We start from the raw sequence: 57,671 nt of genomic DNA on the forward strand, positions 1-57,671 counted from the left end.
CACCGAGATCGGCCTGACCGCCGACGACGTGCACGACCTCACGCGCGTCGCGGAGGCCGCCACCGCGGAGGGCGAGACGATCCACGCCATGCCGTTCCCCGTGCGCGTGCCGGAGCTCGTCGACGCCCTGCGCTCCATCGAGGGCTTCTCCCGCCGCGTCCGCGCCGAGGCGGGCCTCCCCGAGCCGGTCAAGCACACCGCGCACTGACCGTTCCCACCGCCCCGGGCCCCGCCGTCGCCGGAGGGGCCCGGCCCGGGATGGGCCGACCAGGCGGTCCCACCCCCTCGACCAGGTCGACCTGGCGCGTCCGGCAGCCCGGACGCGCCACGATCACCTGGTCGGCCGACGGCTGGCGGGGCTGACCGCGGCTACTTCTTGGCGGCCGTCTTCTTGGCAGGGGCCTTCTTCGCGGCCGGCTTGCGGGCCGTGGTGCGCTTCTTCGCCGGGCCCTGCGCGCGCTTCTCCGCGAGGAGCTCGATCGCCTGCTCGGGCGTGATCGACTCGGGCGTGACGTCGCGGGGCAGGGTGCGGTTCGTCTCGCCGTCGGTGACGTACGCGCCGAACCGGCCGTCCTTGACGACGATCGGCTTGCCGCTGTTCGGGTCGTCACCGAGCTCGCGCAGCGGCGGCGTCGCGGCACGCTGGCCGCGCCCGCGCTTGGGCTGCTTGTACAGCTCGAGCGCCTCGTCGAGGGTGACGGTGAACATCGACTCCTCGTCGGGCAGCGACCGCGAGTCGGTGCCCTTCTTGAGGTAGGGGCCGTAGCGGCCGTTCTGCGCCGTGATCTCCTCGCCCGACTCCGGGTCCGTCCCCACGACGCGCGGCAGCGACAGCAGGCGCAGCGCGTCGTCGATCGTGATCGTGTCGAGCGACTGCGTCTTGAGCAGCGACGCCGTGCGCGGCTTGGGCTGCGCGGCCTTCGCCTTCTTCTGCGCGGCGGCCGAGAGGCTCGTGTCGATCGGCGGGAGGTCGAGCACCTCGGTGACGTACGGGCCGTAGCGGCCCGCCTTCGCGATGATCTCGTTGCCGGACACCGGGTCGGTGCCGAGCACCTTGCCGTCGTCGGCGCCCGCAGCGAGCAGCTCGCGCGCCTTGGCGACCGTCAGCTCGTCGGGGGCGACGTCGTCGGGCACGGACGCGCGCGGCGGGTTCTCGCCCTCCTTGACGGGGACGGAGAGGTCCTCCACGTAGGGCCCGTAGCGCCCGACGCGGAGCTGGATGCCCTCGCCGATCGGCACCGAGTTGATGCCGCGCGCGTCGATGTCGCCGAGGTTCGCGACGAGGTCGCGCAGGCCCTCGGCCTCCTCGCCCTTCGCGGCGTCGCCGAAGTAGAACTCGGTGAGCCACGCGACGCGGTCACGGCGGCCGGCGGCGATCTCGTCGAGGTCGGCCTCCATGCGCGCGGTGAAGTCGTAGTCGACGAGCCGGTCGAAGTGCTCCTCGAGCAGCCGCACGACGGCGAACGCGAGCCAGCTCGGCACGAGCGCCTGCCCGCGCGAGAGCACGTACCCGCGGTCCTGGATCGTCGAGATCGTCGAGGCGTACGTCGACGGCCGCCCGATCCCGAGCTCCTCGAGCGCCTTGACGAGGCTGGCCTCGGTGTACCGGGGCGGCGCGGACGTGGAGTGCCCGTCGGCGGTGAGGTCGTCGGCGCGCAGGGCGTCGCCCTCGCTCATCTGCGGCAGGCGCGCCTCGTCGCCGCCCTTGGCCCCGACGACGGGCGCGTCCTCGGCGTAGCGGTCGACGTCCGAGCTCTCCTCGTACGCGGCGAGGAAGCCGCGGAACGTGATGACGGTGCCCGACGCGGCGAACACCGCGTCGCGGCCCGCGGCGTCGCCCGCGGCGGCCGAGAGGGTCGCGCCGAGGCGGACGGACGCCGTCGACCCCTTCGCGTCCGCCATCTGCGACGCGACGGTGCGCTTCCACACGAGCTCGTAGAGCTTGAACTGGTCGTCGCTCAGCTCGCGCTTGACCTGCGCGGGCGTGCGGAACGAGTCGCCCGCGGGGCGGATCGCCTCGTGCGCCTCCTGCGCGCCCTGGTTCTTCGCGGCGTAGACGCGCGGCTTCTCCGGGACGAACTCGGGGCCGTACAGCTCGGCCGCCTGGCGGCGGGCCGCCGTCGTGGCTTCCGCCGACAGCGACGGCGAGTCCGTACGCATGTAGGTGATGTAGCCGTTCTCGTACAGCGACTGCGCGGTGCGCATGGCCTGGCGCGACGACATGCGCAGCTTGCGGCTCGCCTCCTGCTGGAGGGTCGACGTCGTGAACGGCGCCGCGGGACGGCGCGTGTACGGCTTGGTCTCGAGCGAGCGCACCGCGAACGCCGCGTCCGCGAGGCCGGTCACGACGGCGCGCGCCGTCGTCTCGTCGAGGTGCGCGACGCCGTCGCGCGCCGCCGCAGGCTTGAGCTGCCCGCGGTCGTCGAAGTCGCGGCCCGAGGCGACGCGCGCGTCGCCGAGCTGCACCAGCCGGGCGCCGAACGCCTTGCCCGCGTCCGGCGCCGACGCGTCGGCGTGCTCGAAGGTGCCCGTGACGTCCCAGTACTCGGCGGGGACGAACGCCATGCGCTCGCGCTCGCGCTCGACGACGAGGCGCGTCGCGACCGACTGCACGCGGCCGGCCGAGAGCCCCTGGGCGATCTTGCGCCACAGCACGGGCGAGACCTCGTAGCCGTAGAGGCGATCGAGGATGCGGCGCGTCTCCTGCGCGTCGACGAGGTGCTCGTCGAGGTCGCGCGTGTTCTGCAGCGCCCGCTGGATGGCCTCGCGCGTGATCTCGTGGAAGACCATGCGCTTGACCGGGACCTTGGGCTTGAGCGCCTCGAGGAGGTGCCACGCGATGGCCTCGCCCTCGCGGTCCTCATCGGTCGCGAGGTAGAGCTCGTCGGCGTCCTTGAGCGCGCGCTTGAGCTCGGCGACCTTCTTCTTCTTGTCCGCGTAGACCTCGTAGTACGGGTCGAAGCCGTGGTCGACGTCGACCGCGAACTTCCCGTACGGGCCCTTCTTCATGTCCGCGGGCAGCTCGGACGGCTGCGGCAGGTCGCGGATGTGCCCGACGCTCGCCTCGACCTCGTAGTCGTCGCCGAGGTAGCCCTGGATCTTGCGAGCCTTGGCGGGCGACTCGACGATCACGAGCTTGCGTGGCATCCGATCCTGCTTTCGTCCGTGCGTACGTGTCCGTGGCGGGCGCTCCCTGCCCGACGGCGGCGGGCCCCGCCGGGGCCCCGGCGACCCGGACGACCGTCCGGTCGCCCGCCGTGGCAGCCTACGACGTTACTCCCGTCGCGCCAGCCGCACGCACCCTACCCCCGAACGGGACGGGGGTCGGGGCGGGCTGTGGACTGACGGACGAGGAGCAGCACCGCGAACGCCGCGGCCGTCACCGCCAGCACGCCCGCGACGCCGCCCGCGTAGGCCGTCACCTCCTGGGCCGCCGTCGTGCCCCAGGTCGCGGGCGTCGCGCGCAGCGCGAGCGCCGCCGCGACCCCCGCCGCGGCCGCGCCGAGCAGGAGGAGCACCGCGGTGACGGTGGAGCCGGGCGTGGGCCCGGCGCCCGGGTCGAGCGACGACCTCGGCGTGAAGACGCACACGAGGGCGGCCCACGCGAGGACGACGAGGACGGCGGCGACGACGTCGCTCGGGCGGTGCCACTGGCCGACCAGGGTCGAGACCCCGGTGGCCGCGGTGTACGCGCCGCCGAGGACGGCGACGAGCGCCCGGGCGCCGCGCGGCACGACGAGCAGCAGCGCAGCGGCGACCGACCCCGCGACGGTGGTGTGGCCGCTGGGCAGCGAGTTCTCCCAGTGCCAGCCACCGATGAGCTCCTCGCGGCCGAGGAGGGAGTGCTTGACGAGCTGCGTCGTGACGTTCGCGCCGACGACGAGGAACGCGACCTGGACCGCGAGGCCCCAGCGACGGCGCAGCAGCGCGATGCCCATCGCGGCGCCCAGGCCGCCCACGACGAACGCGACCGAGACCGTGTCGAGAACCGGTTCGGCGACCGCCCAGAGCTCTCCCTGGCCGGTCACGGCGCCGTCGAACGCGGCCCGCTCGAGCATCTGCCCGGCGAACGTGTCGACGAAGAATCGCCACACGAGCCACGCCCCCACGACCGCGAGCAGCGCGACGACGGCCGCGACCACGCGCGAGCCGGTGCTCGGTCCGTCGGGACCCGGGACGGCGTGCGCGTGCGGCGCCCGGCGCGGCGCCGGGGCGGAGGGACCGCCCGCGGCGGCCTGCGGGACGGGCGGGTACGGGGTCCCGGCGGAGGGCGCTGCGGCGGGGCCCGCGGGGGGCACTGCGGCGGGCGGCGGCGCGGCCGCCGGTCCGGGCGTGGGCGGCATCGGCTGCGTCGCCGGGAGCGGCCGCGTACCCGCCCCGCCGCTGGTCGGCAGCGGCCGGGTCGGGGCGTGGTCGGAAGGCATCCCACCACCGTAGAGGACGCGTGTGCGCATTCGGGGAAGACGACGGGAAGAGCTCCGGGCGCTGCCCCGGACCGGTCCGGGGCACGGCCCGCCCGTCCGGGCCGAGGGGCCCGAGCACGGCGTCGCGGGCCGCCAGTAGGGTGACGCCATGACCGACGCCTCCCCCGCGCCGAGCGCCCCCGGCGACGCCGACGCGAGCGACCCCGCGTCCCCCCGGAGCCCGCGCCCCCGGCGCCCGCGCCCCGGGACCGCCGAGCGGAGGGAGGAGATCCTGCGCGCGGCGATGCGCGTCTTCGGGTCGCGGGGCTACCACCAGGGGTCGCTCGCGGAGGTCGCCGAGCAGGTGGGCATCACGCACGCCGGCGTGCTGCACCACTTCGGGTCCAAGGAGCGCCTGCTCACCGAGGTCCTCGCGTCCCGCGACCGCGACGGCGTCGCGGACCTCGAGGGGCAGCACATGCCGGGCGGGCTCGACCTGTTCCGACACCTCGTCGCGACCGCCGCCACGAACGCCGATCGCCCCGGGATCGTGCAGACCTACACGGTCCTCGCCGGCGAGGCCGTCACGGACGACCATCCCGCCCGCGCGTGGGTGACCGCGCGCTTCGCCGGGCTGCGCGCCGACGTCGCCGGTGCGCTCCGCGAGGTCGTCGGGGAGCGGCGGGCCGCGGGCGACGAGACGGCGGCCGTGCCGGACGACCGCGCGCTCGACCTCGCCGCCTCGACGATCATCGCCGCGATGGACGGCCTCCAGACCCAGTGGCTCCTCGACCCCGACGCCGTCGACCTCGCGGAGGCGACCGCGTTCGCGATCGAGGCCGTCCTCGCCGCGACCCTGGCGGGCGCCCGCCGCCCCCGCCCGCTCGCCTGACGCGCTACGTCGCCACGCTCTCCGGCACGGGATCGGGCACCGGCTCGACCGCGGGCTCGGCACCGCCGTCCGACGGCGCGGCCTCGCCCTCCGACGTCGCGGCGTCGCCCTCGCGACGGCCCTCGCGGTACGCGGCGATGGACAGCGTCCGCAGGCGCGACGACCGGCCGGTGGGGTTGTCGACGAACCCGACGGCCGAGATGTAGGGCTCGATGACGTGGATCTTCTGCAGCGGCGTGACGATGAGCAGCTGCAGCCCGAGGCGGCGGAACAGCTCGAGCGCGAAGCGCGTCGACTCGTCCGACCCCCGCCCGAACGCCTCGTCGATGACGACGAACCGGAACGCCGTCGACCGCACCGCGCCCCAGTCGAGCTTGAACTGGTAGGCGAGCGACGCCGCGAGCACGGTGTACGCGAGCTTCTCCTTCTGGCCGCCGGACTTGCCGCCGGAGTCGGAGTAGTGCTCGTGCTCGGAGTCGTCGGCGCGGGACCGCTCGGACGCGGAGAGCACGAACCAGTTGCGCACGTCGGTCACGCGGCGGCGCCACGCCTCGTCCAGGTCCGTCATGCCCTCGCGGCCGCGGAACCGCTCGACGAGCGCCTTGACCCGCAGGAACCGGTCCTCCGAGTACGACAGCGCGCCGTCGGCGAGCGACCCGTCGCCCTCGGCGAGCGCGCGGTCGTCCTCGGCGAGGATCCCGTCGCCGTCGGTGCACGCGCGCAGGTCCTGCTGGAACTCGCGCACCTCGAGGTTGGGCGTGCGCGACATCTCCAGACGGATGTACCGGCCCGGGTTGTAGTCGATCGCGCGGAGCGAGTCGTTGATCGTGTCGATCCGGTCGCGGATGACGTCGGCCTGCTTGGCGAGCTCGGCCGCGAAGCCCGCGATGTCGCGGATCGCGTTCGTGTTGAGGTACGCCTTGAAGTCGGCCTCGAACCGCGGGAGGTCGTCGCGCACGAGCCGGTCGTGGATCTCGCGGTAGCCGTCGGCCGACCGCACGTCCGCGTCGAGCTCCGCCGTCTCGACCGGGTACGCCGACCGGAACGAGGCCATCTGCCCCGCGATCCGCGTCCCGAGGTCCGCGCGCTCGCGCTGCGCCTGCTCGGCCTCGGCCGTGAGCCGCGAGCGCACCGCGTTCTCGACCGCGTCGAGGTCGGCCGCGCGCGTCGGGCCGTCGGCAGCGACGCCCGGGCCCGCCGCGCCGAACCCGGCGAGCTCGCGGTCGAACTCCGCGGCGAGGGCCGCCGTCGTCTCCTCGTCGAGCGTCTCGCCCGCGCCGTCGAGCACCGCGCGCGCCCGCTCCCGCGCCGTCCGCGCCTCGTCGAGCGCGTGCCGGTCGGCGCCGAGCGTCGCGACGACGCGGTCGCGCTCCGCCTCGAGCTCCGCCTGGCGGCGCGCGTTGTCGTCGAGGAGCGCCGCGAGGCGGCCGAGCTCGTCGCTCGCCTGCTCGAGCCGCCGCTTCTCCTCGGCGAGCTCGGCGATGCGCGCCGTCTCGGCCCCGCGGTCGAGCTCGTCCCAGTCGCGGTAGACGTCGAGCCGCCCGAGCGCGGCGGAACGGGCCTGGAGGGCCTCGCGTGCGGCGGCCGTCTCGTCCCGACGCCGTGCGAGCGCGTCGCGACGCGCCGTGACCTCGGCCGCCTGCTCGAGCAGCGCGTCGATCTTCGCCTGCGTCGACCAGCCCAGCACGTAGCCCCGGCGGTCGTCGACCGCGCGCGTGTCGTTCTTCTCGTGGTGGTCCGGCGAGTGCTTGACCTGGCCGGCCCGCGTGATCGCGCGCGGGAGCCGGCGGAACGCGTCGAGGTCCGGCGCGCACGCGTGGTCGGCGCGGCGCTCGAGCTCGGCCTCGACCCACGCCGTGAGGGTCGGCGCGTCGTCGAGACGGCGCACGTCGAGCAGGTCGGCGAGGAGCGGGACGCCGTCCTCGCGCGGAGCCGGCCGGGCGGCGGGGACGCGCTCGGGCACCCGGTGGTAGACGAGCCGCAGCCCGAGGTGCTCACGGTCGACCCACGCGGACACCGCGTCGTAGTGCGCCGCCGGCACGAGGAGCGAGAGCGCGAAGCCGCGCAGCACGCGCTCGGCCGCACCCTCCCAGTCGGCGTGCTCGGGGCGGACGGCGAGCAGCTCGCCCACGAAGGGGACGTCGCCCGGCGCGAGCCCGACGCCCTCGCACAGCCGGTCCCGGACCTCCAGGTGGGTGCGCGGCAGGTTGGACCGGCGGTCGGCGAGGCTCGCGAGCTCGGCCTTGACGTCGGCGGTCTCCTGCTCGACGGCGCGCACCTGCGCCGCGACCTCGCTCGCCTGCTCCTCCGCCCGGGCGAGGTCGTCGCGCACGCGCACGGCGGCGTCGTCGGCCGCGCGCCTGAGTGCCGCGAACGCCTCGGCGTCGACGAGGGCGGCGGCCACCGCGCCCGCGGTGGCGCCCTCCCCCGGCCCCGCCGGGCCGGAGTCCCCCGCCGCGGCGTCGGCGCCGTCCGGGGCGCCGAGCGTCAGGCCGGCCGCCGCCGCGTACCCGGCGAGCTGGGCGACGCGGCGCTCGCGCGCGGCGCGCTCGACCTCGCGGCGCGCGACCTCGCCCTCGATCGCGGCGAGCCGGTCGCCGCCGTGGCCCGCGCGCTCGAGCTCGAGCCGCTGCCGCTCGGCGCCGAGCAGCCCCAGCTCGTCGACGACGCGGCGGCGGCGGGCCTCGCCGTCGGCCACACGCTCGTCGAGGGCGGCGGTGAGACCGTCGAGGTCCGCCACGCGGCGCGACGCGGTGAACGCGCGCAGGGCGTCGCGGCGCGCGACGAGCGCCTCGGCCCGCTCCCCGAGCGCGTCGTGCGCGTCGCAGTCCGCGAGCAGGGGCGCGAGCCGCTCGATCTGCGCGGTCGCCCGCACGACGGCGTCGTGGGCGCTCGTCAGGTCGTCGAAGTGCGCGACGAGCCGGTCCGTCCAGCGGTCGGCGTCGAACGGCTCGAGCATGTGCTCGCGCACGAACTCGCCGAGGTCGCCGACCGACTTCATCGACACCGTCTGGTGGAACAGGTCCATCGCCTGCTCCGACGGGATGCCGAGCAGGCGGCGGAAGTCGCGCCCGTAGTCGGGGAAGTGGTCGCGCACCTGCGCGCCGGACTCGCGCAGGCGGCGGCGCAGCGCCGTGACGTCGCCGCCGAAGCCCGCGAAGTCCTCGGTGATCGTCAGCGGGCGGTCCGCCGTCACGAAGAAGCGGTCCGGCTGCCCCGCCTGGCCCGGGGCGAGCCAGAACACCTGCGCGAGCGTGACCTCCTGGTCGAACCCGCGGTTCGAGAACCGCCCCAGCACGGCCGAGTACGTGCCGCGCTCGCGCAGGCCCACGTGACGCGTCGTGCCCGTCGCCTCGTCGCGCTCGGACTTGTAGTGCCCCGCGACGTACGACCGCAGCGACCGCTCGCGCGCCCCCGCCCCGGCGGCCTTGTTGTACGAGATCCGGTGCGACGGCACGAGCAGCGTCGTCACCGCGTCGACGATGGTCGACTTGCCCGAGCCGATGTCGCCGGTCAGCAGGGCGTTGCGACCGTCGAGGTCGAACGCCCACACACGCTGGTCGAACGTGCCCCAGTTGAGCACCTCGAGCCGTTCGAGCCGGAACCCGGCGCGCGCGTCGAGGTCGGCCGCCGGGTCGTGCAGCTCGACCGCGCTGAACAGGCCCTCCATCACGCCACCGTCCTCGTCGTCGTCGCCGTACCCGTCGCCAGGCCTGTCCCCGCGCCCGCCGCCCCCGTGCGCGTCCCCGCCCCCGGGCCGCCGCCCTCGGCGGCGAGCTCCAGGTACTGCGCGAGGCGCGCGTCGAAGTCCGCGAGCCACTGCGCGTCGACGAACGCCTTGAGGATGCGGCGCACCTCGTACCGCCGAGCCTCCGCGTCGGCCGGGTCACCGGGGTCCCCCGCCGCGGCGGCGTCGGGCCCGTCCGGGTCCGGGCGCCCCGCCGGCCGCAGGAAGCCGAGCTCCACGACGCGCCGCACGAGCGCGTCCACCCGGTCCACGAGCCGTGCCTCGTTCGCCGCGGCGCCCGCGTCCTGGGTGAGGAAGACCCGCAGCAGGTCGACGATCTCCGAGCGCGTGAGCACGAGGCGCGTCTCGCCGCCCTCCGAGTCCGCCTGCGCGAGCCGCTTGCGCAGCAGGGCGAGCAGCAGGCTGACGTCGAACGGCAGCTCGCGGCGCGGGATCAGCCGCGGCACGCGCTCGTCGCGCTCGTGCTCGGGCTGGGAGCGCAGGTAGGCGTAGCCGTCGCCCTCGTCGACGACGACCTGCAGCCCGAGCGTCGCGACGGCGTCGCGCACCTGCGCCTCGCGCGCGAGCAGGTCGCGCCACAGCGCCTCGCCGGACTCGCGATAGACGACGCCCTTGAGCAGCGACGTCACGACGACGGACAGCTCCGGGTCGCGCGCGGTGCGGGTCGTGCTCACGGGGTCTCCTCCGGGCTCGGGTCGGGGGCGGCGTCGGGTCGTGCATCGGGTCGTACGGCAGGTGTCCCGCCGGGCGGGGAGCCGCTCGTCCGCCGCGCGTACGTGACGCGGGGCAGGCGCGCGACGCGCACCACCGGCTCGGGTGCGCCGTCCTCGGCGACGGGCCCCGCCGGGGCCTCGCCCTCCCAGCGCACCTCGTCGGTGCGCTCGTCGTCGTGCACGACGACGAACCGCGGGTCCTCGAGCGACAGGTACGTCACGAGCTCGGCCAGCCCGTGCTCGAGCGGGGCCTCGGCGAGCAGGTCCGCGAGCGCGACCTCCCCCGGGCCGCCGGGCCGCGAGAGCGTCGCGCGGACCGTGCGCGCGAGGCGCTCCGGGTCGACGTGCACCTGGTCGTACAGCGCGTCGACCTCGAAGTCGTCGTCGCCGACCTCGACGTGGTCGGAGTCGAGGCGCGCCGTGGGGCGCGGCGTGAAGAGCGGTCGCTCCGTCGGCAGCACGACCTCGGGCGCGACGGCGTCCACCGGCATCCCCGGCGGCGCACCGGCGCGGCCTGCCGCGCGGGCGACGTCGCGCGCGGCGAGCGCCTTCGCCTCGACGCCGCGCAGGATGTCCATGACCCGCCGGTTCTCGAGCCAGACCTGGTCGTCGAGGAAGCGGCGGAGCTGCTCGGAGAGGGTCCGCACGGTCGCCTGGGTGCGCTCGCCGGCGTCGAGCCAGTCGTAGTGGACGCGGCGCAGGCGGCGGTGCTCCTGCTCCCGGGCCGCGGCCTGCGCGGCGGCGTCCACGGCCGGGCCCGGCGTCCCGGGGGCCGGCCGGACGACGTCGGGCGCGATCGCGTCGAGGGACTGCACGCGCTCGACGAGCGCGGCGAACTCCTCCTGGCGGCGCCGGTCGAGGAGGAAGTCGTAGAACGCGTGGAACGACCGCCCCTGGTCCGACTCCGCGATGGCCGTGCGCGACCGCACGACCTCCTCGAGCAGCTCGCCCTTCGCGCCGTCCCACCCCGTGATGCGCTCGCGCAGCTCCCGGTCGAGGGAGCGGAAGTTCGCCTCGACCTCGCGGAAGTCCGAGAGCAGGTCGGCCGCCGTCTGGGTGAGCTGCTGGTAGCGGTCGCGCTGCGCCGCCGCGTCGAGGACGGCGACGCGCCCCGCGCGGACCTGGGCGATCTCGTCGTCGATCGCGGCGCGGCGCTCCTCGAGCTCGCGCAGACGCTCCGCCGGGTCGGTCTGCGTGCCGACGGCGAGCTGGCGCAGCAGCTCGAAGACGGTGTTGAGCCGCGACTCGGTGCCGACGAACCCGCGCCCGCGCAGCGACGCGACCCAGCGCACGGCCTGCTCGACGGCGGGCGTCGCGTCGTAGTGCGGCTCCGCCGAGCCGGGCGGGTACCAGGCGCGCAGCCAGCCCTGGTCCGGGTGCGTCCAGTGGTCCACGTACGCCTGCGGGGCGCGCGGGTACCGCGGCTCCGTGCCGGAGGCGCGCGCGGCCCGGCCGTCGACCGCCCACAGGTGGTCGTCGAGGCGCGCGACGAGCTCGCTCTCCGGGATGGCGCGCACGTTGTCCTCGACGAACAGGGTCCCGAGGAACGAGAGCACGAGCGGCGCCGTGTCCGCGCGCAGGAGCCGCCACGCCGCGCTCGACCGTCGCAGGGAGTCGACGTCGTCGTGCTGCACGCAGGTCCTCTCGGGCGGGGCGGGTCGGTGCCCGGCGCGGCGGCCAGGGCGCGCCACGCGAGGGGGCGCCCCCAGATCTTAGGGCGGACCGCCCGCACCGCCCCCACGACCCACCGCGAGGCTGCCCTCCCGCCAGGCTCGGCGGGCGTCCGACCGGTCGCCCGGGACCGCCCGAGAAGCGCCCCGGATCCGGGACCATGGTCCCTGTCGGCCCCGCCGCGCACGTTCGTACGCTGGGTGCGGCGCCGGGCCGGCAGCGCGCCCACCCTGCCGGCCGGCGCCACCTTCTGCCCCGCCCGCCGGACCTCTCCGGCGGGGCCCCGCGGACCCGAGGACCGCCCGTGACCGGAACGACCACCGCGCTCGCGGACGACGCCCGCTCGCCCGGCCCGACGGCGTCGGGCACCACGCCGGACGCGGGCTTCGACCCCTTCGCCCGGCCCACCGGCTGGACCCACTCCCGCGGCGTGCTGTTCGGCGAGATGCTGCTGTTCGGGCTGCTGAGCCTCACGGCGGCGTTCGTGCTGTCGTACGACGCCGTCCTCCTCGCCGGGGACCCTGGCGCCGTGCTGTCGTGCGACGTCAACACCGTGCTGTCGTGCGGGACGGTCGCGCAGTCGTGGCAGGCGCAGGTGTTCGGCTTCCCCAACGCGTTCCTCGGGCTCATCGCGGAGCCGATCGTCATCACGACGGCGGTCGCGGCGCTCGGCGGGACCCGCTTCCCCCGGTGGTTCCTCTTCGCCGCGCAGTGCGTGTACCTGCTCGGGGTCGTGTTCGCGTACTGGCTCTTCTACCAGTCGATGTTCGTCATCGGGGCGCTGTGCCCGTGGTGCCTGCTGATCACGGTCTCCACGACGCTCGTGTTCGCGTCGCTCCTGCACTGGAACGTCCTGGAGGACAACCTCTACCTGCCGCGCGGCGCCCAGGCGCGCCTGCTCGGGTTCGTGCGGTCGGGCGCGTACGGCTACCTCGTCGCGGCGTGGCTCGTGGGCCTCGCCGCGCTCGTGCTGCTCAAGTACGGCCCGGCGCTGCTGGCCTGACCGCCCACGCGGCCGAGCACGAGGCTGCTCCCGGGAAGCGGACGGGAACGACGGCGACCTCGTGCTCGGCGCGCGGCGGGCGGGTCAGGGCGTCGTCGCCCCCAGCGTGTAGGCGCCCGAGCCGGAGTACGCCTGGACGACGAACCGGTAGTAGCCCGCGGCCCCCGAGTAGGAGACGGACTCGTTCGCGCCCGGGGAGGTCGACTGCGCGACCGTCGCCCACGTCGACCCGTTCCAGCGCTGGAGGTAGAGGTCGAAGTCGGCACCGCTCGGACCGCTCACGCACGCGCGGTGCGTCCCGGCGGCCCCGGCCGTGTAGTACGACCCGTTGGGCTGGACGGCCGTCGTGCCCGCGGCGAGCGACCCGGTGTACGTGCGGGCGTAGCCGCTGCAGCCCGTCGGCGGCTGCGGCGTGCCGCCCCCGCCGTCGCTCGTGACGAGGGCCAGGCCGTACGCCGAGAGGATCTCGCCCACCGGCTGGAAGTACGTCGTCCCGCCGGAGCTGCAGTTCCCGGACCCGCCGGACGTGACGCCCTGCGCCTGGTTTCCCGCGAGGAGAGAGCCGCCGGAGTCACCGGGCTCGGCGCACACCGTCGTGCGGATGAGGCCGGTGACGGTCCCCTGCGGGTAGGTGACGGACGCGTTGTACGCCTGGACGGTGCCGCAGTGCCAGCCGGTGGTCGAGCCCGAGCGGCAGACGGAGGCCCCGACCGGCGCCTGCGTCGCGCCCGCGACCGCGACGCGGCCCCCGGCGTAGTTGTTCACCGCCCCGACGGGCGTGTTGCCCGCGTCGACCTGGACCCACGCGTAGTCGTTGCCCGGGAAGCTCGACCCGCGGAACGTGCCCGCCGGCCCGGACGTGCGCGCGCCGGTCGAGCCGCAGTGCCCGGCGGTGACGAACCCGCCCTGGACCGCGAACCCGACGGAGCACCGGCTGCCGCCGCCGATCGTGTACGCGTTCCCGCCCACGACGTCGATCAGCGGCTGCGGGGACTCCGTCGTCTCCTCGTACGCGACCGCGTCGGCGGGCACGCCCGCGGCGGCGACCTGCGCGGCGACGTCGGCCTGGCCGCCCTCGCGCACCGCGACGACGACGCGGTTGCGCGTCACGTCGACGTACCAGCCCGGCAGCGCCGCCGGGTCGTCGGCGAGCGCGCCGTCGAGCGTCGCGCGCCAGGTCTCGAGGTCGGCGAGCGTGTGGTCGACGTCGACCGCTGTGGCGCCCTCGGCGCGCACCGTGCGCGCGTCGGCGGCGTCGGTGACGCCGACGTAGAGGACGTTCGCGGCGTCGTCGACCCACGCGCCCGCGTAGTCGGCGCCGAGGCGCCGCTCGAGCGCGGCCTCGGTGCCCGCCGCGTCGGACTGGAAGGCGAGGCGCGTCCGTGCGTCCCGCGCGCTGAGGCCCAGGTCGCGCTCCAGCGCGCGCTCCAGGCCGGGGGCCGTCTTGGGGACCGCGCGCACCGTCGCGCGCTGGTCGTCGGGTGCGGGCGTGGCGGCGACGGCGTGCGTCGCGGCCCCGCCCGCCAGGAGCGTCGCCGCGGCGGTGACCGCGGTGAGCCTCCTGCGGAGTGGTCGTGTCATGTCGTCCATTCCCTTCGCCGGGCCCGGGTGGCCCGGTCGAGGGCCACGCTAGGGACGCGTCCAGGGCGCGCCCAGATCACGATCAGGTCATACGCGGGCGCTATGTGCGGGCTCGCCCCTACGCGGTCTCCACCGGGTGCTCGGCGCGCCACCGCCGGTAGCGGGGCGAGCGCTGCACGGCGTCGCGGTGCGCACCCGTCGCGGCCCGCAGGACCGCGTCGACCGGGAGGCGGTCGACGGCGTCGCGCCGCCACCCCACGTGGTGCGTCCAGCGCAGCGGGGCGCCCTCGAGCGCGACGGTCCGCACGCCGGGGGCGTCGAGGAGCACGGGCTGGACGAGCGCGACGGCGTGCCCGCCGCGCACCTGGTCGATGCACGACGTGCGGTCCGACTCCCCCATCGCGCGCGGCGTGAAGCCTGCCCGCGCGCACGCCCCGACGAAGCAGCGCTCGAAGCACCCGCTCCCGGGGGCCGTGAGCCACAGCGCGTCGGCGAGCTCGCCCAGCCCGACGGCGTCGCGCCCGGCGACGGGGTGGTACTCGTCGACGAGCACGAACACCGGGTCGGTGGACACCGCCGTCCACACCAGGCCCCCGGCCGCGGGCGGGGACGCGTCCCCGCACATGCCGACGAGCGCGACGTCGAGGGTCCCGCTCGCGAGGCGGTCCGCGGTCTCCTCGACGGACCACGACGTCGCCGTCGTGACGAGCAGGTCGTCGACCCCCAGCGCGCCGGGCAGCGCGGTGTGCAGCCGGCTCGCGAACAGGCCGCCGATCGCGGAGCTCACCGTCCCCACGTGCACGCGGCCGACCGTGCCGTGCTCGCTGGTGAGCCGCCGGGCGTCGTCGACCAGCGCGGACATGGCGGGCAGCACGACGCGCGCGTGCCGCAGCACGAGCTCGCCGAGCTCCGTGGGGCGCGCGCCCTGCCGGTCGCGCGTGAAGACGCACCCGCCGAGCGTGCGGTCGATCCGGTTGAGCTGGGCGGTGAGGGCTGGCTGCGCGAGGCCCAGCGACGCCGCCGCCTTGGTCACGCTGCCCGTCTCGGCCACCGTCACGATCATGCGCAGGTGCCGCACCTCGAGGTCCATGCCGCCCCAACGTATCGGTGCGGCCGGGGCGTGTCGCGCGCGTCAGCCCACGGGTGCGAGGAAGCCGTCGCGCACGAGCCCGCGCACGTCGGGCAGGAGGTCGCCCGCGAGGTCCTCGGCACCGACCTCGAACAGCGCGGCGATCGCTCCCACGAGCTGCCCGACCGTCAGCTCGCCGTCGCTCGCGCCGACGAGCGCGGCGAGCCCCGTCGTCGCCCGCACGGCGCGGCCCAGGCCGTCGCCCTGGCGCAGCAGGACGACCGTGGGGTCGGGCGCGCCGGGCGTGTGGAACCGTTCCTCCGTGACGTCGGTCGCGACGGCGAGCCGCTCGCCCGCGAGGGCCGCGTCGTCGCGCGCCGCGAGCCAGTCGTGCGCCGCGAGCGACGCCGCGAGGTGCGCGCCGAGCGGCTGGCGCACCGACCCGGTGTGCTCCTCGAGCCGCCGCAGCGTCGGGCGGGCGCCCGCGAGCGGACGGCGCAGCGTGACGATGCCGAATCCGACGGCCTCCACGTCGCGCGCGGCGAAGTCGTCGAGCCACGCGCCGTACGCCGCCGCCCACGCCGCGGGCTCGCGCTCGGGGGTCGTGCCGCCGTCGCGGATCCAGGTCTCGGCGTACTCCGCGGGGTCGAGCACCTCGCGCTGGACCACCCAGCCGTCGAGGCCGGCCTCGTCGAGCCACGCGCCGACGCGCTCGTCCCACGGCACGCCGCGGCGGTGCTCCCAGTTGCCGAGGAGCTGGGCCACGCCGCCGGGCTCGAGCACGGCGCCGACCCCGGTCACGAGGTCGCGCACGAGGTCGTCGCCCGACCGGCCGCCGTCGCGGTACTCGTAGTCCGGGAGCGCGCCCCCGGCGGCGCGCGGGGTGATGACGAACGGCGGGTTCGACACGACGAGGTCGAAGCGCTCGCCCGCGACCGGCTCCAGCATCGAGCCCTCGCGCAGCTCGACGCGCCCGGTCGGTGCGGCGCCTCCGGGCCCGGCCGCCCGGGAGTCCCCGGAGTCCTCGTCGAACGTGGCGTTGAAGGCGGCGTTGAAGGCGGCGTTGAACGCGGCGAAGCCGAGCGCCCGGCGCGAGATGTCCGTGCCGACGACGGCGCGCGCGTGCCGCGCGGCGTGCAGGGCCTGGATGCCGCAGCCCGTCCCGAGGTCCAGCACGCGCCCGACCGGCGTCCGGACCGTCACCTGGGCGAGCGTCAGGGACGCGCCGCCCGCGCCGAGCACGTGGTCCGGGGCGAGCCGGCGGCCCGTCGCGAGCTCGCCCAGGTCCGACGACAGCCACCACGTGACGGGGCCCGCGGCGTCGGTCGCCGCGTACGGCCGCAGGTCGACGAGCGCGCGCACCGCGTCGTCGTCGCCCGCGCCCGCCGTCTCGACGAGGCCCAGCCGCCGTGCGCCGTCGACCCCCGTCCGCCCGAGCGCCGCGTCGAGGGCGCGCCGGGGCACGTCGTCGCCGAGGAGGAAGAGGGCGGCGAGAGCGGCCGTGGGGTCGGCCTCCTCCCGACCGCGGTCTCGCAGCGCGCGCCGCGCCGGGACGGCCTGCTCGCGGTGCAGCGCGGCGGACGCGACGGGACCGAGCACGCGCTCGACGCCGTCGACCGTGAAGTCCGCCGCCGCGAGGTCCTCGCGCAGCGTCGCCGCGGCGGCCGCGAGGTCGGCGGGGGCGAGGCCGGCGCCGGGCGGGACGGGGCCGGGCCCGTCCGCGACGGTGCGCGACGACGGGCTCGGCGTGCTGGAGGCGGGAGGCATGGCTCCATCCTCACCGATCCGCGCGCGGCTGCCGAGGGCCCGCGCCGCCCCGGACGCGACGGACCCCCGGCTCGCCGAGGCGTGCCGAGGGTCCGTGGGGGAGGTCGTCGTCAGCAGTTCTGCGTGCCGTAGACCGCGACGTTCTGCGCCGAGGTCTGGAAGGTCTCGTCCGTCATGAGCGACGTGATCGAGGAGATGTCCGCGTTCGCCGGGTCGGCGACCGCGGTCTCGAGCGTGTCCGTGAGCTGGCGGAAGACGCCCGTGACGTTGTCCCAGTCGGTGCTGATCTCGGCCGGGGCCTCGGCGGCCTCGAGCGACGCCGTGAACGTCTCGAACTGCGTCACGGCGGCGGCCGGGTCGCTCGTGTCGATCGAGCTCAGGGTCGTCTGGGCGTCGAGCAGGGCGTCGTAGGCGGTGCAGAAGTCGCCCGACGCCTCGGTGTCGGCGGACTCCTCCTCGGTGGGCTCCTCGGACGGGGTGGTCTCCTCCTCGGCCGACGTGCTGGTCTCCTCCGCCGGCGTGGTCTCCGAGTCGGTGCTCGCGTCGTCGCCGGAGCCACCGCAGGCGGCCAGGCCGAGCACGAGGAGGGCGCTCGTCGCGAGGGCGGTCGTGGTCTTGGTGATCGTCAGTCGGGTGCGCATGACGCCCATGGTTTCCCACGGACGCGCGTCGCGCGCCCTCAAAACGTCGAAGTGGGGACCGCTCCCCATGTGGCCATCGCCACGGGGTGAAGTTCCGGCGCGTGCCGGTCAGCGCGCGCAGCCGGCCCGGAAGTACTCGGTGACCGCCCGGGACGACGACGTGAGCGCCGCCGTGTCGATCCGGCGCCCCACGCGGTCGATCGCCCGCGACAGCTCGCCCGTGTCCCGCGTGCCGGTGGCCTCGACCTCGTCCGCGATCATCGTGAGGTAGGTCGTGACGACGGCCCAGTCGCGCGCGACCGCCACGGGCGGGGTGGCCCCGGCGAGCGTGTCGCGGGCGGTGGTGAACCCCTCGACGAGGGCCTCGGGGTGGTCGACCGTGAGGTTGACCTGCGCCTTGGCCGCCGCGCCCCACGCGACCTCCGCCTCCCGGCACGCCGGGTCGACGGCGCCCGCCCCCGGGTCCGTGCCGTCGTCGGGCGCGGTGGGGTCCGACGTGTCGGGGTCCGTGCCGTCGGCGGGTGCCGCGCCGTCGTCCGCGTCGTCCCCGGCACCCGGGGACGACGCCGCGGGTGCGGCGGGCGGGGGCGGTGCGGCGGCGGGTGCTGCGCCCGGGAGGGCAACGACGTCGAACGCCCCGCTCGCGACGACGGCGAGGCACAGCCCGGCGACGACGGCGAGGACCGCGGCGTGGGCCACGGCGCGCACCGGTGATTGCATGGCCCCTATGATGACGCCTCCCGCGGGCGCGAAGAACCCCGCGGGCCTGGTCGGCCGGCGGGGTCCTCGGGGTCGCCGCGGCGTCAGCCCATCGTGTTGACGATGAGGCCGATGTGGGTGAAGAAGTTCATCGCGCCGAACAGCAGGAACGCGACGCCGGACAGGCCCCAGGCCCACCCGATGACGACCCGCACGACGCGCCGCCCGGAGCGGACCGCGAACGGGAAGAGGATCGCGCCGACGCCCACGAGCGCGATGAGCCCGGACATGAAGATCGCCTCGACGAGCGGGTAGGCGGCGAACGCGCCGGAGATCGGCTCCTCCGGCGGCGCGGCGAAGAGCTGGTACGTCACGCCGGCGATCGCGATGGCGACGAGACCGAGGCCCATGCCGAGCACGAACACCGACACGGGGCGCGCGACGGCCTGCAGGTGCTCGGTGGCGTCGGCCCGCTCGAGCGCGGCGCGGCCGCGCGTCCAGAGGTAGAACGCGGCGGCGAGGAGCAGCACGCCGAACGCGAGGCTCGTCTCGCCGAAGATGATGTTGTCGAACGGGAAGCCGCCCGCGGCGAGCGGCCACGTGAGCGTCATGTGCAGCCCGGTCGCCGTGAGGATCGTGCCCAGCACGCCGAACGCGAGCGACCAGCCCTCCACGACGATCTTCCCGGGCGCCCGCAGCAGTTCGCGGCCGAGCATGACCAGCAGGATCAGCCCGGCGCCGACGGCGACGGACATCACGGTGTTGTAGGTGGGCATCTGTGCCCAGTCGATGACGAGCCCCTCGGCGGCGACCATCCTTCTCCACTCCTCGTTCGTTCCACGGGCCGCGCTCACGGTCCGAGGGCGATAACCATACGCACGTATAGGTTATTCCTCACTACGATGGCCGCGTGGACGACGCTGCGGGTGCCCGGGACCGGTCGGCGACGAGCGGCGCGCGGGGCGCGCGCACCACGGTGCAGGGGCGCAGCGCGGAGCGACAGCGCGCGATGGTCGACGCCGCCGCGCACCTGCTCATCGACCAGGGCTTCGCCGCCGTGACCCACCGGCAGGTCGCCCGCGCCGCGGGCGTGCCGCAGGGGTCGGCGTCGTACTACTTCCCGACGAGCGCCTCGCTCGTCGCCGCCGCCGTCGAGGCCGCGGAGGACGTGCGCGCGACGGCCGCGCAGGAGCACGCCGACACCCTCGCCCACCGGCGTCGCTCGAGCGCCGCGACGGCGCGCGAGCTCATCGAGACGCTGTACGCCCCGCACGTGGACGACTCGGTGGTCGACGTGCGCCTCGACCCCATGCTCACGGCCATGCGGGACCCGGCGCTGCGGCCGATCATGCGCGCGTCGCGCCCGCGCCTGCTTGCGGCTGCACGGACGGTGCTCGACGCGTCGGGCCACGGGCACGTGACCGACACCGACCTCGTCGCGCACGTCGTGGACGCGGCGCTGCTCTCGGGGGCCGCCGCGGAGGACGGCCACGTGCTCGACCACGCGACGCGGACCGTCGCCCGCTTCCTCGTCCACTGGCACTGACGGCGCAAACTTACTGACCAGTTACTTGGTTTCCGGTAGAGTGACGGCGCCCGGTCCGCCGACGCCGTGCCCGCACCCGCGGCGCCGCCGGGTGCCGTCGCCGCCGCCGTGGAAGGACCGTCCTTGAGCACCCTGCCCTACCTCGACCCCGCCGTGCCCGTGGCCGACCGCGTCGAGGACCTCCTCGCCCGCATGACGCTGCCCGAGAAGGTCGGACAGATGCTCCAGCTCGACGCGCGCGACGGCGTCGGCCCCGCGGTGCTCGAGAAGCACGCGGGCTCGCTGCTGCACACCTCGCCGGAGAACGTCCTCGCCGCGCACGAGCTCACCGGGCGGACACGGCTGCGCATCCCCCTGCTGCTCGCCGAGGACTGCATCCACGGCCACTCGTTCTGGGTCGGCGCGACGATCTTCCCCACGCAGCTCGGCATGGCCGCGACGTGGGACCCCGCGCTCGTGGAGCAGGTCGCGCGCGCGACCGCGGTCGAGGTCGCCGCGACCGGCGTCCACTGGACCTTCTCCCCCGTGCTCTGCATCGCCCGCGACCTGCGCTGGGGCCGCGTCGACGAGACGTTCGGCGAGGACCCGTTCCTCATCGGCGAGCTCGCGTCCGCGATGGTCCGCGGCTACCAGGGCGACGGGCTGTCCGACCCGACGGGCGTCCTCGCTACGGCGAAGCACTTCGCGGGCTACTCCGAGACGCAGGGCGGGCGCGACGCGAGCGAGGCCGACATCTCGCAGCGCAAGCTCCGGTCCTGGTTCCTGCCCCCGTTCGAGCGGGTCGCGCGCGAGGGCTGCGCCACGTTCATGCTCGGCTACCAGTCCATGGACGGCGTGCCCGTCACCGTGAACGGCTGGCTGCTCGACGACGTCCTGCGCGGCGAGTGGGGGTACACCGGCACGCTCGTCACCGACTGGGACAACGTGGGCCGCATGGTCTGGGAGCAGCACATCCAGCCCGACTACGTGCACGCGTCCGCCGCGGCCGTGCGCGCCGGCAACGACATGGTCATGACGACTCCGCGCTTCTTCGAGGGCGCGCTCGAGGCGGTGGACCGCGGCCTCGTCGAGGAGGCCGCGATCGACGCCGCCGTCCGGCGCATCCTCACGCTCAAGTTCCGCCTCGGCCTGTTCGAGGACCCGCGGCGGCCGGACGTCGCGCGCCAGCAGGCGGTCATCGCGTCGGCCGAGCACGCCGCGGTGAACCTCGAGGTCGCTCGCCGCTCCCTCGTGCTCCTCACCAACGACGGGACCCTCCCGTTCGCGGGCGGGCTCGACCGCGACGCCGGCACGCCCGACGGCCGGGCCCTCGCCCCGGCCGGGGCGCCCGCCCGGAGGATCGCCGTCGTCGGCCCGAACGCGGACGACGACCACACGCAGCTCGGCGACTGGGCGGGCGCGTCGGGCCAGGCCGACTGGCTGCCCGACGGGCACCCGCGCGAGATGACGACGACCGTGCTCGACGGCTTCCGCGCGCTCGCCCCGGAGGGCTGGGCCGTGACCCACGCGCGCGGCGCCGACATCCTCACGCTCGCGCCCGACCCCGAGGGCGAGCTGTTCCCCGACGGGCAGCCGCGGCCGCAGGTCGTCGTCCCGGCCGCGCCCGACGACGCGCTGATCGCCGAGGCCGTCGCCGCCGCGCGCGACGCCGACCTCGCCGTCGCCGTGGTGGGCGACCGCATCGAGCTCGTGGGCGAGGGGCGCTCGACCGCGACGCTCGAGCTCGTCGGCGGCCAGGTCGCGCTGCTCGACGCCCTCGTCGCCACCGGCACCCCCGTGGTCGTGGTCGTCGTCGCGTCGAAGCCGCTCGTGCTGCCGCCGTCGGCGCACGCGGCGGCGGCGGTCGTCTGGGCGGCCAACCCCGGGATGCGCGGCGGCCAGGCCGTCGCCGAGCTCGTGCTCGGGCTGATCGAGCCCGAGGGCCGGCTCCCGATCTCGTTCGCACGCCACGCCGGCCAGCAGCCCACCTACTACAACGTGGTGCGTGGCCAGCACGGCGTCCGCTACGCCGACCTCACGCAGAGCCCCGCGTTCGCGTTCGGCGAGGGCCTGAGCTACACCACCGTCGAGTACGCCGACCTGCGGGTGCTCGGCACCGAGCACGGGCCCGACGACGTCGTGCGCGCCGAGGTCACGCTGACGAACACCGGCTCGCGCCCGGTGCGCGAGACCGTCCAGGTCTACGTGAGCGACACCGTCACGTCGGTGACGTGGGCCGAGAAGGAGCTCAAGGCCTACCGCAAGGTGGACCTCGCGCCGGGCGAGTCGGCGACCGTCGGCCTCGAGGTGCCCGTGGCGGACTGCACGCTCGTCGACGCGCGCGGGCGCCGCGTCGTCGAGCCGGGCGCGTTCGAGCTGCGCGTCGGGCCGTCGTCGCGCGAGGACGCGCTCCTGCGCGCGTCGTTCACCGTCGCGGGCTAGTCCCGCGCACGACGGAGGGCACCCGGGTCGACCCGGGCGCCCTCCGTCGTCTGCGGCGGCCGGGCCTCAGGCGCCCGTCGCGACGCGCTCCCGCTCGACGGCGGACTCCTCGCGGTCGACGCGCGCCGCACGCAGCCGCGACATGATCACCGCGCCGAACGCGATGGCGGCCGCGACGACCGCGATCGCGATGCGCAGGACGTGGTTGGCGTCCTCGGGCACGCTCATGAGCACGACCGCGGGCGCGATGAGCACCGACACGAGGTTCATCACCTTGATGAGCGGGTTGATCGCCGGGCCGGCGGTGTCCTTGAACGGGTCGCCGACCGTGTCGCCGATGACGGTCGCGGCGTGCGCCTCCGAGCCCTTGCCCCCGTACGCGCCGTCCTCGACGATCTTCTTCGCGTTGTCCCACGCCCCGCCCGAGTTGGCGAGGAACACGGCCATGAGCACGCCCGCGCCGATCGCGCCCGCGAGGAAGCCGGCCAGCGGCCCGACGCCCAGGCCGAAGCCGACGGCGATGGGCGCGAACGCCGCGAGCAGGCCGGGGGTCGCGAGCTCGCGCAGCGAGTCGCGCGTGCAGATGTCGACGACCCGGCCGTACTCGGGGCGCTCCTGGAACGTCATGATCCCGGGGTGCTCGCGGAACTGGCGGCGCACCTCGAACACGATCGCCCCCGCCGCGCGCGTCACCGCGTCGATCGCGAGACCCGAGAAGAGGAAGACCGTCGCGGCACCGAGGATCACGCCCACGAGCGTGATGGGCGAGATGATCTGGTAGTCGAGCATCGCCGTGACGAGACCGCTCCCGACGCCCTGCACGTCCGCGAGCGCGTGGCTCACGGCGTCGGCGTACGACCCGAACAGGGCGGTCGCCGCGAGGACGGCCGTCGTGATCGCGATGCCCTTGGTGATCGCCTTCGTCGTGTTGCCCACCGCGTCGAGGTCCGTGAGGATCTGCGCGGCCTCCGCGTCGCCGTCGCCCGACTCGCCGACCGACATCTCGTAGATCCCCTGGGCGTTGTCGGAGACGGGACCGAACGTGTCCATCGCGACGATGACGCCGACCGTCGTCAGCAGCCCGCACCCGGCGAGGGCGACGAGGAACAGCGCGAGCCACACCGACCCGCCTGCGAGGAGGAACAGGCCGCAGATCGCCGCGGCGATCACGCCCGCCGTGTACACGGCCGACTCGAACCCGACCCCGATGCCCGACAGCACGACCGTCGCCGCGCCCGTGCGCGAGGTGGCCGCCACGTGCAGGGTGGGCTTCGACGTCGTGCCGGTGAAGTAGCCCGTGATCCACAGGATGATGCCCGCGAGGACGATCCCGATGACGACGGCGAGGCTCGCGACGACGCGCGGGTCGGCCGCGATCCCGGACAGGTCGCCGAGGTCGGCCGTGCCGTCGAGCGCGGCGAACGACGACGGCAGGTAGACGAACGCGGCGACGGCGGCGAGCACCGCGCCGATGAGCGCCGAGAGGTAGAACCCGCGGTAGATGGCCTTGAGGCCGTTCTCCTGGCCGCGCACGCGCGTGATGAACACGCCGAGCACCGCGACGAGCGCGCCCAGGGCCGTCACGACGAGCGGGAATACGAGGCCCTCCTCGCCCATCGCCGCCTTGCCGAGGATGAGCGCCGCGACGAGCGTCACCGCGTACGACTCGAACAGGTCGGCCGCCATGCCCGCGCAGTCGCCGACGTTGTCGCCCACGTTGTCCGCGATGGTCGCGGCGTTGCGCGGGTCGTCCTCGGGGATGCCCTGCTCGACCTTGCCGACGAGGTCCGCGCCGACGTCCGCCGCCTTGGTGAAGATGCCGCCGCCGACGCGCATGAACATCGCGAGCAGCGCGGCGCCGAACCCGAAGCCCTCGAGCACCGCCGGGGCGTCGCCCTTGTAGACGAGCACGACGCCCGCGGCGCCGAGCAGGCCGAGGCCGACGACCGACATGCCGACGACGCCGCCCGTCCGGAACGCGATGCGCGCGCCCTCCGAGCGCCCGCCGGGCCGGGTCGCGGCCGACGCGACGCGCACGTTCGCGCGCACCGCGAGCCACATCCCGAGGTAGCCGATCGCCGCCGAGAACCCGGCGCCCACGAGGAACGCGACCGAGCGCCCCACGCGGATGCCGCCGTCGCCCGGCAGCAGGAACAGGAGGCCGAAGACGATCGCCGCGAACAGCGCGAGCGTGCGGAACTGGCGGCTCAGGTACGCGCCGGCGCCCTCCTGCACGGCTTGGGCGATGTCCTGCATCTTCGCCGTGCCCTCGTCCGCGGCGAGGACCTGTCTGCGCAGGACGACCGCGAAGGCGAGGGCCACGAGGGCGATCGCCGCGATGACCGCGACGATGGTGAGACTTTCCGTACCGAGCGTGAGCATCCGTCCTCCTTGACGAACCGCGCGACCGTCGCGCCGGTCCCCTGCCGGAGCGATGGGGGTGAGTCTACGCACGTGTGTCGTACGTCACGACCACTCGTGCACGACGTCACGAGCGCGCCCGGTGACGGCGCCCCGGGGCCCGTCAGCCCGGCGGTCGCGCGGCCCCTCCGCCGGCGTCCGGGGCGAGGCCCGTGGCGAGGCGCGCGACGGCGTCGGGCCGCGTGAGCGGGTAGAGGTGGCCCTCCCCCGCGAGCCCGACCCGCGGGACCCCGAGCCGGTCCGACAGCTCGCGCTGCGCGCGCAGGAACCGCGCGCTCGCCCGCAGGCCGGTGACGAGCAGCGGCTCGGAGCCCGCGGGCAGACGGCGGCCGTCGTCGAGCAGGTCGCGCACCCGCGGCGCCTGCTCCCAGCTCGCGAACCACTGGTGGGCGAGCAGCGTCCACGCCTCGCGCGAGCCGTAGCGGGCGCGCGCGACGTCGTGCGGGAGCCGGTCCGGGGCGCGCGTGACCACCCGGACGCCCACGCGGCGCAGGGTCGCGCCCGTCACGGCGAGCCCGGTCGCGAGCACGCCCGCCGCCGCGGTGCCGGCCCGGGCCGTGACCCGCCCCGTGTGCAGTGCCGGGAGATGGGCCTCCCACGGGCTCGTCGGGTCGAGGAGCACGAGCCGGCGGACCTCCTCCGGGTGCCGCAGCGCCCACTCGATCGCGGTGAGCCCGCCGACGGAGTGCCCGACGAGGTCCACGGGCCGCGACCCGTCGACGCCGAGACCCTCCCGCACCACGTCGACCGGTCCCGTCACGGGCACGCGCCACGCGTCGAGGACGCGGACGTCGTCGGTGCCGGACGCGGTGCCGAGGGCATGCGCGAGCGGGGCGAAGTCCTCGGGCGTGAGCGCCAGGCCCGGCAGGACGACCCAGGTCATGCGGACTCCCTCTCTCGCGGTGCGCGACCACCCTACGGAGCGCTCCTGGGCGTGCGTAGGGTGGAGCCTGTGTCGACGCCCAGCACCCCCGTGACCGACCCGACCCTCCACGACCGCGCCCTCGCCCACGCGCACGACCTCGCGACGTTCGTCGAGGCGTCCCCGTCGTCGTACCACGCGGCGCACGAGGTCGCGCGCCGGCTCGAGGCCGTCGGCTTCGAGCGCCTGGACGAGACCGCGGCGTGGCCGTCGGTGACCGGCGGCCAGGGCGACGGGCCCGCGGGCGGGCGGTACGTCGTCGTGCGCGACGGCGCGGTGATCGCCTGGGCCGTGCCCGCGGGCGCGACGGCGACCACGCCGTTCGCGATCCTCGGCGCCCACACCGACTCGCCCGGCTTCAAGCTCAAGCCGCGCCCGAGCGTCGGCCGCGAGGGCTGGTGGCAGGCGGGCGTGGAGATCTACGGCGGCCCGCTGCTCAACTCGTGGCTCGACCGCGAGCTCGAGCTCGCCGGTCGCCTCGTCACGGCCGACGGCGCGGAGCACCTCGTGCGCACGGGCCCCCTGCTGCGCATCCCGCAGCTCGCGATCCACCTCGACCGCGCCGCGAACGACGGGCTCACGCTCGACAAGCAGCAGCACACGCAGCCCGTGTGGGGCCTCGCGTCGGCGTCCGGTCCGGCCGGGTCCGACGTCGCGGGCGCGCCGCACAGGACGAGCGGCGGGGACGTGCTCGCCGAGCTCGCGCACCACGCGGGAGTGCGGGCGAGCGAGGTCGCCGGGTACGACGTCGTGGTCGCCGACACCCAGTCGCCCCGCGTGTTCGGCGCGCACGACGCGTTCCTCGCGTCCGGACGGCTCGACAACCTGCTGTCGGTGCACGCCGGTCTCGTCGCGCTGCTCGAGGTCGCGGGCACGCCCGACCGGCCCGTCGAGGGCGCCACGATCCCCGTGCTCGCCGCGTTCGACCACGAGGAGATCGGGTCGGAGTCGCGCTCCGGCGCGTCCGGCCCGTTCCTCGCGGACGTGCTCGACCGGGTCGCGGCCGGCCTCGGCGCGACCGACGAGGAGCGGCACCGTCAGCTCGCGGGGTCGCTGTGCGTGTCGAGCGACGTCGGCCACTCGGTGCACCCCAACTATCCGGAGCGGCACGACCCCGCGAACCGGCCGCTCGCCGGCGGCGGGCCGATCCTCAAGATCAACGCGAACCAGCGCTACACGACCGACGCGCACGGCGCCGCGGCGTGGGCGCGCGCCTGCGCCCGGGCCGGGGTGCCGAGCCAGGAGTTCGTCTCGAAGAACACCGTGCCGTGCGGCTCGACCATCGGGCCGCTCACCGCGACCCGCCTCGGCATCCGCACGGTCGACGTCGGGGTCCCCATCCTCTCGATGCACTCCGCGCGCGAGCTCACCGCCGTCGTGGACCCGTGGTACCTCTCGCGCGCCACGGTCGAGATCTTCCGCGGCTGAGTCTCCCCCTCTCCCCCCGCGGCCGAGCATGTGGTTGCGGACCGTGCCGAGCGCCGGACGGGCGACGACCGCATGTTCGGGACCTGTCAGTGGCGCTCGGCGCGGGCGCGGACGCCCCGCAGCATCTTCTGCGTCATGAGGAAGCTCACCGGCTGCACCGCCTCGACGACCGCGCGGCCCGCGGCGCCCAGCGGTACATACCGCTCGCGGACGAGCAGGCGCGACCGCGGGGTGCCGTCCGCCCCCGGCGGGAGCGGTCGCACGACGAACGCCCACGAGAACCGGAACGGCATCGTGTCCGGCTGCCCGGGCCCGGGCGCGCCGAGCAGCACGAGGTGCGAGCCCGGCTCGAGCGCCGCCACCCGCAGGACGGCCTCGTCCGCCAGGCGGACGTCGTCGCCCACGGCGAGGCCCTGCCAGCGCTCCTCGATCGACTCCGCGCTGCGGATGCCCAGGCCGACCAGGTTCTCGAGCGCGTCGTAGGAGTAGAAGCCGCCGCGCCCCTGACCGAGCTGGACGAGCCACGGCCAGACGTCGGCCGGCGGCGCGCCGACCGTCACGGCCCGCGTCGCGACGACGGCGCGCGCGTCGGGGACGAGGTCGTCGCCGGGGAGCACGCACTCGTGCTCGCCCTCCCAGGTGCCCCACGTCTGGGTCATGCGCCGGGTGAGCAGGAGCGCCCCGGCGGCGAGCGCCGTCGTCGTCAGGACCCGGATCCCACGCCACGCTGCCATGCGTCGATCGTCGGCCGTGCGCCCCTCCCCGCGCGAGGGCCGGAGGTCCCGAGCACGGCCCTCGGCCGAACCGTGGGCCCGAGGTGGGACACTCGGAGACGTGCTTCACGCCCCCACCACCTCCCCGCGACCGACGAGCGCGACGCTGCTCGACGTGCTGCGCGCGGGCGGACGGCGCGACGAGCGGCTGCGGCACGTGCGCGAGCTGCCCGCGCGCCCCGGCACCCAGGGCGAGTGGCCCGCGTGGGCCGACGCGTCGCTCGTCGCCGGGTACCGCGCGCTCGGCGTGGAGCGCCCCTGGGAGCACCAGGTCGAGGCGGCCGACGCCGCGTGGTCGGGCCGGCACGTCGCTCTCGCGACCTCCACGGGTTCGGGCAAGTCGCTCGCGTTCTGGCTCCCGGCGCTCACGGCCGTGCGCGCCGACGCCGCGACGCGCGTGCTCGACCCCGGCCGCATCGAGTCGGTCGCACGGCGCGGCGCCGTGCTCTACCTCTCGCCCACGAAGGCGCTCGCGGCCGACCAGCTCTCCGGGCTCCAGCGCCTCCTCGACGCCGCCGGGACGCGCGACGTGCGGGTCGCGACGTGCGACGGCGACACCGGGCAGGACGAGCGCCGGTGGGTGCGCGAGCACGCCGACGTCGTGCTGACCAACCCGGACTTCCTGCACTTCGCGCTCCTGCCGCACCACCGCGGCTGGACGCGGCTGCTGCGGGACCTGCGGTACGTCGTCGTGGACGAGGGGCACGCCTACCGGGGGGTGTTCGGCGCGCACGTCTCCCTCGTCCTGCGGCGCCTGCGCCGGCTCGCGGCGCACTACGCGCGCGAGGGCGACCCGCCTCCGGCGTTCGTCGTCGCGTCGGCGACGACCGCCGACCCGGCGACGAGCGCGGCACGGCTCGTCGGCGTCGAGCCCGACGACGTCGTGACCGTCGCGCGCGACACCTCCCCCGCGGGGCGCAAGACGTTCGCCCTGTGGGAGCCGCCCGTCGTGGTGGGCTTCGAGGCGTCCGCGGACGACGGGCCCGCGGAGGGCCACGACGACGACCCGGCGGTCGCGACGCCCGCCGAGGGGCCGGAGCACCCCCGCCGCAGCGCCACCGCCGAGACGGCCGACCTGCTCGCCGACCTCGTCATCGCGGGCGCCCGCACGCTCGCGTTCACGCGCTCGCGCCGCGGCGCGGAGTCCGTCGCGGTCCAGACGCAGGACAGCGTGCGCGTCGTCGACCCCCGGCTCGTGCGCCGCGTCGCCGCCTACCGCGGCGGCTACCTGCCCGAGGAGCGGCGCGAGCTCGAGGACGCGGTGCGCACCGGCGACGTGCTCGGCCTCGCGACGACCAACGCGCTCGAGCTGGGCGTCGACATCTCGGGGCTCGACGCCGTCCTCATCGCCGGCTGGCCCGGCACCCGCATGTCGGTGTGGCAGCAGGCGGGCCGCGCCGGGAGGGCGGGCGCCGACGGCCTCGTCGCGTTCGTCGCCCGGGAGGACCCGCTCGACACGTTCCTCGTGCACCACCCCGAGGCGGTGTTCGACGCACCGCTCGAGGCGACCGTGTTCGACCCCGCGAACCCCTACGTCCTCGCGCCGCACCTGTGCGCGGCGGCGGCGGAGGTGCCGCTGCGGTCCGAGGACCTCGCCGCGTTCGGCACGCCCGACGTCGTGCGCGGCCTGCTCGACGTGCTCGTCGCGCGCGGCGCCCTGCGCCGCCGGGCGTCCGGCTGGTACTGGACGCACGCGCAGCCCGCGTCGGGCATGACCGACCTGCGCGGCTCCGGCGGCGCGCCCGTCCGGGTCGCCGAGGCACGCACCGGCCGGCTGCTCGGGACCGTCGACGCCGCCTCCGCGGACGGCTCCGTGCACGACGGCGCGGTGTACGTCCACCAGGGCCGCACCTACGTCGTCGAGCACCTCGACCTCGCGGACCACGTCGCGCTCGTGCGTCGGCAGGACGTCGACCACGGCACGTGGTCCCGGTCGACCACGTCCATCACGATCGTCGACGAGCCCACGGACGGGGACGTCGCGACGGGCCGCGAGGTCGTCGAGCGCAGCTGGGGCCCGGTCGGCTGGGGCTACGGCCCGGTCGACGTGTGCTCCCAGGTGGTGAGCTTCCAGCGACGCCGCCTCCTCGACATGCAGGTCCTCGGCACGGAGACCCTCGATCTTCCCGAGCGCACGCTGCCGACGATGGCCGTCTGGTGGACCGTCCCCGCCTCCGTGATCGAGGAGGCGGGCGTCGACGCCGACGAGCTGCCCGGTGCGCTGCACGCCGCCGAGCACGCGTCGATCGGCCTGCTCCCCCTCCTCGCGACGTGCGACCGCTGGGACCTCGGCGGCGTGTCGACCGCGCTGCACGCCGACACCGGCGAGGCCACCGTGTTCGTCCACGACGCCTATCCCGGCGGGGCCGGCTTCGCCGAGCGCGGGTTCGAGCTCGGCGCGACCTGGCTCCGCGCGACGCGCGACGCCATCGCCCGCTGCCCGTGCCACGACGGCTGCCCGGCGTGCGTGCAGTCGCCCAAGTGCGGGTCGTACAACGCCCCGCTCGAGAAGGCCGCCGCCGTCCGGCTGCTCGATGCCGTGCTGGCGCACGCCCCGGCCACGGCAGCTGAAGCCGACGCCGACACTGCGGGACGGACCGCAGGTCTCCCGCGATAGGGCACGGCACCTCCGCAAGGTCGAGGCCTGGTGCCGTCCGGTCGCTCCCGCCGCGCGAAGGGCCGATCTCCCCAGGTCACGCTCCGCTCGCACGACCCGGCGGACCGCTGACCGTGCCGGTCGCGGACCCTCGTCGCGCCCTCGCCGGCCCGTGTCAGGAGCGCCGGCCTCTCGCGTGTGCCGAGCCGGAGCAGACGGTGGCGACCGTTCATCGCGCGCTCGCCGGGCCGGCCCGTGCGGCGGCGGTCGCGCGGCCGAGCGTGGCGCCGAGGAACGTCACGCCGGCTCTCGACTCGACGTCCACCCGGACGACCCCGGCGCCCTGCTCCGTGCACGCGACGACCACGGCCCGGTTGCGCGCCGCGGCCTCGCGCGCCCGGCCGCAGGGTTCCCACCCGTCGCGGACTGCCGTCGCCGCCGCGAGCGCCGCGAGGTCGGCTCCGGTCTGAGCGGTGCCACGCGCCGCCTGCGCCTGCGCGAGCCCGGCGAGCGCGAGAGCCAGCACGAGGACCGCCGCGACGACCCCGAGCACGAGCACCGTGCCTGCTCCGTGCTCGACGTCGAGATGGTCAGCCGCCGCCGGCCTCGCACCCGGTCGTCCGTCGGTCCCGGTCCCGGTCCCGGTCTCGGTCCCGGTCTCGGTCCCGGTCCCGGTCCCGGTCCCGGTCCCGGTCCCGGTCGCGGTCGCGGTCGCGGTCGCGGTCGCGCTCTCGGTCTCGGTCTCGGTCTCGGTCTCGGTGCACCGTTTCCGCGGAGGCCGCGCCGCGGTCACGGCTCCGCCCACGCGACGGCCGCGCCGCTCGCGCGCAACGGCGACCCGGCGAGCCACCCGCCCACGACAGGCGTCGTGACGTGCACCTCGACCCACGGGTCGCCGCGCAGCACGCCGACCGTCGCGCCGGCTCCGGCGACCCGGAGCGCGGTCGCGCGCACGGTCGCGTCGTCCTCACCGATGGCCACCGCCCGGGCGGCGGCCCTCGCCGCGTCGGCGGAGCGCATCTGGGCGCCCGCCGCCGCGGCGAGGGTGAGGACCACGACGAGCACCAGGACGACCGCCGGCAGGGCGACCGCGAGCTCGGCCGTGACCGCACCACGCTCTCCGCCCTGACGGACCCGGCCCCTCAGCCGGCGGTTCTCCGCCCCGGCGTCCCGTCGCACGGGCTCAGCCCAGCGAGAGCGCGCTGCGCACGATGCCGAGCAGCATCTCGCGCACCTCGCCGCTCTTCAGCACGACGATGAGCAGCCCGGCGAAGCCCGCCGCCGCGACCGTCGCGATGGCGTACTCCGCCGTCGCGAGTCCCGCCTCGCCGTCCTGCCTCGTGCTCGTCCCCGTCAGGCGCGCGAGCGCGCGCCGCGGCTGTCGTGTCATCTCCGGCTCCCCTCTCGTGGCCCGCGTCGTGCGGGCGGTCGGGGAGACCCTGCCGGGACCTGCAGACCTGGCGCACCCCACCGCGGGGCGTCGGTGGACGGGGCCCCCGGGGTGACGGCCTGTGCACGGCAGCGCGCGCTCCACCCGCGTCGACGGGTCGAACCGCCAGCACTCCGTCGCACGATCAGCATCCCGTCGACAGTTGCGCGACGAGCACCGCCGTCGTGCGAACAGCACCCCGTCGACAGGTCGAGCGACCAGCATCCCGTCGCACGATCGGCACCCCGTCAGCAGGGCGCGCGACCAGCCCCCCGCCGACAGGTCGAGAGACCAGCCCCGGCCAACCGGGGCGCGGTCAGCCCCAGGTGAGCGGGTCGAGCTCGAGGTGGAAGCGGAGCCTGCCGGGGTCGACCGGGGACCCGTAGCGCGGCACGAGCGACTCTTCCAGGGCATGCGCGTGCTCCGGCCAGGTGTCCTGGGCGTTCGCCAGGAGGAGGGAGAGGTCGGCGTGCCGGTCCGCGACCCCGAGCCGCCCGACGTCGACGAACCCGCGGAGCTCCAGCGTCTCGGGGTCGAGCAGGACGTTGGGCAGGCACAGGTCGCCGTGGCAGACCACGAGGTCCGTGGCCTGCTGCTCCCGCCGCCACGGCAGCTCGGCGGTGAGCTCGGCGAGTAGGTCGGCGGGATCCCGGGACTCCTGCTCCGGGCGTAGGAACTCCGGGTGGACGCGGCCGCCGTCGACCACGTCGCGGGCGAGGGCGACCATGGCGTCGAGGCTCCGGTCGAACGGGCAGTCGACCACGGGGAGGTCGTGGAGGGTCCGCGCCGCCGCGAGGACGCTCGTCCAGGCGCGGTCGACCTCGTCGGGGCGGACCGTGTCGGCGGGCACGCCCGGCACCGTGCGCGTCACGAGGACGGCCTGCTCCCCGGTGTCCTCCCACGCCAGCACCTCGGGCACGGCGATCCCGTGGGCAGCCGCCCAGAGCGCGCGGTCCCGCTCGTCCGCCAGGTCGGCCGCCTGGTCCGGGCCCACGACCTTGGCGTGCCGTGCGCCGTCCGCGCTGACGAGCACGCGGGCCGAGGACTCGCCGCTCCCGACGTCCCGCCAGGCGTCGTCCCGGAGCGCAGCGGGCACACGGGAGACGGGGAACGGATCCATGCGGCCACCGTAGCGACACCGAGACCCACGCCGAGACCCACGCCCGCCCCGTCCTCCGGACCCTCGACGCCTATCCGGAGAGCAGACCCGCCCCGAGGGAGACGAGGACCGGCAGCAGTCCGACGAGCACGAACGCGGGGAGGAAGCAGGCACCGAGCGGGAGCACGAGGTGCACGGCGAGCCGCGCCGCGGCAGCCTTGGCCGCTCCGGTCCGGTCCTGGCGCGACGCCCCGGCCGCCGCCCGCAGCGACGACGCCGGAGCAGCGCCGTGCAGCCACGCGGGCCGCAACGCGCGCTGCACGACCCCGAGCCGCGGCGGTGCACCCGCCCAGGCACCATCCCACGACGCCCCGAGGAGGAGCGCCGCGCCGGCGGCGCGCAACCCCGCACCGTCGCGGCCCCCGACGCACGACCCGACGACGTCGAGCGCTCGCGGGATCGCCGCCCCCGACCCGACGGCGGCCGCGAGCAGCTCGAGGAGCACTCCGGTCTCGATGCCGGGTTCGCGGTCGTCGCCCCGGCGCCGTCGGCCGCCCGGGCCGTCGGCGGGATCGCCCGGCGCGAGCACTGCCCGCCCGACGGCGACGGCGCGCCGTCCGACCTCGGTGCGCGCGGACCACCACGGCGCCGCGGCCGCCAGGACGCAGAGCGCCACGAGGACGAGGGTCACCGGTGCTCTCCTTCCCGGGCGGGCCGCGCCGCGCGCCGCGCGATCACCCGTCGTCCCCTGCGGTGCGCGCCCGCTCGACGAGCCGAGCTGACCACGTGCGGCCCGCGACGAGCAGCAGGACCCCGAGGAGCACGCCCGCCGTCCCGAGGCCGCCGTCGGTCGCGGTGGCGAGCGGGTCGGCGCCCAGCACGTAGCCGAGCAGGACCCCGACGACCGGGAGCCAGAGCAGCACGCGGGCGGTCGCGCGCGGTCCGGCGAGCGCCGCCTCCCGCTCGGCCCGCGCCTCGGCGTCCGCGGCCACAGACGCGGCGACCTCGTCGAGCACGGTCGCGAGCGGCGCACCGAGCTCCGCGGCCAGCCGGCACGCCGCGACGAGGGCACGCGCCGTCGCCGGGCCGCCGACGTGCGGCGCGAGGTCCGCGACCCGCGGGACACCCCCGCCGTCGACCCGGACCCCGACCGCACGACCCCACGCGACACCCGGCGCGGCTCCGGACCGCAGGAGCGCCCCGACCTGCGTCACGACGACGCGCACGAGCTCGGGCACCGCTTGCGGTCGGGCCGGGCGGCGCAGGACGGACCACCGCACGCCGCGCGACGCCGACCGACCGACGACCCTGCGCGCCGACCGACCGCCCCGGGCCGTGGCGCACCAGACCGCGGCACCGACGAGGAGACCCACGAGGACCGTCATGCGCGCACTCCCCCGCCGCGCACCGTCCGGGCCGCACCGGCGCGGAGACTCCCGGCACGTCGTCGCGTCATGCGGACCACCGCCCCACGAGCTCGTCCCACGCCGGTCCCGCGACCGGCCCCGCCGCGCCCGTCGACCCGCCGCCCGGCGACCCGTCTCCCGTCGACCCGCCGCCCGGCGACCCGCCGCCCGGCGACCCGCCTACCGTCGACCCGCCGCAGGGCGACCCACCGCCCGGCGGCACGACGGTCCCGTCCCACGACCCCGCGACGTCCACGCGCAGCGCGCCGCGCTCGTCCTGCCGCACGACGCCGAGCTGCGCGAGGACGCGCCGGGTCGTGCCCGCGCTGCGGACGCGGCGCAGGTGCAGCACGACATCGAGGCCGCCCGCGGCCTGCGCGGCGACGGCGGCCCGGTCCATCCCGGCGAGCGCCGCGAGCGCCTCCAGCCGGGCGGGGACCACCTCGACGTCGTTGGCGTGGATCGTCGCGAGGCCGCCGTCGTGGCCCGTGTTGAGTGCCATGAGCACCTCGCGGACCTCCGGCCCGCGGCACTCGCCGAGCACGATGCGGTCGGGCCGCATGCGTAGCGCGGCGCGCACGAGGTCGGCGAGGTCCACGCCGCCTGCGCCCTCGACGTTGGGCCGCCTCGCGGTGAGCGGGACGACGTGGGGATGGTCCGGGTCGAGCTCGCGCGCCTCCTCGACGCAGACGACCCGCTCGTCGGGCGGGACGAGCGCGAGGAGGGCGGCGAGGAGCGTCGTCTTGCCGGTGCCGGTGCCGCCGGAGACGAGGACGTTCGCGCGCCGCGCGACGAGGCCGCGCAGCACCGGCTCCCACGCGTGCGGGACGGTGCCGCCCGCCACGAGGTCGTCGAGCCGGAACGTCCGGGTCCGCAGGACGCGCAGCGAGACGACGGCCCCCGTCGCGCACACGGGCGCGACGACGGCGTGCAACCGGGTCCCGTCCGGAAGGCGGGCGTCGACGACGGGCGACGCGTCGTCGAGCCGCTGCCCGCCCGCCGCGGCGAGGCGCACCGCGAGCGCCCGCACGGCCTCGGGGCCGCCGAGGGCGACCTCGACCCGTTCGAGCCCGGCGCCGCGGTCGACCCACACGTCGTCGGGCCCGTTGACGAGCACGTCCGTCACGCCGGGCTCGTCGAGGTACCGCTGGAGCGGCCCGGCCCCGAAGATCTCCGCGTGGGCCGTCCGGGTCAGCTCGCGCAGCGCGGTCGTGCCGAGCACCCGGCCCGACGCCCGCAGCGCGTCCGCGACGGCCGCGTCGCCGAGCACCTCGGTGGCGCCGCCCGGCTCGTCGCCCGACCGCACGAGGCGGTCCCGGACCCCGTCGAGCAGGGCGACCCGGCCGCGCTCGGCACGCGGTGGCGCCTCCCCGCGGCGCTGCGCCCCGTCCGCGACACCTCCGTCCCGACCACGCCCGCCGCGCGGCGCACGCGCCTCCCGCGCGCTCACCGGGCAGGCCCGAGGTAGCGCGCGGCGAGCTCGCGACCGGCCCGGACGACCGGCCCGCGCCCGACGCACGGCCCGTGCCCCCGCTCGACCGCGCCGGCGAGCGCGCGGTCCCACCCGGCGGTGGCGGCGACGTCGAGCCCGACGGCGGCGGCCACCTCGGGCGGCGAGAGCCGACCGGGAGCGGGGCCGCGCACGACGAGGGCGGCCCGGCCCGGCAGACGGTCGCGCACCGCGGCAGCGCCCGCGACCCCGGCGACGTCGAGCGGGGTCACGAGGAGCACCTCGTCGCAGGCCTCGAGCAACGACGCCCCGGCAGCACCCGCCCCGAGGGCCGCGCGGTCGGCGTCGAGCACGAGCACCCCGGACCTCGCCGCCGTGGCCTCGGCGAGCGCGGCGACGACGTCGGCGAGCGCCGCCTGCTCCGGGCCTCCGCCGCGCTCGGTGCTGACGACCGGCACGGTGCCCCAGCGGGGCAGGCGCGCGAGGAGGTCGTCGCCGTCGATCCGGCCCCGCGCGTCGGCGAGGTCCGGCCAGCGCACGCCCGGGTCCTGCTCGACGCCGAGCAGGACGTCGAGGCCCCCGCCCACGAGGGAGAGGTCGACCAGGCACGTCGGCGCCCGCCGCCGCGCGACCGCCCGGGCCAACGACGCGGCGACGACGCTCGCCCCCGCCCCGCCGCGCGCACCGACCACCGCCACGACCGCTCCGTCCATCGCGCTCCCCCGCCCTCCGTCGACCGGGGACCACCGTGCCCTCTGGGCGAGGGCCGCCGTCGGCCCCCGACCCGCCCTGGGGACGGGCCGGTCGGCGAGCGCTCCTGGGGACGGCCACGTTCCGCCGCTAGGCTCGCGACCGTGACCCCGCTCCCGGACCCGACGGACCCGCCGCGCGCCGGCCGGGTCGCCGCGTTCTTCGACCTGGACAAGACGATCATCGCGACGTCGTCGGCCGCGGCGTTCTCGCGGCCGTTCTTCGCGGGCGGGCTCATCAACCGCGGGGACGTGCTGCGCAGCGCGTACGCGCACTTCCTGTTCATGGTGGGCGGGGCCGACGCGGACCAGACGGAGCGCATGCGTGCGCACCTGTCGAACCTCGTGACCGGCTGGGACGTCGCGACCGTCTCCCGCATCGTCGAGGAGACGCTCCACGAGCACATCGACCCGGTCGTGTACGCGGAGGCGGTCGAGCTCATCGAGTCGCACCACGAGCACGGGCACGACGTCGTCATCGTCTCCGCCTCGGGGAGCGAGGTGGTGGAGCCCATCGCCGCGGTGCTCGGTGCCGACCACGCCATCTCGTCCCGGATGGCCGTCGAGGGCGGTCGCTACACCGGCGCGATCGACTTCTACGCGTACGGCGAGAACAAGGCCGTCGCGCTGCGCGAGCTCGCGGAGCGCGAGGGCTACGACCTCGCGGCGAGCTACGCGTACTCGGACTCCGTGACGGACGCGCCGATGCTGAGCGCCGTCGGCCACGCGTTCGTCGTCAACCCCGACCGGACGCTGCGTCGTCTCGCCGCCGAGCACGGGTGGGGCGCGCTGACGTTCTCGCGGCCCGTCGCCCTGCGCTCGCAGCTCGCGGCGCCGACGCCGGTGCTCGCCGCCGCGGGCCTCGTCGGGCTCGGCGTCGTCGGGTGGCTCGTGTGGCGGGCCTGGCGCCGACGCTCGCGCGGCTGACCCTCTTCAGCGTCGCCGCCCGCGCGGCTGACCCGCCCGTCCGGCCCCCGCGGACGACCGCCGAAGGGCCCGATCCGGACCTCCCGGACCAACCGCACCGGCGTGTTCGAACCCCGCTAGAACACGGTGTGGAAGAACCCCCGGAGCGCTTGCGCCCGCCGCCCCGGCGGGCTGTGATGGAAGGACAACAGCACCGCGGCGGTACCCACGCGCAGGGCAGTCCACCGAAGGACGCGCTGACCGGAGCGGACCAGGCCACGACGGCCCCCGACCCGTTGCAGCGACTTGGAGCGAGCGCGCCTGTTCACCGCCGCCGCTGGCGACCACGGCGTCCGCGAGGGCGCCGTCGTCGTGTCCGGGCTCACGCGCCCCGTTCCCGCGTCGCGGCCCGCCGGCCGGGCGATACTGGGGCCCATGACGTCAGCGCCGAGTGTCTCCTCCTCCATCACCGCCCGCCTCCAGGTCGAGGCCCGCCCCACCGCCGTGAGCGAGCTGACGACGGCGATCGAGCACACCGGGGGCATCGTCACCGCCCTGGACGTGACGGCGTCGGGCCACGAACGCATCACGGTCGACGTCACGGTCGCGACGCGCGGCGAGGAGCACGCCGGGCAGATCGTCGAGGCGCTGCGCGCGCTCCCGGGCGTCGTCGTGGACCGCGTCTCCGACCGCACGTTCCTGCTGCACCTGGGCGGCAAGCTGAAGATCGAGTCCAAGGTGCCGATCCGCAACCGCGACGACCTGTCGATGATCTACACGCCCGGCGTCGCGCGCGTGTGCGAGGCCATCGCCGCCAAGCCCGACGACGCCCGCCGCCTGACGATCAAGCGCAACACCATCGCGGTGGTCACCGACGGGTCGGCCGTGCTCGGGCTAGGCGACATCGGCCCGCTCGCGTCACTGCCCGTCATGGAGGGCAAGGCGGCCCTGTTCAAGCGGTTCGCGGACATCGACGCGTTCCCCATCGCGCTCGACACGACCGACGTCGACGAGATCGTGCGGACGGTCAAGGCGATCGCGCCCGTGTTCGCGGGCATCAACCTCGAGGACATCTCGGCCCCCCGGTGCTTCGAGATCGAGGCACGGCTGCGGGCCGAGCTCGACATCCCCGTGTTCCACGACGACCAGCACGGCACCGCCATCGTGGCGCTCGCCGCGCTGACCAACGCGCTCAAGGTCGTGGGCAAGCAGCTGCCCGACGTGCGCATCGTCCTCTCGGGCGCGGGCGCGGCCGGGACCGCGGTGCTCAAGCTGCTCCTCGCGGCGGGCGCGCACGACGTCGTCGTCGCGGACATCGAGGGCGTCGTGCACCCGGGCCGCCCCGGCCTGTCCCCGTCCCTCGCGTGGACCGCGGTCAACACGAACCCGCGGCGCGTCACCGGCACGCTGCGCGAGGCCGTCGTCGACGCGGACGTGTTCATCGGCGTCTCCGCGCCGGACGTCCTCACCGGCGACGACGTCGCGCGCATGGCCCCCGACGCCATCGTGTTCGCGATGGCGAACCCGCGGCCCGAGGTCGACCCGGTCGAGGCGGCGGAGCACGCGGCCATCGTCGGCACCGGGCGCTCCGACTTCGCGAACCAGATCAACAACGTGCTCGCGTTCCCGGGCGTGTTCCGCGGCCTGCTGGACGCGCGGTCGCACCGGATCACCGACGCCATGCTGCTCGCCGCCGCGCGCGCGCTCGCGTCCGCGATCCACGAGGACCAGCTCAACCCGACCTACATCATCCCGAGCGTGTTCAACCCGGAGGTGACGACGCTCGTCGCCGCGGCGGTCGAGCGCGCCGCGCGCGAGGACGGCGTCGCCGAGCCTCCCGCCCTGACCGGCGGCCTCCCGCGCGTCGCGACCACGACGTCCGCCCCGACCACCGCCCCGGAGGCCTGAGCGTGCAGCGCGTCACGACCCGCAACGCGGCGTTCCAGCAGTGGGAGGCCCTGCTCACCAACCGCACGAAGCGGCACCGGGCGGGCGAGATGGTCGTCCAGGGGGTCCGGCCCATCACGCTCGCCGTCGAGTCCGGGTGGACCGTGCGGACGTGGCTCGTCGACGCCGACCGGTCGCTGTCGTCGTGGGCCCACACGATGCTCGATCGCATCCGCGCGCAGCGGTTCGCCGTGTCGTCCGCGCTCCTGCGCGAGCTCGGCGGCAAGGAGGACGAGACGCCCGAGCTCCTCGCCGTCGTCGCGACGCCGCCCGACGACCTCGGCCGGATCGGCGGCGGCACCGTGGGCGCCGACTTCCTCGGCGTCGTGCTGGACCGGCCCACGAGCCCGGGCAACGTGGGGACCGTCGCGCGGTCGCTCGACGCGTTCGGCGGGAGCGGGCTCGTCGTCGCCGGGCACGCGGCCGACCCGTACGACCCGCGCGCCGTGCGCGCGAGCACCGGCTCGATCTTCTCCGTCCCGACCGTCCGCGTCCCCGCGGGGCGCGACGTCCTCGACTGGGTCGCCGCGCAGCGCTCCTCCGGGGTCCCGCTGACCCTGGTCGGGACCGACGAGCACGGCGACGTCGAGCTCGCCGACCACGACCTCACGGGCCCGACGCTCGTCGTCACGGGCAACGAGACCACCGGGCTCAGCGCGGGCTGGCGCGAGGCGTGCGACGTCATGGTGAGCATCCCCATGCTCGGCTCGGCGAGCTCGCTCAACGCCGCGAGCGCGACGACGGTCGTGCTGTACGAGGCCGTGCGCCAGCGCCGGGCGCGCTGACGGCACGCACGGCGGCGGTCGGCGCACGCCCGACGGCGGGTGCGGCGTCCCGGGGGGCGCCGCACCCGCCGTCGTCCCCGCGTCAGGACGAGCGCGGCGCCGTGCTGCCCGGGGCCCGGGTGATGTGGTGCACCGCCTGCGTGCGCAGGCCGGCCCCGTTGAACTCCTGGTAGATCTCCTTCGCCTCCTGCAGCGCCTGCTTGACCTGGTTCTTGTCGAGGTGAGCCGCGGTCAGCTGGTTCTGGTAGAGGTACAGGAACGTGTTGAAGTCGATCTTCGTCAGGTCCACCGTGGACTTGACCGCGACGAACGCGCTGATGCGCTCCATCTTCTCGTAGATGCCGCGGGCCGAGACGTTGAGGTACCACGCCTTGAGGTCGACCCGGACGATGGACAGGCCCTCGGTCACGACGTAGTACTCCTCCATCGTGCCGGTCGACGCCGACGCGCCGCCGAGGAACACGGTGAGGGCCTCGGAGATGAGGCCGCCCACCCCGTCGATGATGCTGTCCGCCGTCCCCGAGACGAACGACTTGAGCGACGACTTCACGGTGTCGGCGAGGTGCTCCGTCGACGTGGACGTGAAGGCGTGCACCTCCTTCTTGGACGCGAGGATGGACGTGATGGGCACGGTCGAGTTCGTGCCTCCCGCCCCGCGGAGCGACTCCTGGATCTTCGCCTCGAACAGCTCGGCCTTCGTCTCGCCGAGCCGGGCGAGCGACTCCACGACCTCGCGCTGCGTCTGCGCGAGCTCGTCGCTGTTGTCGAACTGCTTGACGATGTCTCTCACGAGCGACATGACTTCCTCCGATGACGTGTGGTGCGGTGTCGGAGCGCGGCGACCGCCCCGCCCCCGTGGCGCGAGGTCAGAAGACGACCTGCGTGCCCTGCAGGTCGACCTGCCTGCTCAGCGCGTCCGGCCGCGGGTAGCGGGCGTCCGCCGGGACGGGCCGGTTGTAGCCGTAGACCCAGACGCCCTCGAGCGCCCGCTCCTCCTCGAGCGCGAGGGCGAGCCCCGCCGAGAAGTTGGAGACGTTCTCGGCGCACGCGTGCACGAGCACCGGGCCGACCGGCCCGGGCGCCCGGGCGAGGAGCCGGGCGACCTGCCGCCGGTTCCACCCCCAGTCGTCGGCGCCGTTCCCCTCGTCGCCGATCTCCTCGTCGTTGCCGTGCGCGGACAGGCAGACCGGGCCCCGCGCCGTCGCGAGCGCCGCGACGAGCGCCCGTTCCGCCGCGGCCCGTGAGCCCTTCGGAAGCAGGACGACCTCGCCCCACGCGTCCGCCCCGGAACCGTGCTCCTCGACGGCCTCGCGGATGTCGTCGTCCTGTGTGCAGACCACCAGCATGTCGTGCCCCCTCTCGTGCGTCGGCGGGGCTGCGTCGCCCCGCCGTCGGCCCGGTGCCTTCGTCCGGGTCCGTCGCCAGGATCCGCCGGGCGCCGACCGCCCCACATCGTCAGTTCTGACTATCTGCGGACGGGACGGCCGCCCCGTGCGCGGGCCAGGGCGGCGGAGGCCGCGAGCTGCGACGAGACGCCGAGCTTGCCGAGGATCGAGCGGACGTGGGCGCGCACGGTCGCGACCGACAGCACGAGCGCGGCGGCGATCTCGGCCACCGACCGACCGCCCGCGAGGTGCTCCAGCACCTCGGTCTCCCGGCCCGTGAGCGTCGCCACCGCCCGGCGGTCGCGCACGACCCCGACGAGCTGGTCCACCAGGAGCGCGTCGCCCGCGCGCACGTCCCCCGCGAGCATGCGGGCGACAGTCCGCACCGGGTCGCCGAACGGCCTCTCCGCGGCGACGACCAGCGCGCCGGCGCGCGCTGCGACGAGCAGCCGGTCCGCCGCCACCGCGCCGCCCACGACCACGACCGGGCCCGGGCGCCGCAAGACCGCGAGCAGCGGCGGGCCGGGGAGGGAGCCCGCGTCGTCGGCCACGAGCACGAGCCCGCGGCGGCCGCCGGACCCCGGCCGGAGGGCGTCCTCGGGGACCGTGCGCGCCCCGCAGCGGCCGACGGCGCGCAGCCCGGCGGCCACGGCGACGGCGAGCACGCGGTCCCGGGACGCGACGTCGACACCGTCGTCCCGGCGTGCGGGCGCGGCAGGGCGCGACCGCGCGCCCCGCACCGCCGCGTACGCCAACCCGCCCCCTGTGCCTCGCCGTGAGGCCGCACGCTCCGCGAGGAACGTGAGCCCATGGTGGGTCACCACCCCGTGCGCGGCAACAGCGCGCCGGGGTGCCCGGCGGGTCGCCCGACGGCGCGCTCCCCCGCCGTCCGGGGCGCTCGCCCGCTCCTTTGCGAGCACTCTCGCCGAATCCCGGACGGATGTGACCGCGCTCACCGCAGGAGGTCTACACTCGCCAGGTCGGGGCCCCGGTCGTGCGGCCGTCCGCCCCGTCGTACCGTCGTACCGTCACGCCGCCCCCGGGCGGCCGCCGCGGTCGGCGGGACCGCACCAGAGTCGATGCGCACCGGAGGTCAGCGTGCCAGAGAACGAGCCCGAGGCCGCAGCAGCGGCCACCACGTCCAGCCTGGAGAACCTCCTCCACGAGACCCGGAGCTTCCCCCCGAGCCCCGAGTTCGCCGCGCAGGCGAACGCGCAGCCCGAGCTGTACGAGGAGGCGCGGGCCGACCGGCTCGCGTTCTGGGCGCGGCAGGCGAACGACCTCGTCACGTGGCAGACCCCGTTCACCGAGACCCTCGACTGGTCGCAGGCGCCCGTCGCGCGCTGGTTCGCCGACGGCACGCTCAACGCCGCGTACAACGCGGTGGACCGCCACGTCGAGGCGGGTCTGGGCGACCGGGTCGCGATCCACTTCGAGGGCGAGCCGGGCGACACGCGCACCGTCACGTACGCCGAGCTGCAGCGCGACGTCTCGCGCGCGGCCAACGCGCTCGCGGCCCTCGGCGTCGAGACCGGCGACCGCGTCGTCATCTACCTGCCGATGGTCGTCGAGGCCGTCGTGGCGATGCTCGCGTGCGCGCGCATCGGCGCCCCGCACTCGGTCGTGTTCGGCGGGTTCTCCGCCGACGCGCTGCGCAGCCGCATCGCCGACGCCGAGGCGAAGCTCGTCATCACGGCCGACGGCGGCTACCGCCGCGGCGCGGCCTCCGCGCTCAAGCCCGCGGTCGACGAGGCGCTCGCGCCGAAGGAGGGCGCGGAGCCGACGACGGTCGAGCACGTCCTCGTCGTGCGCCGCACCGGCCAGGACACCGCGTGGACCGAGGGCCGCGACGTGTGGTGGCACGACGCGCTCGAGGCCGCCGACACGACGCACACGCCGGTGTGGGTCGAGGCGGAGCACCCGCTGTTCATCCTCTACACGTCCGGCACCACGGGGAAGCCCAAGGGCATCCTCCACACCACGGGCGGCTACCTCACGCAGGCCGCGTACACGCACCGCAACGTGTTCGACCTCAAGGCCGACACCGACGTCTACTGGTGCACCGCCGACATCGGCTGGGTCACGGGCCACTCGTACGTCGTCTACGGCCCGCTGCTCAACGGCGCGACGCAGGTGATCTACGAGGGCACCCCGGACTCCCCGCACCAGGGCCGCTGGTGGGAGATCGTCGAGAAGTACCGGGTCTCGATCCTCTACACCGCGCCGACGGCGATCCGCGCGTGCATGAAGTGGGGCGAGGAGATCCCCGCGAAGTTCGACCTGTCGTCGCTGCGCGTGCTGGGGTCGGTGGGCGAGCCCATCAACCCCGAGGCGTGGATGTGGTACCGCCGCGTCATCGGCGGCGACCGCACGCCCATCGTCGACACGTGGTGGCAGACGGAGACGGGGGCGATCATGATCTCGCCGCTGCCGGGCGTCACGGCGGCCAAGCCGGGCTCCGCCCAGGTGCCGCTGCCGGGCATCGTGGCGGACGTCGTCGACGACGAGGCGCGCTCCGTGCCGAACGGCGGCGGCGGGTACCTCGTGCTGTCCGAGCCGTGGCCGTCGATGCTGCGCGGCATCTGGGGCGACCTCGAGCGCTTCAAGGACACGTACTGGTCGCGCTTCCCGGGCATCTACTTCGCGGGCGACGGCGCCAAGAAGGACGAGGACGGCGACATCTGGCTGCTCGGCCGGGTCGACGACGTCATGAACGTCTCGGGCCACCGCCTGTCCACCACGGAGATCGAGTCGGCGCTCGTCTCGCACGAGATCGTCGCGGAGGCCGCGGTCGTCGGCGCGAGCGACGACCTCACGGGCCAGGCCGTCGTCGCGTTCGTCATCCTGCGCGGCGAGCACGCCGGCCGGGCGTCCGACGCCGACGGCGCGGCGGCCGTGCAGACCGAGCTGCGCAACCACGTCGCGAAGGAGATCGGCCCGATCGCCAAGCCGAAGCGCATCCTCGTGGTGCCCGAGCTCCCGAAGACGCGGTCCGGCAAGATCATGCGCCGCCTCCTGCGGGACGTCGCGGAGAACCGGACGGTGGGCGACGCCACGACCCTCGCGGACTCGTCCGTGATGGAGCTCATCTCGGCGGGCCTGCAGAAGCCGTCGTCGTCGGACGACTGACGCGCCGCTCGCCGACCACGGGGTCGGTGCCGTCGTCCGCGCGATGACGGCACCGGCTCCGTTCTCGTGCGCCGACCGCCCGGCCGCTGCGCACGGCGATATGCCCGTGCCCGGCATCCCCGCGACGGCGTAGCGTCGAGGCGTGCCCCGCGTCCCCGCGGCCGACGGCCGCGCCCTCCTCGTCGAGCAGCTCGACCTGCGCAGCGACTGCTCCCGCTGCACGGGCCTGTGCTGCGTGGGCCTGCACCTCGTGCGGTCCGCCGACTTCGCGATCGACAAGCCCGCCGGCACGCCCTGCCCCAACCTGCGCACGGACTTCGGCTGCGGCATCCACGCCCGGCTGCCCGAGTCCGGCTTCCCCGGCTGCGTCGCCTACGACTGCCTGGGCGCGGGCCAGCGCGTGACGGCCGCCGTCCGGGCGGCGCACGACGGCGCGACCTGGCGCGACGACCCCGCCGCCGCGCGCGACGCGTTCGCCGCCCTGCCCGTCGTCACGCAGCTCCAGGAGCTGCTCTGGTACCTCGCGGAGGTGCTCGCGCTCCCCGCGGCCGCCGCCGTGCACGACGACGCCCGGCAGGCGCTCGACCGCACCGCACTGCTCGCCGACCTCGCCGCGGCGGACCTGCTCGCGCTCGACGTCGGCGCCGTCCGCCGCGCCGTCGGCCCGCTGGTCGACCGGGCGAGCGCGCTCGTGCGCGACGCGGCCCGCGACGGCTGGCAGGCGCGCGACGGCCAGCACCGGGCCGGCCGCCGCGGCGCCGCGTCGCCGTACGGCACCGCCCGGTCCGACGCCCCGACGGCACTCCGGGCTCCGAGCGCGGGGGTGCGTCGTCGGCTGCGGCCGGGGGCGGACCTCGTCGGCGCGGACCTCCGCGGGCTGGACCTCACGGCGTCGGACCTGCGGGGCGCGCTGCTCCTCGGTGCCGACCTGCGCGGGGCCCGGCTCGACGCCGTCGACCTGCTCGGCGCCGACCTGCGGGGCGCCGACGCCCGCGGCACCGACCTCTCCCGGGCGCTGTTCCTCACCCCGGCGCAGGTCGGCGCCGTCCGCCGGGACGAGCGCACGGCGCTCCCGGCCGTGCTCGCCTGACCCTGGCCACGGCCCCCCACGCCGCGAGATCGGCACCGGGAGAGCGGATCGGCAGTCGCGACCGCCGATCCCACCTCAGGGTGCCGATCTCGGCGGCGGTCGTCAGCGGAGCGCGGCCCGCCGCGCGAGCGGGGCCGCCACGACCGCGCACACGACGACGAGCGCCGCCGCTCCCCACGCGAGCGCGCCGTAGGACGAGAACCCGATGATCGCCCCGGCGAGGATGCCGCCGACGGCGCCGCCCGTGTTCATCGCGAGGTCCGACAGGCCCTGCACGGCGGTGCGCGACGGCCCGGGCGTCGCGTCGACGAGCAGCGCCGACCCGGCGACGAGCCCGCACGACCACCCGAGCCCCAGCAGCACCAGGCCGACCGTGAGGCGCGCGGAGTCCTCGCCCGGCGCGCCCGCCACGACGACCGCCGCCGCGAGGAGCAGCGCGCCCCCGGCGTACAGCACGCGCGCGTGCCCGAGCCGGTCCGCGAGCCACCCGACGACGGGGCTCAGCGCGTACATGCCCGCGATGTGGGCGCTGATCACGAGCCCCACGACCTGGAGCGTCGCGCCGCCGTGGTTCATGTGGACCGGGGTCATGGACATGAGGCCGACCATGACGAGGTGGCTCAGCACGATCGCGCCGAGCGCGAGGCGCGCCGTCGGGCTGGCCGCGACGACGGCCCAGCCGGCGCGCAGGCCGTCGCGCCACGACGCCGGGCCCGGCGCACCGCCCGCACCCGGCGCACCCCCGTCGCCACCCGCCGCACCGGAGCCCGCCGCGCCGGGACCCTCCGCGACAGACCCCGCCGCGCCCGCCCCCGACGGTGCGCGCGACGCGAGCAGCGGGTCCGGGCGCAGCCACACCGCGACGACGGTCGCCGCGAGGGCGAACGCGAGCGTCGCGAGCACGAACGGGGCCGCGCTCGGGGCGGTGCTCCCCGCAGTGCTCCCGTGCTCGGCGTGCGCGTCCCCGAGGCGCAGGGCGGGCCCGGCGACCCGGTCGGCGACGCCCGCGAGCGTCGGCCCGACGACGGACCCGACGGTCGTCGCCCAGACCACGACGGACAGGTCGCGGGCCCGGCGCTGCGGCGTCGCGAGGTCCGTCGCGGCGAAGCGGGAGGCGAGACCGGCAGCCGTGCCGGAGCCGAACAGCAGCATCGCCACGACGAGCAGCGGCCACGAGCCCAGCAGGACGGCGACCGTCGCGAGCACCGCGCCGCCCGTCGCGAGGCCGAAGCCGAGCAGGAGCGACGGCCGCCGGCCGCGCCGGCCCGCGACCTGGGCGAGCGGCAGCGCGACGAGCGCCGCGCCGACGACGCCCGAGGTCGAGGTGAGCCCCGCGATCGCGTCGGACCCGGACAGCGCCGACGCCACGAGGGGTGCGACGGCGATGCCGCTCGCGACCCCGACACCGGACAGCACCTGGGTCGCGGCGAGGGTCGTCAGGGTGCGGCGCTGCGTCGGGAGGGCGGGCGCGTCGACGGCGGTCGGGGCGGGCCCGCGGGCGGGGTGCGGGTCAGGGGGCGGGGAGGACTCGGTGCTCACGGGTGCACGCTAGGGCTCCGCGGCGGGCGCTGACGAGCCCTCACACCGCCACCGGTCGCCGAGATCCTGCCGCAGGGCTGCGACCGGGCTGTCGGCCGAGCGCCCGCAGCACGCCGCGCGCCGCCTCGCGTCCCGCCCGGTTGGCCCCGATCGTCGAGGCGCTCGGCCCGTAGCCGACGAGCTGGACGCGCGGGTCGCTCGCCGCCGTCGTGCCGTCGAGCACGATCCCGCCGCCGGGCGCGCGCAGGCCGGGGGGCGCGAGGTGGTCGAGCGCGGCCCGGAACCCGGTGGCCCAGAGGAGGACGTCGGCGGGCTGGTGCAGGAGCCCGTCGTCGTTCGCGCCGGGTGCCCACTCGACGCCGGTCGCCGTGACGCGTTCGAACATCGGCCGACGCCGCAGCACCCCGCTCGCGATCCCCGCGCGGTAGCGGGGCGTGAGCGGCAGGCCCGTGACCGAGACGACGCTCCCGGGCGGCAGCCCCGCGGCCGTGCGCTCCGCGACGCGCGCGACGGCGGCCCGGCCCAGCTCGGGCGAGAACTCCTCCTCGACCCACACGGGCTCGCGGCGCGTCACCCACGTCGTGCCCGACGCGTGCGGCGCGATCTGGAGCAGGAGCTGCGTCGCGGACGCCCCGCCGCCGACGACCACCACGTGCTGCCCCGCGAAGTCCTCGGCGGCGCGGAAGTCGTGCGTGTGGAGCTGGCGCCCGCGGAACGTCTCCATCCCGGGGTAGCGCGGCCAGAACGGGCGGGTCCACGTGCCGGTCGCGTTGACGAGCGTGCGCGTGCGGACGACGACGTCGCGCGCGTCCGGCCCGGCGCCGACCGTGGCGCGGACCAGCAGGAGCGCGGGGTCGTCGGGGTCGTCGCGCACGTCGTGCACCGTGACGGGCCGCACCACGCGCAGGTCGTTCTCCCGCTCGTACGCGGCGTAGTAGCGCGGGACGGCGACGTTGGCGCGCTCGCCGGGGTCGCCGGCCGGGAGCGGGACGCCCGGGAGGTCGTGCACCGCGTGCGTCTCGGCCATGGTCAGCGAGTCCCAGCGGTCCTGCCACGCGCCGCCCGGGCCGCGACCGCCGTCGAGCACGAGCGGGTCGAGCCCGGCGCGCCGCAGGTGGTAAGCCGCCGAGAGCCCGGCCTGGCCCGCACCGACGACCACGACGTCGTGCACGGCCCCGCCCGGGCCGAGCAGGTCCGCGCCCGCCGTGCCCGGTGCCGCCGTCTCTCGCCCGTGGGTCCGCTCGCTCACGCCGACCACAACGACCCGCCCCGACAGAACCTTCCCCGGCCCGAGGTGAGGTGCCGAACACGGGGTTGCCGTCGTCATCGCGCTCTGAACGACCGCAACCCCGTGGTCGACGGCGAGCATCCCCGTGCTCGGCGACGCGCCGCCGCGCGCGTGGCCCGCGCTCAGGGGAGGTCCGGGACCCGCCGGAGCGTGCGGATCGGCCGGACGGCGAGGAGCGCCACGACCGTGAGCGTCCCCACGACCGCGCCCACCAGGAGCATCCGGTCCGTCCCGAACGCGGCGACGGCGGGACCGGCGAGCGCGGCCCCGATCGGGTACATCCCGACCGACCCCGCGACCTCGTAGGCGTGGACCCGGTTGAGCACGTCGCCGGGCACCTGCGTCTGGACGCTCGTCGCCCACATGACGCCCCACACCCCGACCCCGACGCCCACGAGCACCTGCGCGACGGCGAGCGCCGAGACCGGCCAGCCCAGCACGAGGCCGAGCGGGTAGAGCGGGTAGGCCACGAGCGCCACGGCGCCCGCGGCGAGCGGCCGCCGCGGCCGGTAGCGGATCGCGAGCAGCCCGCCGACCACGGTCCCGACCCCGAGCGCGCTGTTGAGCACGCCGAACGCGGTCGCCCCGTGCGTCGGCACGACGACGCTCGCCGCCAGGGGGAGCTGCGGCCCCCAGGCGAGCACCGCGTAGACCATCCAGATGACGACGACGCCCCACAGCCACGTGCGGGAGCGGAACTCGTGCCACCCGACGGCCAGGCTGCGCCACAGGCCCGCGCCCGCCGGGGGCGCCGGCACGACGCCGAGCCGGAGCGCGAGCAGGCAGAGCGCGCTCGTCGCGTAGGCGACGGCGGAGAGGATCATCACCCCGCCGGTCGACCCGAACCCGACGAGGACGCCCGCGAGCGCCGGGCCGCCGAGCCCGGTGATCGCCTCGGAGGTCCGCAGGACGCCGTTGGCCCCCTGGACGTCGCGCGCGACGAGCGGCACGGTCGACGCGGCGCCGGGCTGGAACAGCGCGTTGGCCGTGCCGGCGACCGCGAGGAGGGCGTAGAGGTGCCAGAGGTGGTCGATCCCCCGCACGAACAGCACCGCGAGGAGCACGTGCGCGGCGAGGTTCGCGAGGTCGGCGACGATCATCATCCGGCGCGCGGTGAACCGGTCGGCGAGCACGCCGCCGAAGAGCACGAGCCCCGCGAACGGGGCGACGAGGAACGCCATCGCGTACCCCGCGACCGCGAGCCCGTAGCCCGACGCGAGCAGCCCGGCCGAGACCGCGACCGGGAGCATCGCCCAGCTGAGCAGCCCCGCGCTGCGCGCGGTGAAGTAGTACCGGAAGTCCCGCGACCAGACGGCCGGTCCCGTCGGTTTCCCGACCGGCCGGGCTGGAACCGTCACCGGGACCGTCACCGGGACCGGGACCCGCCCTGCTGCGGCCTCCGCCGCCTCCTCGACTGCGCACGCGCCCATGCCGCCCTGCCTCTCCGCCCCTCGCCGCCGTCCGACCGGTCGGACGACGGCGAGGCGGGCAGGCCGACGCGGCCCCCCGGGTCCCGCGCCTCACGGCCGCTCGCTCACGGACGTGACAACCGTCACCCCGGCCCGAACCTTCCCGCGACGACGACGGCGTCCCGCGGGCGCGGGTGGCGCGCGTTCGGTCGTGCGCGGGCGCCGGGGGCAAGATGGACCGGTGGAGACCGCGATCCTCTGGCACACCGGGCCGCTCATCGACGACGTCGAGATCGCGCAGGTGCACGACCTCGCCGCGGCGGCGGAGCGGGAGGACGGCGTGGCTCCCCTCTCGGAGCAGCCGCTGCTCAACCTGCGGGAGGCGACCGACGACGTCGTGCACCTCCTCACGTGGCGCGGGGGCGAGCTCGCAGGCTACGCCCAGGTGGACAAGCGTGGGGACGCACCGAGCGCGGAGCTCGTCGTGCACCCGGCGCACCGCGGCCACGGCCTCGGGTTCCACCTCCTGGGCAGCGCCGCGGACCGCGCCGTCGAGCCGCGCCCGTCCGAGCGCACCGCGGACGAGCACGCCACGGACGAGCACGGCCCGGTCGGGGCCGGCACGGACGGCGCGCCCTCCCCCGGCAGGGGCGTCCCGCCGCTGCGCGTGTGGGCCCACGGCGACCTGCCCGCGGCGCAGGCCCTCGCCGCGCGGGCGGGGTACGGCGTCGTGCGGGAGCTGCTGGTGCTCGAGCGCCCGCTGGGCGGCCCGGCGGAGCACCCGTGCCCCGCCGTCCCGGCGGGTCTGCGGCTACGCGCGTTCGTGCCCGGGGACGACGACGCGGCGTGGGTCCGGGCCAACGCGCTCGCGTTCGCGCACCACCCGGAGCAGGGGCGGCTCACGGCCGACGACCTGCGTGCGCGGATGCGCGAGGACTGGTTCGACGCCGCGGGCCTCCTGCTCCTCGAGCGCGACCCGGCGCCCGGCGACGGCGCGCCCGAGCTCGTCGGGTTCGTGTGGACCAAGATCCCGACGGACCAGCCCGACGCCGCGCGCGAGGGCGAGATCTACGTCGTCGGCGTGGTCCCGTCCGCCCAGGGCGAGGGGCTCGGGCGGCTGCTGACCGCCGTCGGGCTCGCGCACCTCGCGGAGCGCGGGGCACGCACGGCCGTGCTCTACGTGGACGGCGACAACGTCCCCGCGGTGCGGACGTACGAGCGGGCGGGGTTCGTGCGGCGCGCCGTGCACGTGCAGTACGCCCGGCCCGCCCGCTGACCCCCGCACCGGCCGAACGGTGACCCGCGTCACGCACCGTTCATCAACTGGTGCCACCATGAACCCATGACCGACACGTCCACGCAGCGCACCCTCGACCCGGGCCTCGCCGCGCACATCGCGGAGCACATCGCCGAGGAGCCCGAGATCGAACCGGTCGGTGCGGAGCTCGACCTCGGTCCGCTGCCCGACGACCGGTTCGCCGACCGCGAGCTGAGCTGGCTCGCGTTCAACCAGCGCGTGCTCGAGCTCGCGGAGGACCCGAGCCAGCCGCTCCTGGAGCGCGTGCGGTTCCTCGCGATCTTCGCGTCGAACCTGGACGAGTTCTTCATGGTCCGGGTCGCCGGCCTCAAGCGCCGCATGGCGACGGGCATCGCGGTCACGGCCGCCTCGGGGCTGTCGCCGCGTCAGGTGCTCGACGCGATCAGCGAGCGCGCGCACGAGCTCATGGACCGTCACGCGCGGGTCTTCGCCGACGACGTCCAGCCGGCGCTCGCCGCCGAGGGCATCACGCTCGTCCACTGGGACGAGCTGGAGACGCGCGAGCAGGAGCGCCTGCACAAGTTCTTCCGCAAGCAGATCTTCCCCGTGCTCACGCCGCTCGCCGTCGACCCGGCGCACCCGTTCCCCTACATCTCGGGGCTCTCGCTCAACCTCGCGGTCGTGGTGGCGAACCCGACGACCGGCAAGGAGCACTTCGCGCGCGTCAAGGTGCCGCCGCTGCTGCCGCGGTTCATCGCCGTGGACGCGCGGGGACGCCCGAGCGCGCCGACGTCGCAGACGGCGTCGCCCGACCGCGGGCCGACGTCGTTCGTGCCGATCGAGGAGGTCATCGCCCAGCACCTCGACCACCTCTTCCCCGGCATGGAGGTGCGCGAGCACCACCTGTTCCGCGTCACGCGCAACGAGGACGTCGAGGTCGAGGAGGACGACGCGGAGAACCTGCTCCAGGCGATGGAGAAGGAGCTGCTGCGCCGCCGGTTCGGCCCGCCCGTGCGCCTCGAGCTCACGCCGGGCATCAGCCCGCGCATCCGCGCGCTGCTGGTGCGCGAGCTCGGCGTCGTCGAGGAGGAGGTGTACGAGATCCCGCTGCCGCTCGACCTCACGGGCCTCAACCTCATCGCCGACCTCGACCGTGCCGACCTGCACTTCCCGCCGTTCGTCCCGACGACGCACCGCCTCCTCGCCGAGGTGGAGAGCTCGTCCCCGACGGACGTGTTCGCCGCGATCCGCGAGCGCGACGTCCTGCTGCACCACCCGTACGACTCGTTCTCGACGTCGGTGCAGACGTTCCTCGAGCAGGCGGCGGCCGACCCGGCGGTGCTCGCGATCAAGCAGACGCTGTACCGGACGTCGGGCGACTCGCCGATCGTCGACGCGCTCATCGACGCGGCCGAGGCGGGCAAGCAGGTGCTCGCGCTCGTCGAGATCAAGGCCCGGTTCGACGAGCAGGCCAACATCTCGTGGGCGCGCAAGCTCGAGCAGGCGGGCGTGCACGTCGTGTACGGGATCGTCGGGCTCAAGACGCACTGCAAGCTCTCGCTCGTCGTGCGCCAGGAGTCGGACGGCCTGCGCCGCTACTGCCACGTCGGCACGGGGAACTACCACCCGAAGACGGCGCGCCTCTACACCGACCACGGCCTGCTCACGTGCGACCCCGACGTCGGGCAGGACCTCACGCGCCTGTTCAACCAGCTCTCCGGGTACGCGCCGCAGTCGCGGTTCCACCGCCTGCTCGTCGCACCCCGCACCGTCCGCTCCGGCCTCGTCGAGCGGATCGACCGCGAGGCGGTCGCCGCGCGCGAGGGCCACGAGGCGTGGGTCAAGATCAAGGTCAACTCCGTCGTCGACGAGACGACGCTGGACGCGCTCTACCGCGCGTCGCAGGCGGGCGTGAAGGTCGACCTCGTGGTGCGCGGCATCTGCGCCGTCCGCCCGGGCGTCCCCGGGCTGAGCGAGAACATCCGCGTGCGCTCGATCCTCGGGCGCTTCCTCGAGCACTCGCGCATCTACGCGTTCGCGAACTCCGCGGGCCCCGCCATCGGCGAGGGGCCGGAGAGCGGCCCGGAGGTGTTCATCGGGTCGGCCGACCTCATGCACCGGAACCTCGACCGCCGCGTCGAGGCCCTCGTGCGCATCACCGACCCCGACCAGGTCATGGAGCTGCTCGACCTGCTCGACGCGTCGATGTCCGAGCGCACCGCGTCGTGGCACCTCGACGCCGACGGCACGTGGCACCGCCCCGACACCGCGCCCGACGGCTCGCCGCTCGTCGACCTCCAGGCCAGCCTCGTCCAGCGACAGCGCCGCCGGCTCGTCGGGAGGCGGTAGCGGATGGGAGTGCCGTCCTCCGCGCTCCGCGGCGGCGTGCCGCTCGTGGACACGCTCGGCCCGACGCACGTGTCGCACGCGCCCGTCATCGAGTCGGCCGGTGCCCTCGTGTGGCGCGTGCGCGACGACGAGCTGCAGGTGCGCCTCGTCCACCGGCCGCGCTACGACGACTGGTCGTGGCCCAAGGGCAAGCTCGACCCGGGCGAGACGTTCCAGGCGGCCGCGGCGCGCGAGGTCGCCGAGGAGACGGGCAAGCCGGTCGTGCTGGGCGTCCCGCTCCCGGGGCTGCAGTACCTCACGCCCGAGGGCCGCGTGAAGCGCGTGCACTACTGGGCCGCGCGCCGGGCGTCGAGCCGGTCCGACGCCGGCGCGCTCGCCGCGCGCGCCCCCGTCCCGCCGGTGTCGCCCCAGGAGATCGACCGCGCCGCGTGGCTCTCGACGGACGACGCCGCGCGGCGCCTCACGCGGCAGGCCGACCGGGCGCCGCTCGAGGCGCTCGTGCGCGAGCGCGACGAGGGCCGGCTCGCGACGCACGTCGTCGTCATCGCGCGGCACGGCAAGGCCGTGGCGCGGTCGGCGTGGCACGGCGACGAGCAGGACCGTCCGCTCACGCCCGCGGGCCACGCCCAGGGGGTCGCGCTCGTGCCGGTGCTCGCGGCCTACGGCGTCGAGACGATCGTCACGAGCCGCTGGGACCGCTGCGCCCAGACGATCGCGCCGTACGCGACCGCCTCGGGGCTCGCCACGGTCAGCATCGACCACCTCACCGAGGCGCAGCACGAGCGGTCCCCCGCGCGCGTCGCGCGGACGGTCCGGGAGCTGCTCGAGGCCGAGCGGTCGTCGGTGCTGTGCACGCACCGGCCGGTGCTGCCCACGGTGCTCGACGTCCTCGGCCAGCACTCGCGCCGGCCGGTCGCGAACGCCCTGCCCGCGCACGACCCGTTCCTCGAGCCCGGCGAGATGATCGTGGCCCACGTGGCGCGCACGCCCAAGGGACCGCGCGTCGTCGCCGCGGAGAAGGTCGCCCCGCCGCTGCACTGAGACCCGCACCGGCGTCGCCGGGCCGGCGCCGTCCGGACGCACGACGACGCCCCGCCGGCGGCCGCGAGGCCTCCGACGGGGCGCCGTCGTCGTGCGAGGGGACCGGCGTCGCCGGTGCGGGTCAGAGCAGGATGGGGCTGAGGATCCAGTAGACGACGGCCGCGACGAGCGCGGCGGCGGGGATCGTCAGGACCCACGCGGCGCCGATGTTCTTGGCGACGCCCCAGCGCACCGCGGACAGGCGCTTGGTCGCGCCGACGCCCATGATCGCCGAGGTGATGGTGTGCGTCGTCGAGACGGGCGCGTGGAAGATGAACGCGTTGGCGTAGAGCACCACGGCGGACACGGACTCGGCGACGAAGCCGCGCGCCGGGTCGAGCTCGATGATCTTGCGGCCGAGCGTGCGCATGATGCGCCAGCCGCCCGCGTAGGTGCCGAGCGAGATCGCCGTCGCGGCCGACAGCTTGACCCACAGCGGGATCGTGTTGTCGTCCTGGAACCCGCCCGCCACGAGGGCGAGCACGATGACGCCCATCGTCTTCTGCGCGTCCTGCAGACCGTGGCCCAGCGCCATCGCGGCGGCGGAGGCCGTCTGCGCGATCCGGAACCGGCGGAACGCTCGCGCGGGCGCCGCGTTCCGGAACACCCACAGCAGCAGGACCATGAGCGCGAACGCGAGGCCGAAGCCGATCAGCGGCGAGAAGATCATGGGGAGCACGACCTTGTCGAGGATCGCGTCCCAGTGCACCGTGATCCCGGACGCGAGGCCGACGCCCGCGAGGCCGCCGATGATCGCGTGCGTCGACGACGACGGCAGGCCCAGCCACCACGTGATGAGGTTCCACGTGATCGCGCCGACCAGCCCGCACAGGACGATGACGAGACCCTGGTGGGGTGGCACGTCGCCGACGGCGACGATGTCCTCCGCGATGGTCTGCGCCACGGCCGTGCCGAGCAGCGCGCCGATGAGGTTGAACACCGCCGCCATGAGGAGCGCCGCGCGCGGTGTGAGGGCCCGGGTCGACACCGAGGTCGCGATGGCGTTCGCGGCGTCGTGGAACCCGTTCGTGTAGTCGAACGCCAGGGCGAAGGCCACGACGACGACGACGAGCACTGCCTCCACGGGGCTCAGGACTCCTTGAGGGCGATGGTCTCGACCGTGTTGGCGACCTTCTCGAAGGCGTCGGCCGCCTGCTCGAGGACCTCCACGATCTCCTTGAGCTTCATGAGGAGGACCGGGTCGGACACGTCGTCGAAGAGCTCGGCGAGCAGCTTGCGGTGGACCTTGTCCGCCTGGTTCTCCAGGCGGTTGACCTCGACCCAGTACTCGGGGAGGTCGTCCATCGAGCGCAGCCGCGGCATCGCCTCGGCCGTGAGCTCCGACGCCCGCTGGAGCACCTGGACCTGCTCGGACACGCGGGCCGGGAGCTCGTCGACCTTGTAGAGGACGATGAGGTCGGCCGCCTCCTCCATGTAGTCCATGCAGTCGTCGAGCGCCGACGCGAGGGCGTAGATGTCGTCCCGGTCGAACGGCGTGACGAACGTCTGGTTGAGGCGTCGCATGATCGAGTGCGTCGCGTCGTCCGCGAGGTGCTCGGTCTCGCTCAGCTGCTTCGCGAGCTGCTTGCGCGTGGGGCGGTCCGCCCCCAGCAGCTCCGCGAGGAGCGTGGACCCTGTGACCAGGTGCTGCGCCGAGGCGGCGAGGAGGTCGAAGAACGAGGTGTCGCGCGGTGTCAGGCGCAGGCGCACGGGGGGCTCCGGAAGGGACGCGGGGTAGGGGTCTGAGCTGGCGTCGGCCGCGAGGGCCGCTCGACCGCCGGGGGAACCGGACGGCCGGGGTGGTCACGATCTCTGGTCGGATGATCTCTCGGTGAACGCACGTCGAACTCTCGTCAAATGTAGCCGACGCGCGGAGCGATGCTGGAATCGTCGGGCCCAAGGTCCCGGATGCTCAGGACGCCCACAGCCTGCGCACGGCGTCGTCGCCGGTGCGGCCGCCGCGCCCGCGCACCGCACGAGAGGCGGCGCGCGGTGGGCGCGAGGGGGAAGTAGTGACGCCGGACCGGGAGCGCCTCTCGGCGCGTGGCCGCTCGTAGCGGCTGAGTGTGGAGCCCGGGGCTACCGCGGCCCGGCGTCGAGATCCATCGTACGTGCCGCACCCCGCTCGGGGTACCCGTGTTCGCGCTCCGCGAGACCGCCCCCGCCCGCCGTGCGGGGCCGCCGCCGATCCCGCACCCTCCGCGCCCGCGGGGTCCCGACGGGCCCGACCAGGAGCCTCCGGTCGGCCGAGCAGGCGGTCCGGGCGCGTCAGGTGGCGCGGACGCGCCACGTTCGCCTGCTCGGCGACGACCGGGGCCTCCGCAGCGGGGAGGAGCGCGTGCTCAGTCGAGGCGGTCGGCGCGCCAGAGCTCGGCGGCGTGCTCGAGCTCCTGGGCGGTCCGCAGCAGCGAGCCCGCGCCCCGGGTCGTGCGCAGGGCGCCGTCGGGGTCGGCGACCTCGCGGGCGTCGGCGTCGAACGCGGCGCCGGTGGCGAGGATGCGGCAGAACGACCCCGCGCGCTCGAGCGCGACCGCGAGGTCACCCGTGAAGACACCGGACAGCACCGCGTCGGCGAGGTCGCGCACGTCCTGCGGCCCCGGCGGCCGGGGCACGCCCGCGATGGCCTCGTGGACGGGCGCCGCGTCGACGCCGAGCCGGTAGCGGAGGGTGACGGTCTGCGGATCCCGGCGCACCCACTCGCGCAGCACGTAGAGCCGCCAGAGCGCCCCCGGCAGGGAGTTGGGCGCGGCGTCGGACCACAGGCCGGCCACCACGTCGAGACCCTCGGTCTCGACGAGGTGGACGAGCCGCTCGACGACCTCCGGGTCCTCCGTGTCGCGGGCGCGGTGGACGATCGCGTGCGCGGTGGTGTGCGCGACCCGGTCGCGGAGCGCGGGGTCGAGCTCTCCGGGCAGCTCGTCGGCGTCGCGCGGGTCGAGCATGGCGGGGCGCCGGGGGCGCTGCGTGCGGTCGGACCGACCGGGGTCGGGCCGGGCTCCGGGGGTGGGGACGTCGTCTGGCACCCGCCCAGTCTCCACCCGGGCCCGCGACGCGCGCAGCCTCCCGGGGGTCGCTCGGG

The 57,671-nt window shown here is 76.0% G+C and carries 46 protein-coding genes (1 of these 46 cut by a window edge); 15 read left to right on the plus strand and 31 right to left on the minus strand.

All coding sequences use genetic code 11. The features are described from left to right. A protein-coding gene (locus MT994_RS06890; protein ID WP_354805675.1) for a glycerol dehydrogenase crosses the window boundary here: on the plus strand, nucleotides 1-208 show its end. 938 nt of this gene lie to the left of the window's left edge; only the last 208 of its 1,146 coding nucleotides appear in the window; its start codon lies off the left edge, out of view; its stop codon occupies nucleotides 206-208. Nucleotides 209-369: 161 nt separating this feature from the next. On the opposite strand, the gene topA is transcribed toward MT994_RS06890, so the two are convergent. Both topA and MT994_RS06900 read right to left on the minus strand, forming a co-directional pair. Continuing rightward, nucleotides 370-3,147, minus strand: a complete 2,778-nt coding sequence (gene topA / locus MT994_RS06895) for a type I DNA topoisomerase (RefSeq protein ID WP_354805676.1) — start codon at nucleotides 3,145-3,147, stop codon at nucleotides 370-372. A gap of 155 nt (nucleotides 3,148-3,302) precedes the next feature. Further along, complete coding sequence (locus MT994_RS06900) at nucleotides 3,303-4,424, minus strand: phosphatase PAP2 family protein (protein ID WP_354805677.1); 1,122 nt, start codon at nucleotides 4,422-4,424, stop codon at nucleotides 3,303-3,305. Between the two features lie 148 nt (nucleotides 4,425-4,572). Between MT994_RS06900 and MT994_RS06905 the strand changes: the two genes are divergently transcribed. Beyond that, the gene (locus tag MT994_RS06905) at nucleotides 4,573-5,295 is read left to right on the plus strand and encodes a helix-turn-helix domain-containing protein (RefSeq protein ID WP_354805678.1); all 723 of its coding nucleotides are present in this window, start codon (nucleotides 4,573-4,575) and stop codon (nucleotides 5,293-5,295) included. Nucleotides 5,296-5,299: 4 nt separating this feature from the next. On the opposite strand, the gene MT994_RS06910 is transcribed toward MT994_RS06905, so the two are convergent. From MT994_RS06910 to MT994_RS06920, 3 genes are read right to left on the minus strand one after another with little or no spacing between them, the layout of a single operon-like run. Then, on the minus strand, nucleotides 5,300-8,965 hold the full coding sequence (locus MT994_RS06910; protein WP_354805849.1) for an ATP-binding protein: 3,666 nt from the start codon (nucleotides 8,963-8,965) through the stop codon (nucleotides 5,300-5,302). Further along, nucleotides 8,965-9,717, minus strand: coding sequence for a DUF4194 domain-containing protein (locus tag MT994_RS06915; RefSeq protein WP_354805679.1), 753 nt, complete (start codon nucleotides 9,715-9,717; stop codon nucleotides 8,965-8,967). The genes MT994_RS06910 and MT994_RS06915 overlap by 1 nt, the downstream gene beginning before the upstream one ends. Then, complete coding sequence (locus tag MT994_RS06920) at nucleotides 9,714-11,390, minus strand: DUF3375 domain-containing protein (protein ID WP_354805680.1); 1,677 nt, start codon at nucleotides 11,388-11,390, stop codon at nucleotides 9,714-9,716. Before MT994_RS06920 ends, MT994_RS06915 begins: the two co-directional genes overlap by 4 nt. Before the next feature lie 341 nt (nucleotides 11,391-11,731). Between MT994_RS06920 and MT994_RS06925 the strand changes: the two genes are divergently transcribed. Next, the gene (locus MT994_RS06925) at nucleotides 11,732-12,430 is read left to right on the plus strand and encodes a vitamin K epoxide reductase family protein (protein ID WP_021483287.1); all 699 of its coding nucleotides are present in this window, start codon (nucleotides 11,732-11,734) and stop codon (nucleotides 12,428-12,430) included. An 84-nt stretch (nucleotides 12,431-12,514) separates the two neighbouring features. Here MT994_RS06925 and MT994_RS06930 read toward each other — a convergent pair whose 3' ends face one another. The 6 genes from MT994_RS06930 to MT994_RS06955 all read right to left on the minus strand — a co-directional run bounded on the left by MT994_RS06930 (nucleotide 12,515) and on the right by MT994_RS06955 (nucleotide 19,002). Beyond that, complete coding sequence (locus tag MT994_RS06930; protein WP_354805682.1) at nucleotides 12,515-14,011, minus strand: S1 family peptidase; 1,497 nt, start codon at nucleotides 14,009-14,011, stop codon at nucleotides 12,515-12,517. A 118-nt stretch (nucleotides 14,012-14,129) separates the two neighbouring features. Then, on the minus strand, nucleotides 14,130-15,101 hold the full coding sequence (locus MT994_RS06935; RefSeq protein WP_061266591.1) for a LysR family transcriptional regulator: 972 nt from the start codon (nucleotides 15,099-15,101) through the stop codon (nucleotides 14,130-14,132). A 42-nt stretch (nucleotides 15,102-15,143) separates the two neighbouring features. Beyond that, on the minus strand, nucleotides 15,144-16,847 hold the full coding sequence (locus MT994_RS06940) for a 50S ribosomal protein L11 methyltransferase (RefSeq protein WP_354805684.1): 1,704 nt from the start codon (nucleotides 16,845-16,847) through the stop codon (nucleotides 15,144-15,146). A 110-nt stretch (nucleotides 16,848-16,957) separates the two neighbouring features. Beyond that, complete coding sequence (locus tag MT994_RS06945; RefSeq protein ID WP_128957560.1) at nucleotides 16,958-17,488, minus strand: hypothetical protein; 531 nt, start codon at nucleotides 17,486-17,488, stop codon at nucleotides 16,958-16,960. 108 nt (nucleotides 17,489-17,596) lie between these two features. Next, complete coding sequence (locus MT994_RS06950) at nucleotides 17,597-18,208, minus strand: hypothetical protein (RefSeq protein WP_354805686.1); 612 nt, start codon at nucleotides 18,206-18,208, stop codon at nucleotides 17,597-17,599. 83 nt (nucleotides 18,209-18,291) lie between these two features. Then, nucleotides 18,292-19,002, minus strand: coding sequence for a DUF981 family protein (locus MT994_RS06955; protein WP_021482095.1), 711 nt, complete (start codon nucleotides 19,000-19,002; stop codon nucleotides 18,292-18,294). A 95-nt stretch (nucleotides 19,003-19,097) separates the two neighbouring features. Between MT994_RS06955 and MT994_RS06960 the strand changes: the two genes are divergently transcribed. Continuing rightward, on the plus strand, nucleotides 19,098-19,733 hold the full coding sequence (locus MT994_RS06960) for a TetR family transcriptional regulator (protein WP_354805687.1): 636 nt from the start codon (nucleotides 19,098-19,100) through the stop codon (nucleotides 19,731-19,733). A 123-nt stretch (nucleotides 19,734-19,856) separates the two neighbouring features. Beyond that, a complete protein-coding gene (locus MT994_RS06965; RefSeq protein WP_354805688.1) occupies nucleotides 19,857-22,154 on the plus strand; it encodes a glycoside hydrolase family 3 N-terminal domain-containing protein in 2,298 nt (765 codons plus the stop codon). A 66-nt stretch (nucleotides 22,155-22,220) separates the two neighbouring features. On the opposite strand, the gene MT994_RS06970 is transcribed toward MT994_RS06965, so the two are convergent. Together MT994_RS06970 and MT994_RS06975 are read right to left on the minus strand one after the other, a co-directional pair. Then, a complete protein-coding gene (locus MT994_RS06970; protein ID WP_114553775.1) occupies nucleotides 22,221-24,536 on the minus strand; it encodes a sodium-translocating pyrophosphatase in 2,316 nt (771 codons plus the stop codon). A 142-nt stretch (nucleotides 24,537-24,678) separates the two neighbouring features. Further along, entirely contained in the window at nucleotides 24,679-25,458 is a 780-nt protein-coding gene (locus tag MT994_RS06975; protein ID WP_354805689.1) for an alpha/beta hydrolase, read from the minus strand. A 90-nt stretch (nucleotides 25,459-25,548) separates the two neighbouring features. Between MT994_RS06975 and MT994_RS06980 the strand changes: the two genes are divergently transcribed. Further along, entirely contained in the window at nucleotides 25,549-26,925 is a 1,377-nt protein-coding gene (locus MT994_RS06980; RefSeq protein ID WP_354805850.1) for a M18 family aminopeptidase, read from the plus strand. Nucleotides 26,926-27,011: 86 nt separating this feature from the next. Here MT994_RS06980 and MT994_RS06985 read toward each other — a convergent pair whose 3' ends face one another. Further along, the gene (locus MT994_RS06985; protein WP_354805691.1) at nucleotides 27,012-27,659 is read right to left on the minus strand and encodes an SRPBCC family protein; all 648 of its coding nucleotides are present in this window, start codon (nucleotides 27,657-27,659) and stop codon (nucleotides 27,012-27,014) included. A gap of 100 nt (nucleotides 27,660-27,759) precedes the next feature. On the opposite strand from MT994_RS06985, the gene MT994_RS06990 reads away from it, so the two are divergent. Continuing rightward, on the plus strand, nucleotides 27,760-30,315 hold the full coding sequence (locus MT994_RS06990) for a DEAD/DEAH box helicase (protein ID WP_354805693.1): 2,556 nt from the start codon (nucleotides 27,760-27,762) through the stop codon (nucleotides 30,313-30,315). A 208-nt stretch (nucleotides 30,316-30,523) separates the two neighbouring features. Here the strand turns inward: MT994_RS06990 and MT994_RS06995 are convergent, their stop codons facing one another. The 8 genes from MT994_RS06995 to ssd all read right to left on the minus strand — a co-directional run bounded on the left by MT994_RS06995 (nucleotide 30,524) and on the right by ssd (nucleotide 36,391). Then, nucleotides 30,524-31,183, minus strand: coding sequence for an Rv3654c family TadE-like protein (locus MT994_RS06995; protein ID WP_354805694.1), 660 nt, complete (start codon nucleotides 31,181-31,183; stop codon nucleotides 30,524-30,526). Continuing rightward, complete coding sequence (locus tag MT994_RS07000; RefSeq protein ID WP_354805695.1) at nucleotides 31,084-31,473, minus strand: TadE family type IV pilus minor pilin; 390 nt, start codon at nucleotides 31,471-31,473, stop codon at nucleotides 31,084-31,086. Before MT994_RS07000 ends, MT994_RS06995 begins: the two co-directional genes overlap by 100 nt. A gap of 4 nt (nucleotides 31,474-31,477) precedes the next feature. Next, nucleotides 31,478-31,684, minus strand: coding sequence for a DUF4244 domain-containing protein (locus MT994_RS07005; RefSeq protein WP_354805697.1), 207 nt, complete (start codon nucleotides 31,682-31,684; stop codon nucleotides 31,478-31,480). A 355-nt stretch (nucleotides 31,685-32,039) separates the two neighbouring features. Then, nucleotides 32,040-32,843 (minus strand): aminoglycoside 3'-phosphotransferase, encoded by an 804-nt coding sequence (locus MT994_RS07010; RefSeq protein WP_354805698.1) that lies wholly within the window; start codon nucleotides 32,841-32,843, stop codon nucleotides 32,040-32,042. Between the two features lie 70 nt (nucleotides 32,844-32,913). After that, nucleotides 32,914-33,513 carry a secretion system protein gene (locus MT994_RS07015; protein ID WP_354805699.1) on the minus strand — a complete coding sequence of 200 codons (600 nt, stop codon included), beginning with the start codon at nucleotides 33,511-33,513 and terminating at the stop codon, nucleotides 32,914-32,916. Nucleotides 33,514-33,556: 43 nt separating this feature from the next. After that, complete coding sequence (locus tag MT994_RS07020; RefSeq protein WP_163185857.1) at nucleotides 33,557-34,207, minus strand: hypothetical protein; 651 nt, start codon at nucleotides 34,205-34,207, stop codon at nucleotides 33,557-33,559. Between the two features lie 67 nt (nucleotides 34,208-34,274). Continuing rightward, the gene (locus tag MT994_RS07025) at nucleotides 34,275-35,534 is read right to left on the minus strand and encodes a TadA family conjugal transfer-associated ATPase (protein WP_354805851.1); all 1,260 of its coding nucleotides are present in this window, start codon (nucleotides 35,532-35,534) and stop codon (nucleotides 34,275-34,277) included. 140 nt (nucleotides 35,535-35,674) lie between these two features. Continuing rightward, entirely contained in the window at nucleotides 35,675-36,391 is a 717-nt protein-coding gene (gene ssd / locus MT994_RS07030) for a septum site-determining protein Ssd (RefSeq protein WP_354805701.1), read from the minus strand. 141 nt (nucleotides 36,392-36,532) lie between these two features. On the opposite strand from ssd, the gene MT994_RS07035 reads away from it, so the two are divergent. The 3 genes from MT994_RS07035 (at nucleotide 36,533) to MT994_RS07045 (ending at nucleotide 40,065) form a co-directional block, all read left to right on the plus strand. Beyond that, nucleotides 36,533-37,354 carry an HAD-IB family hydrolase gene (locus MT994_RS07035; protein WP_061266569.1) on the plus strand — a complete coding sequence of 274 codons (822 nt, stop codon included), beginning with the start codon at nucleotides 36,533-36,535 and terminating at the stop codon, nucleotides 37,352-37,354. A gap of 414 nt (nucleotides 37,355-37,768) precedes the next feature. Next, nucleotides 37,769-39,241, plus strand: a complete 1,473-nt coding sequence (locus tag MT994_RS07040) for an NAD-dependent malic enzyme (RefSeq protein WP_082774168.1) — start codon at nucleotides 37,769-37,771, stop codon at nucleotides 39,239-39,241. A 2-nt stretch (nucleotides 39,242-39,243) separates the two neighbouring features. Next, nucleotides 39,244-40,065 (plus strand): RNA methyltransferase, encoded by an 822-nt coding sequence (locus MT994_RS07045; protein WP_306303285.1) that lies wholly within the window; start codon nucleotides 39,244-39,246, stop codon nucleotides 40,063-40,065. Nucleotides 40,066-40,147: 82 nt separating this feature from the next. Here the strand turns inward: MT994_RS07045 and MT994_RS07050 are convergent, their stop codons facing one another. From MT994_RS07050 to MT994_RS07060, 3 genes are all read right to left on the minus strand, one after another. Further along, on the minus strand, nucleotides 40,148-40,864 hold the full coding sequence (locus tag MT994_RS07050; protein ID WP_021483279.1) for a hypothetical protein: 717 nt from the start codon (nucleotides 40,862-40,864) through the stop codon (nucleotides 40,148-40,150). Between the two features lie 67 nt (nucleotides 40,865-40,931). After that, the gene (locus MT994_RS07055; protein ID WP_021483280.1) at nucleotides 40,932-41,411 is read right to left on the minus strand and encodes a hypothetical protein; all 480 of its coding nucleotides are present in this window, start codon (nucleotides 41,409-41,411) and stop codon (nucleotides 40,932-40,934) included. Between the two features lie 119 nt (nucleotides 41,412-41,530). Further along, a complete protein-coding gene (locus MT994_RS07060) occupies nucleotides 41,531-42,205 on the minus strand; it encodes a LuxR C-terminal-related transcriptional regulator (RefSeq protein WP_354805702.1) in 675 nt (224 codons plus the stop codon). A gap of 343 nt (nucleotides 42,206-42,548) precedes the next feature. On the opposite strand from MT994_RS07060, the gene acs reads away from it, so the two are divergent. Beyond that, complete coding sequence (gene acs, locus MT994_RS07065) at nucleotides 42,549-44,579, plus strand: acetate--CoA ligase (RefSeq protein ID WP_021482659.1); 2,031 nt, start codon at nucleotides 42,549-42,551, stop codon at nucleotides 44,577-44,579. Nucleotides 44,580-44,721: 142 nt separating this feature from the next. Beyond that, nucleotides 44,722-45,669, plus strand: a complete 948-nt coding sequence (locus tag MT994_RS07070) for a pentapeptide repeat-containing protein (protein WP_354805703.1) — start codon at nucleotides 44,722-44,724, stop codon at nucleotides 45,667-45,669. A 102-nt stretch (nucleotides 45,670-45,771) separates the two neighbouring features. On the opposite strand, the gene MT994_RS07075 is transcribed toward MT994_RS07070, so the two are convergent. The 3 genes from MT994_RS07075 to MT994_RS07085 form a co-directional block, all read right to left on the minus strand. Then, a complete protein-coding gene (locus MT994_RS07075) occupies nucleotides 45,772-47,208 on the minus strand; it encodes an MFS transporter (protein WP_082774165.1) in 1,437 nt (478 codons plus the stop codon). Between the two features lie 40 nt (nucleotides 47,209-47,248). Next, nucleotides 47,249-48,400, minus strand: coding sequence for an FAD-dependent oxidoreductase (locus tag MT994_RS07080; RefSeq protein ID WP_354805852.1), 1,152 nt, complete (start codon nucleotides 48,398-48,400; stop codon nucleotides 47,249-47,251). 218 nt (nucleotides 48,401-48,618) lie between these two features. Further along, entirely contained in the window at nucleotides 48,619-49,854 is a 1,236-nt protein-coding gene (locus tag MT994_RS07085) for an MFS transporter (protein WP_354805704.1), read from the minus strand. Between the two features lie 292 nt (nucleotides 49,855-50,146). Here MT994_RS07085 and mshD point away from each other — a divergent pair, with 292 nt between their 5' ends. The 3 genes from mshD (at nucleotide 50,147) to MT994_RS07100 (ending at nucleotide 54,553) form a co-directional block, all read left to right on the plus strand. Beyond that, nucleotides 50,147-51,181 (plus strand): mycothiol synthase, encoded by a 1,035-nt coding sequence (mshD, locus tag MT994_RS07090; RefSeq protein WP_354805705.1) that lies wholly within the window; start codon nucleotides 50,147-50,149, stop codon nucleotides 51,179-51,181. Nucleotides 51,182-51,247: 66 nt separating this feature from the next. Beyond that, nucleotides 51,248-53,512, plus strand: a complete 2,265-nt coding sequence (locus MT994_RS07095) for an RNA degradosome polyphosphate kinase (RefSeq protein WP_021482454.1) — start codon at nucleotides 51,248-51,250, stop codon at nucleotides 53,510-53,512. 3 nt (nucleotides 53,513-53,515) lie between these two features. Then, nucleotides 53,516-54,553 (plus strand): NUDIX domain-containing protein, encoded by a 1,038-nt coding sequence (locus MT994_RS07100; protein WP_083711228.1) that lies wholly within the window; start codon nucleotides 53,516-53,518, stop codon nucleotides 54,551-54,553. Between the two features lie 121 nt (nucleotides 54,554-54,674). On the opposite strand, the gene MT994_RS07105 is transcribed toward MT994_RS07100, so the two are convergent. From MT994_RS07105 to MT994_RS07115, 3 genes are all read right to left on the minus strand, one after another. Further along, nucleotides 54,675-55,676, minus strand: a complete 1,002-nt coding sequence (locus tag MT994_RS07105; RefSeq protein WP_021482998.1) for an inorganic phosphate transporter — start codon at nucleotides 55,674-55,676, stop codon at nucleotides 54,675-54,677. 5 nt (nucleotides 55,677-55,681) lie between these two features. After that, nucleotides 55,682-56,302 (minus strand): DUF47 family protein, encoded by a 621-nt coding sequence (locus MT994_RS07110; RefSeq protein WP_021482999.1) that lies wholly within the window; start codon nucleotides 56,300-56,302, stop codon nucleotides 55,682-55,684. 632 nt (nucleotides 56,303-56,934) lie between these two features. After that, the gene (locus MT994_RS07115; protein WP_043655142.1) at nucleotides 56,935-57,534 is read right to left on the minus strand and encodes a hypothetical protein; all 600 of its coding nucleotides are present in this window, start codon (nucleotides 57,532-57,534) and stop codon (nucleotides 56,935-56,937) included. Between the last annotated feature and the right edge of the window lie 137 nt (nucleotides 57,535-57,671).

The sequence above is a fragment of the Cellulosimicrobium sp. MI9406 genome (assembly GCF_040595865.1).
Lineage (GTDB): Bacteria > Actinomycetota > Actinomycetes > Actinomycetales > Cellulomonadaceae > Cellulosimicrobium > Cellulosimicrobium funkei.

Bases quoted from the DNA above. Each gene is read 5' to 3' on its own strand.
- MT994_RS07040 (WP_082774168.1), top strand. From the start codon at position 37,769: ATGACGTCAGCGCCGAGTGTCTCCTCCTCCATCACCGCCCGCCTCCAG.
- MT994_RS07100 (WP_083711228.1), top strand. From the start codon at position 53,516: ATGGGAGTGCCGTCCTCCGCGCTCCGCGGCGGCGTGCCGCTCGTGGAC.
- MT994_RS06900 (WP_354805677.1), bottom strand. From the start codon at position 4,424: ATGCCTTCCGACCACGCCCCGACCCGGCCGCTGCCGACCAGCGGCGGG.
- ssd (WP_354805701.1), bottom strand. From the start codon at position 36,391: ATGGACGGAGCGGTCGTGGCGGTGGTCGGTGCGCGCGGCGGGGCGGGG.
- MT994_RS06910 (WP_354805849.1), bottom strand. From the start codon at position 8,965: ATGGAGGGCCTGTTCAGCGCGGTCGAGCTGCACGACCCGGCGGCCGAC.
- MT994_RS06970 (WP_114553775.1), bottom strand. From the start codon at position 24,536: ATGCTCACGCTCGGTACGGAAAGTCTCACCATCGTCGCGGTCATCGCG.
- MT994_RS06975 (WP_354805689.1), bottom strand. From the start codon at position 25,458: ATGACCTGGGTCGTCCTGCCGGGCCTGGCGCTCACGCCCGAGGACTTC.
- MT994_RS07005 (WP_354805697.1), bottom strand. From the start codon at position 31,684: ATGACACGACAGCCGCGGCGCGCGCTCGCGCGCCTGACGGGGACGAGC.
- MT994_RS06955 (WP_021482095.1), bottom strand. From the start codon at position 19,002: ATGGTCGCCGCCGAGGGGCTCGTCATCGACTGGGCACAGATGCCCACC.
- MT994_RS07010 (WP_354805698.1), bottom strand. From the start codon at position 32,843: ATGGATCCGTTCCCCGTCTCCCGTGTGCCCGCTGCGCTCCGGGACGAC.
- MT994_RS07050 (WP_021483279.1), bottom strand. From the start codon at position 40,864: ATGTCGCTCGTGAGAGACATCGTCAAGCAGTTCGACAACAGCGACGAG.
- MT994_RS07020 (WP_163185857.1), bottom strand. From the start codon at position 34,207: ATGACGGTCCTCGTGGGTCTCCTCGTCGGTGCCGCGGTCTGGTGCGCC.
- MT994_RS06905 (WP_354805678.1), top strand. From the start codon at position 4,573: ATGACCGACGCCTCCCCCGCGCCGAGCGCCCCCGGCGACGCCGACGCG.
- MT994_RS06945 (WP_128957560.1), bottom strand. From the start codon at position 17,488: ATGCGCACCCGACTGACGATCACCAAGACCACGACCGCCCTCGCGACG.
- MT994_RS06935 (WP_061266591.1), bottom strand. From the start codon at position 15,101: ATGGACCTCGAGGTGCGGCACCTGCGCATGATCGTGACGGTGGCCGAG.
- MT994_RS07115 (WP_043655142.1), bottom strand. From the start codon at position 57,534: ATGCTCGACCCGCGCGACGCCGACGAGCTGCCCGGAGAGCTCGACCCC.
- MT994_RS06985 (WP_354805691.1), bottom strand. From the start codon at position 27,659: ATGGCAGCGTGGCGTGGGATCCGGGTCCTGACGACGACGGCGCTCGCC.
- MT994_RS06950 (WP_354805686.1), bottom strand. From the start codon at position 18,208: ATGCAATCACCGGTGCGCGCCGTGGCCCACGCCGCGGTCCTCGCCGTC.
- MT994_RS07055 (WP_021483280.1), bottom strand. From the start codon at position 41,411: ATGCTGGTGGTCTGCACACAGGACGACGACATCCGCGAGGCCGTCGAG.
- MT994_RS06930 (WP_354805682.1), bottom strand. From the start codon at position 14,011: ATGACACGACCACTCCGCAGGAGGCTCACCGCGGTCACCGCCGCGGCG.
- MT994_RS06940 (WP_354805684.1), bottom strand. From the start codon at position 16,847: ATGCCTCCCGCCTCCAGCACGCCGAGCCCGTCGTCGCGCACCGTCGCG.
- MT994_RS07095 (WP_021482454.1), top strand. From the start codon at position 51,248: ATGACCGACACGTCCACGCAGCGCACCCTCGACCCGGGCCTCGCCGCG.
- topA (WP_354805676.1), bottom strand. From the start codon at position 3,147: ATGCCACGCAAGCTCGTGATCGTCGAGTCGCCCGCCAAGGCTCGCAAG.